This window comes from Citrobacter sp. Cpo109, assembly GCF_030332565.1.
GTDB classification, from domain to species: Bacteria; Pseudomonadota; Gammaproteobacteria; order Enterobacterales; family Enterobacteriaceae; genus Citrobacter; species Citrobacter portucalensis.
This window is the reverse complement of record NZ_JAOWHQ010000051.1, coordinates 1-57671: the sequence shown is the minus strand read 5'-3', so window position 1 is coordinate 57671 and position 57671 is coordinate 1. Positions and strand designations below refer to the sequence as shown.

Here is a 57671-nt window from a genome sequence, read left to right as displayed (position 1 = left end):
TCGTATCCCCGACCCGATTCGCGATAATCACCATCAGGATCGCCGCCTGCGTCTTGCTATTGCACGGCTGGTGCTACGTTTTCGCGAGTATGGCAATGTGCGCTTCAGCGATGAGCAAGGGCTGAATGACCAGTTGTATATCCACCTGGCTCAGGCACTGAACCGCAGCGTGTTTGCCATCGGCATTGATAACACGCTGCCGGAGGAGTTCAGCCGCCTTTATCCCCGGCTGGTTCGTACTACCCGCGAGGCGATTCACGGCTTCGAGGCCGAATACGATGTGCAATTTTCCGAAGAAGAGATCGGGCTGGTGGCCGTTATTTTCGGCGCCTGGCTGATGCAGGAGAAGGATTTACACGAAAAGCAGATAATCCTGCTGACCGGTAGTAATGAACAACTTGAAGTGCATATAGAGCAACAGCTACGCGAACTGACGCTGCTGCCGCTCAACGTAAAACATATGCCGATGCAGGACTTTCAAAAAGAGGGTGCTCCGCGCGGTGTAACGCTGATTATTACGCCGTACACCACGCCACTACCGCTATTTTCACCCCCGTTGATTCATGCGGATCTGGCGCTTACGCCGCATCAGCAGCAGCAGATCCGCAAAATTCTCGAATCATAACGTTGCAGGCTGCGCGACCACCTTCGGGCGCAGAACGATTGCCGGGAGCGCCACCAGCGCCATCACCCAGAACACGCCGCTGCCCAGATTCTGGTACAGATAGCCCGCGAATACGGTCATGATGGCGATACTGCCGCCCATCGCTATCGCGGAATACACCGCCTGCAAACGAATAACTTCGCTCCCCTGGCGTGCCGCGATATAACGCATTGCCGCCAGGTGGCAGACGGTAAAGGTTCCGCAATGGAGGATTTGCACCACGATCAGCCACGGCAGCTCGGTGCTCCAGCCCATCAATCCCCAACGCGCCACCCCGCAAACGGCGGAAAGCAGCAGCAGATCGCGGGCGCTAAAGCGACGGAACAGCTTGTGACTAAGCGCGAAAATAATCACCTCCGCCACCACACCTAGTGACCATAAATAGCCCACCGCCGAAGCGGAATATCCAGCAGACTGCCAATAGATGGCGCTGAAACCATAATACGCAGCATGCGCCCCCTGTAGCAGACTCACGCAAGCAAGAAAACGCCAGCTCTGGGTTATCAGCGCGCGCCAGGCGGGCCATCCCGCACTCTCCTGCTGACGGTTTTCACCCGCTGGCTGCACGCTCGGGCGAATCATCATGCCCAGCAGCATCGAGGCGACGCCAAGCGATAGCAGGACCAGGATCACCCGATAGTCAAACAGGCTCACCAGTTTGCCGGTTAACGCGGAGCCGATCACAAAAGCCACGGATCCCCATAGTCGCACCCGACCGTAATCCATGGTGATTTGTTTCTGCCAGGTGTTGGCCAGCGCGTCGGTCAGCGGTACCAGCGGTGAGAAAAACAGGTTAAAGCCGATCATCACCACCATCAGCCACGCCACGTTGGTTCCCGCCCAGAAGGCCAGCGCAAACACCAGCGTCAACAGAGCCAGAATACGTAACGCTGAGATCAGCCGGGAGGGATCGCTCACACGCGGCGCAATCAGCAAACTACCGAGAAAACGGGCAATCAGCCCCGCGCCCAGCAGTAAACCGATGGTTTCCGGCGTCAGCCCTAACCCTTCGAGCCAGACGCTCCAGAAAGGCAGAAAGATACCGTAGCTAAAGAAATAGGTGAAATAACCGAGCGCCAGCCAGCGCGTGGAATGCAAAGCCATGGGTCCTCCTGTTTTGGAAGCCCTAGTCTAATGACTCAAACCACATTCTGAAGAGTACTACCGTTCACATTTACGAAATAATTGTGACAAACATCACCTTTAACCAACACGATTGGTCATCCGCATCCGCAATCGTTTACATCTGTATGATTTTAAAGCAGAGAACATGCTGGGATGAATAAACAGTAATGCAAGGAATTGAATGGGTTTTGCGAAAAATACTCAGATGAATAACAAAAGCCTTAATATCATCACAAGTATATCACTTAACAGCCAATATTCGTGATTACAATATTTTGACTCCCCACCAATTTAAAATTATTTAAATGTAATAGCAGTTAGCTCGTTCATTTTTAATAAATATAATCTGAAAATCTCGCTTATTAATATGACTGCCAGCGCATATCGAATACCATTGCCCAGCAATTAATTTTGATCTTTGTCTTTTCATTAATTTAATTGCTAACAGGTTTATCAAATAAGAGGGACTTTAATGAACAAAATTGCAAAATCTATAGCGGTTAGCTTGCTGGCGCTTTCTGCGGGAAGCGCATGGGCGACGGACGGTAAAATTGAATTTACGGGTGAAATTCTAACCAGCACCTGTGAATTCGCCGATGGTGACGTCATCAACGTGGAACTGGGTCATTACGCCGCCGCGCAGTTTAAAACTGTCGGTGATACCAGCCCGGCGATTCCGGTTAATATTCCGTTGGAAAACTGCCCAGCCACCCCGTGGGAGCACGTTGATGGCACAACGGACAACTCGTTCCAACTGTGGCTGGAAACGCGCGCTGGCGGCACCGTAGCCGATCACGACGATCTGGTCGCCGTTAGCAGCATGGATACCGCCGCAACCGGCGTGGGCATCCGTATCGCAAGAGCCAGCGACAACGCAACGATGGTGCTGAATAAGCTGCCCGCGGCTGATTCAAAAATCAGCTTTGCCCCGGAAGCCGATGGCACCACTATCGTAGGGCTACAAGCCTATTACGTCTCCACTGTAGATTCTAAAGAGATCTCCCCAGGCGAAGCCAACGCCAGCGTTGACGTCACCATCGACTACCGCTAATCCCGTATACCGTCTCTTTCCATCCCTTCTTCCCGCTGAGATGGAAAGAGACGTTTTTTGACATAAGGTTAAGGATTACAGCGATGAAAAAAAACACCGCGCTCGCTTTGGCATTGGTGCTGGGCAGTTGGGTCAGCCAAAGCCTCGCTGGCGGTATTGTGCTACAGAGAACCCGTGTCATCTACGATGCCGGGAAAAAAGAGGCCGCGCTGCCAGTGGCTAACCGCAGTGAAGGTCTGCCTTATTTATTGCAGTCGTGGGTCGACAATGCACAGGGAACCGCACGAGGCCCCTTTATTATTACGCCGCCGCTTTTTCGCCTCGATGCTGATAACGATTCATCATTACGAATTATAAAATCATCTGAAAACATTGCTAACGATAAAGAATCGTTGTTCTTTATTAATGTGCGCGCTATTCCTGCCAAAAACCAAACCACCGATGCGAATAATAATACGCTAACGCTGGTATTTAAAACACGAATAAAACTATTTTATCGCCCGACAAATTTAGTCGGCAAGCCTTACGACGCTTATAAATCTCTTGAATATAAATATAGCAATAATGAGTTAGATATATATAACCCATCGGCTTATCACGTCGTATTCGCCGGTCTTGCGCTAGGGAAAACCGATCTCACGAATAAAATCGATTACATCGCTCCCGGCGAGCATAAACGGCTGGCGGTCCCCGCCGCCGCAGGGAAAACGGTGCAGTGGGCCGCGATCAACGACTATGGCGGTACCACCAAAACAGAAACCCAGACGCTGCAATAAGCCGCGCCTCACGATGATAGCTCTCAGGGAATGACAAGCGATATGACGCAAAGAACGCCGAATTTATCAACCGTGAAGCCACTTGCCTTCTGGTTGCACTGCGCAATCGCCAGCGGATGCCTGGCCTCCGGCCATGCCTGGGCCGGTGACTTCTACTTTGATCCAACCCTTCTGGAAACGGAGAAAAGCGGCCAACAGGCGGTGGATCTGGCGGTATTTTCGCAGAATAACGCCCAGCTTCCCGGCGAATATATTGTTGATATTTATATTAACAACAAGAAAACCGGCCAGCGTAAGCTGCCGTTCGTTGCAGGTAAAGAACACCAGTTGATTCCTCAGTTCACCCTCGGGCAATTGCGTGAACTGGGCTTTAAAATCGACAACTATCCACAGTTGGCGGAGCAGGACAACGCCACGACGGTTGCCGACCTGACGCAGGCGATTCCCGGCAGCATCTCACAGTTTGATATCAACCACAGCCGACTGAATCTCAGCGTGCCGCAGATTGCCCTTTACCGTGACGCCCGCGGCTATGTAGATCCTGCTCGTTGGGACGACGGGATGCCGGTTTTGTTCACCAACTACAACTTTAGCGGTTCGCAAAACCAGTACGACAACGACAGCGATCGGCGCCAGTATCTGAATATGCAAAATGGCGCCAACATCGGCCCCTGGCGACTACGCAATTACTCGACCTGGGCGCACAGCGATAATGACACGCGTTGGGATAGCATTAATAGCTGGCTACAACGGGATATCAAAAGCCTGAAATCGCAGCTGGTGATAGGCGAGAGCGCCACCGAAGGCACGGTGTTCTCCAGCTATCAGTTTACCGGCGTGCGGCTGTACTCTGATGAAACCATGCTACCCAACAGCCAGCGCGGTTTTGCGCCGACCATTCGCGGCATCGCCAACTCCAGCGCTATCGTTACGGTACGGCAAAACGGCTACATCCTGTATCAAAGCAACGTTCCGGCGGGGGCTTTTGAAATCAACGATCTCTACCCTTCGGCGTTCAGCGGCGACTTAGACGTCACTATCGAAGAAGCCGACGGCAGCATACGTCATTTCGTCCAGCCGTTCTCCGCGCTGCCGCAGATGCAAAGACCGGGTTATCTAAAATACAGCGTCACCGCGGGGCGCTTTCGCGCTGCCAGCTCGCAGGATAGCCACGAGCCGGAGTTCCTTGAAAGCACCGCCAGCTATGGTCTGAACAACGCGTTCACGCTTTACGGCGGCCTGAACGCCTCGCAGGACTACCGAGCGCTGGCGCTGGGCCTCGGCTCTACGCTTGGCGTTCTGGGAGCAGTATCGATGGACGTCAGCCGCGCGGACACTCAGCTTGATAATGATGAAAGCTATCATGGCTACAGCTGGCGCACCCAGTACATCAAAGACCTACCGGAAAGCGGCACCAGCGTGTCGCTAAGCTACTACCGCTACACCAGCAGCGGTTATTTCAACTTCTCCGACGCCAACCAGAAGGGTATCAACGGCGGCGATCACCTGCGCAATGAAGCTCAGTTCACTGTCAGCCAGACGTTGTTTTCTGGTATCAGTTTCTACGCCTCTGGCTCGCAGCAGGAGTACTGGGATCGCGAGCAGCAGGATAAAAACCTGTCCATTGGCCTGAACGGCAATCTGTGGGGCGTGAGCTATAACCTCAGCGGCCAGTTTACCGACTCACATGACAGCGACAACGACCGTACGCTGTCGCTCAGCCTGAGCGTGCCGTTGGATCGCTGGCTGTCGCATGCGCAGGCAACCTGGCGCACCACTGACCAGCGCGATCGCGCTACTCAGCACGAAGTGGGCATCAATGGCTCGCTGCTGGAAGACCGTCGGCTGACTTATAACCTGAAACAACGGCAAAGCGAAGGTGGCGATCCGGGCAGCAGCAGTCTGTACGGCAGCTACCGTTCTGCCTACGGCACCGTGAATGCCGGTTACGACTACAACAGCGATAACCGCCAACTGAGCTACGGTCTCTCAGGTGGTATTGTCGCCCATCGTCACGGCGTGACCCTGTCGCAGTCGCTGGGCAATGCCTTTGCGCTGATTGACGCCAACGGCGCGGCAGGGATCCGGGTGAAAAATTACCCCGGCATCGCCACCGACTATTTTGGCTATGCCGTGATCCCCTATCTGACCGCGTATCAGGAAAACGCCATCTCTCTCGATACCACAATGATGCCGGATAACGTCGACGTCACCGAAACGGTGCGCACCGTAGTGCCTAATCGCGGTGCCGCCGTAACGGCACACTTTATTGCCCGGACCGGCTACCGCGTACTGCTGAAACTCACCGATGCGCGCGGAAAAGCACTGCCCTTCGGCGCCATCGCCAGCAGTCAGACGCAGCAGAGCATCGTCGATGAAGGTGGCGTGCTGTATATCACTGGTGTAAACAGCCAGCCGCAGATCTGGTCCGTGCGCTGGGGTAATCAGCCAGATCAACAGTGCCAGTTTACCTTCAGCCTGCCGGAAGATTCTGCTCGCAACACCGCAATACAAAATGGGAACGCGCTATGTCAATAAAGAGTCTGTGGATGAAAAATGGGATTACCGCCGTGCTACTGGCGCTACCTATCACCCCGGTCTACGCGGTGAACGGGGCCTGCTCCGCGACGGGAAGCTTTAACGTCAATATAGCCAGCGACTGGACGCAAGCACAGAACGTCGCGGGAACCTCGCTGGAACTGCCAACGCCGCTCTCAGGCAATGCTTATCAAATCGATTGCAGCTGTAGCGCGGGTAGCAAAGTGGCGTTGTACTATACGGTCACCAGCGCGCTATCTAAAAACGGTAAACTCAGCGGCTTTTACCAGTTGAATGATAATCTGGATATTAAAACTGAAGTTGATGACATTCCTGGGAAGACGGCGGTCACGCCGCTGAACACTAAACCTATCCAGGAAAGTGGCTCTTACAGCCCCAGCAGCAGCAAAGGTAGCGTGTGCACGGCTGACCCAGCGGAGATCCGCGCCGCGCCGGTAACCATTGGCGCGAGCACCCGTTTTACGCTGTACGTCACCAAACCCTTCCTGGGGGAACTGGTAATTCCAGACACCCTGGTCGCCTCAGTACAGGCCGGATGGACCAGTTCGTCCACCCCACCATCGGTGAGCAGCATGGAAGATATCGCCGAACTGCGCATCCAGGGGAGCATCACCGTGCCCCAGGATTGTAAAATCAACCAGGGCGACGTGATTCAGGTCGATCTCGGTTTTATCAACGCCAACCGTTTCACCACCAAGGACCAGATGCCGGACGGCTATACACCGGTCAATTTTGACATTCACTATGACTGCGGTGATACCTCAACCATCAAAAATAGCATGGAAATGAGGATTGATGCTGATGATGTGATTGAGCAGTACACGTTAGTCGCCCGCCGCCAGGAAGCCAATAACGTCCCGGACATCGGTGTGAGAATGGCCCGTATCGACGGGACCCATGTCAATGTCCCGTTCACAAATGGATTGATCAATATCGATCCTTCCGGCAAGGGAGTAATCAACCTGGAAGCCTGGCCGATTAATATGCTCGGCGGCACGCCCGCGCCGGGGAAATTTAGCGGTACCGCGACCATCACCGTTCTCGTGAAATAATGGCTCACAACATCGGCTGGCGCTGAGCCAGTTCGATAAAATGCTGCAGGGCGGGCTTTAGCTCGCCTTTTTTCCACGCCATCAACAGCGCAATGGTCGGAACATCGCCAACAATAGGACGGAAAACCACCTGTCCGGTATTAAAATTATTCATATAACCGGGTATCAAAGTCACCCCCAGCCCCATGCCGACCAGGTTCATGGTCACCAGAATGTTGGTTGCCACCTGCACAATGTTGGGCTGGCTTTTTTGTCGCTGAAACCAGTTTTTGACAATCATCGCTAACGCGCCGGAGTAGGCCGGATCGGTACTGACAAAATTCACGCCGTGTAGTTGTTCTGCGGAGATTGCTTGCTCATTAGCTAACGGATGATTCACCGGTAAAACCACTACTAACGGCTCATGAATCAGCTCCAGATAATCGAGATCCGGGCTGTACACCGGGTGGCGCATTAAGCCCACATCCAGCTCTCCACTCAGGATCTTCTCTTCCTGTTCAGTGGTGATCAGACTCACCAGCTCAATGTGCGTATCAGGCTGTTTTAAACGAAACAAAGGCAGCACCTTCGGCAGCAGATTTACCTCTGCGGAAGGGACAAAACCGATGGCGAAATGATTATCTTCCTGCACCGTTTTACGGGCACGAACTTTGGCGTTTTCCGCCTGTTCGAGGATCGCCAGCGCATCTTGTAAAAAGCACTCTCCCGCCGCCGTCAGCGCAACTTTTCGTTTATCCCGCACCAACAATGGAACGCCCACGCACGTTTCCAGATCGCGGATCTGGCTGCTTAACGACGGCTGAGAGGTATGCAGCTTTTCTGCCGCTCGGGTGAAATTCAGCGCCTGCGCCACCGCTACGAAATAGCGTAAGTGCCTCAGTTCCATACCCTTCTCCTTGTTATCGAAAAAATGTCTCAACTGGTAGAAATTTACTATTTCACAGATTGATAACCAAACAGCAACATCCTTAGGGTACAAAAAAAGAAGGTCAATACATCTTAGCTTTCAGGATTAAAAAATATGACCACACCCTCAAATTTAGACATCTACCAACTGATCGATACGCAAAACGGTCGCGTAACCCCACGAATTTATACCGACCCTGAAATTTACCAACTGGAGCTGGAACGCATCTTCGGACGCTGCTGGTTATTTCTCGCCCACGAAAGCCAAATCCCCAAACCCGGTGATTTTTTTAACACCTACATGGGCGAGGATGCAGTTGTGGTGGTTCGCCAGAAAGACGGCAGCATCAAAGCGTTTCTCAACCAGTGTCGCCACCGCGCAATGCGCGTCAGCTACGCCGACTGCGGTAATACCCGCGCCTTCACCTGCCCGTATCACGGCTGGTCGTACGGCATTAACGGCGAGCTGATCGACGTCCCGCTGGAACCGCGCGCCTACCCGCAAGGGCTGTGCAAATCGCACTGGGGGCTGAACGAAGTTCCTGGCGTAGAGAGCTACAAGGGACTGATTTTCGGCAACTGGGATACCTCCGCGCCTGCGCTGCGCGATTATCTCGGCGACATCGCCTGGTATCTCGACGGTGTGCTGGATCGTCGTGAAGGCGGCACCGAAATCGTCGGTGGCGTACAAAAGTGGACCATCGATTGTAACTGGAAATTCCCCGCCGAACAGTTTGCCAGCGACCAGTATCACGCGCTGTTCAGCCACGCCTCGGCCGTGCAGGTGCTGGGGGCAAAAGACGACGGCAGCGATAAACGCCTGGGAGACGGACAAACCGCCCGCCCGGTGTGGGAAACCGCCAAAGACGCACTACAGTTCGGTCAGGATGGGCACGGTAGCGGATTTTTCTTTACCGAAAATCCTGATGCCAATGTCTGGGTCGACGGCGAAGTCTCCAGCTACTACCGTGACACCTACGCGGAAGCCGAGCAGCGTCTGGGTAAAGTTCGCGCCCTGCGTCTGGCCGGTCACAACAACATTTTCCCAACGCTTTCCTGGCTCAACGGTACTGCCACCTTAAGGGTCTGGCATCCGCGCGGGCCGGATCAAGTTGAAGTGTGGGCATTCTGTATTACCGATAAAGCCGCCTCTGATGAAGTGAAAGCCGCGTTTGAAAACAGCGCAACGCGGGCTTTTGGCCCCGCCGGATTCCTGGAGCAGGACGACTCGGAAAACTGGTGTGAAATTCAAAAACTGCTGAAGGGTCATCGCGCACGCAACACCAAATTGTGTCTGGAAATGGGGCTGGGCCAGGAGAAACGTCGTGAAGACGGCATTCCGGGGATCACCAACTACATCTTTTCGGAAACCGCCGCGCGCGGCATGTATCAGCGCTGGGCCGATTTACTCAGCAGCGAAAGCTGGCAGGAAGTGCAGGAAAAAACCGCCGCTTACCAGCAGGAGGTGATGAAATGAGCACCTTAGTTTCTCAGGAACTACACCACCGCATTACACAGTTTCTCTACCATGAAGCCAGCCTGCTGGATGACTGGAAGTTTCGTGACTGGCTGGCACAACTGGATGAAGACATTCGCTACACCATGCGTACGACGGTCAATGCCCAGACGCGCGATCGTCGCAAAGGCGTGCAGCCGCCGACCACCTGGATTTTCAACGACAACAAAGACCAGCTCGAACGTCGTATCGCGCGGCTGGAAACCGGCATGGCCTGGGCGGAAGAGCCACCGTCGCGTACCCGGCACCTGATCAGCAACTGCCAGGTCAGTGAAACTGGGGTTCCCGACGTCTTTGCCGTGCGCCTTAATTATCTGCTGTATCGCGTGCAAAAAGAGCGCGATGAGACCTTTTACGTCGGCATGCGCATAGACAAAGTGCGCCGTTTGCCGGGCGATGAGTGGCGCTTACTGGAGCGTGAGATCGTGCTGGATCAAGCGGTGATCACCTCCCATAACCTGAGTGTACTGTTCTGATGAGTCGTGTTTATGCCTGCCCCGTAGGGGATTTGCCGGAGGGTGAAGCGCTCCGGCTTGATACCTCGCCCGTCATCGCGCTGTTCAACGTTGGCGGCGAGTTCTATGCCATTAACGATCGCTGTAGCCACGGTAACGCTTCGATGTCGGAAGGCTATCTGGAAGACGACGCTACGGTGGAATGCCCGCTGCATGCCGCCAGTTTTTGCCTGAAAACCGGCAAGGCGTTGTGCTTACCCGCCACCGACGCGCTCACCACCTACGCGGTATATGTAGACGGTAGCGATGTGTTTGTTGATATTCCAGAGGACGCAAGATGAGCGATTTACGCGATAACGTGGTCTTTATCACCGGCGGCGGCTCCGGTCTTGGCCTGGCGCTGGTCGAGCGTTTCATCGAGGAAGGTGCGCGGGTCGCCACGCTGGAGCTGTCGCCAGCTAAAGTTGCCAGCCTGCGTCAGCGCTTTGGCGAACATGTGCTGGCAATCGAAGGCAACGTCACCTGCTACGCCGACTATCAGCGCGCGGTAGATCAAATCCTGACGCATTACGGTACGCTGGACTGTTTTATCGGAAATGCGGGGATATGGGATCACAACGCCTCGTTGGTCAATACGCCTGCGGATGCGCTGGAGAGCGGCTTTCATGAGCTGTTTAACGTCAACGTGCTGGGCTATCTGCTGGGCGCAAAAGCCTGTGCCCCTGCACTTATCGCCAGCGAAGGCAGCATCATCTTTACCCTGTCCAATGCGTCGTGGTATCCCGGCGGCGGCGGCCCGCTGTATACCGCCAGCAAACATGCGGCTACCGGGCTGATTCGCCAGCTGGCATACGAGCTGGCACCAAAGGTTCGTGTTAACGGTGTCGGTCCATGCGGTATGGCGACAGATCTACGCGGCCCGCAGGCGCTGGGACAAAACGATACATCGATTATGCAGTCGCTTACGCCGGAAAAAATCGCCGCTATTTTGCCACTACAGTTTTTCCCGGAGCCGGCGGATTTTACCGGCCCGTATGTGATGCTGGCGTCAAAGCGTAACAACCGCACATTGAGCGGCGTGATGATCAATGCCGACGCCGGTCTGGGTATTCGCGGTATTCGTCACGTCGCCGCCGGACTGGATCTCTGAGGAGGCGTTATGAACCCAAAAACTATCGCTATCGTCGGCGGCGGTCAGTCGGCGGCTATGGCTGCCGCTGCACTGCGCCAACAAGGATTTGACGGCGAATTACACCTGTTTTCCGATGAGCAACATCTGCCCTATGAACGCCCACCGCTCTCCAAAGCGATGCTACTGGACGACAATCCGCAACTTCAGCCGATACTCCCCGCTGACTGGTGGCGGGAACACAACGTACAGCTGCATCTGGGGGTTACTGTGCGGACGCTCGGCCGCCAAACGCATCAGTTGGTGCTGACTAATGGGCAGAGTTATCCATGGGATCGGCTACTGATTGCGACGGGCGCTGCGGCACGCCCCCTTCCGCAACTGGATAAGCTGGGCGATCGTTGCTTCACCCTGCGCCACGCGGGCGATGCCGAGCGCCTGCGCGACAATTTATTGCCGGGCAAGTCGATTGTCATTGTCGGTGCGGGCACCATTGGTCTGGAACTGGCGGCCAGCGCGACTCAACGTGGCTGTCAGGTGACGGTAGTGGAGCTGGCGCCAACGGTCATGGGCCGCAACGCGCCTGCTCCGGTGCGCGACTATCTGCTAGCCCGCCACCAACTTGCGGGCGTGCGAGTACTGCTTAACAGCACTATTGAGCATGTCGAAGCAGGAGAGTGTCTCTCACTCACGCTACAAAACGGCGAAACTCTCACCGCTGATGCGGTGATCTATGGCATCGGTATCGTGGCGAACGATATGCTGGCCCGCGAAGCGGGGCTGGAGACGGCGAACGGCATTATCGTTGATACCGCCTGCACCACCTCCGATCCCGCGATTTTCGCCGCCGGTGACGTAGCGATAACGCGCCAGGCTGACGGTTCGTTAGTACGCGTCGAAAGCTGGGAAAACGCCAATTTTCAGGCACAGGTTGCCGCCGCCGCGGTGCTCAATCAACCGCAGCCAGCAGCAACGCCGGGCTGGTTCTGGACCGATCAATATCGCGATAATTTGCAGTTTATTGGCGAAATGCAGGGAGACAGCTGGCTCATACGCGGCAATTCAGATGCGCAGAGAGCAATATGGTTTAACCTACAGGATGACGTGATTGTCGGCGCAGTAACGTTGAATCAGGGCCGAGAAATACGTTTATTGAGAAAATGGATTCAGGCAAAGAAAAAGCCGCCAGTGGCGGCTTTAATCGATGAAACAATCTTGCTTAAGTCAATATAACTGCCGGATGGCACTTCGTTTATCTGGCCTACATGTGAGTTACCTGTAGGCCGGATAAGATGTTTACACCACCATCTGGCAATCCGTATTACTTACGCGTAAACCGGGAAACGTGCACAGATATCGAGCACTTTACCTTTGACGCGCTCGATAACAGCTTCGTCATTGATGTTGTCCAGAACGTCACACATCCAGCCAGCCAGCTCTTTCACTTCAGCTTCTTTAAAGCCACGGCGAGTCACAGCCGGAGAACCGATACGGATACCGGAAGTCACAAACGGGCTCTTCGGATCGTTCGGTACGCTGTTTTTGTTAACGGTGATGTTAGCACGGCCCAGCGCGGCGTCAGCTTCTTTACCGGTCAGGTTTTTATCAACCAGATCCAGCAGGAACAGGTGGTTTTCAGTACCGCCAGAAACCACTTTGTAGCCACGGTTCAGGAACACTTCCACCATCGCTTTGGCGTTTTTGGCAACCTGCTGTTGGTAAACCTTGAACTCAGGCTCCATCGCTTCTTTCAGCGCCACAGCTTTCGCCGCGATCACGTGCATCAGTGGGCCGCCCTGCGCGCTTGGGAACACAGCGGAGTTCAGTTTTTTGTACAGCTCTTCGTCACCGCCTTTCGCCAGGATCAGGCCACCGCGCGGACCCGCCAGGGTTTTGTGGGTAGTGGTGGTCACAACGTGTGCGTGTGGAACCGGGTTCGGATAAACGCCCGCGGCAATCAGACCCGCAACGTGCGCCATATCGACGAACAGGTATGCACCGATGCTGTCGGCGATTTCGCGCATTTTTGCCCAGTCAACAACGCCGGAGTAAGCAGAGAAGCCACCGATGATCATCTTCGGTTTGTGCTCTTTGGCCTGCTTCGCCATGTCTTCGTAGTCAATTTTGCCGGACTCATCAATACCGTAAGGGATGATGTTGTACAGTTTGCCGGAGAAGTTAACCGGGGAGCCGTGAGTCAGGTGGCCGCCTTGTGCCAGGTTCATACCCAGAACGGTATCGCCCGGTTGCAGCAGAGCGGTGTAAACAGCGAAGTTAGCCTGAGAACCAGAGTGCGGCTGTACGTTAGCGTAGTCAGCGCCAAACAGCTCTTTTGCACGATCGATAGCCAGTTGCTCAACGATATCAACGTACTCGCAACCGCCGTAGTAGCGCTTGCCCGGATAACCTTCAGCGTATTTGTTGGTCAGCTGAGAACCCTGCGCCTGCATAACACGCGGGCTGGTGTAGTTTTCGGAGGCGATCAGTTCGATGTGCTCTTCCTGACGTACTTTTTCCTGCTCCATAGCCTGCCACAGTTCGGCATCATAATCGGCAATGTTCATTTCACGCTTTAACATCCGCATCTCCTGACTCAGCTAACAATAGAATTTCGGCCTAAAAAGGCAGTCCCGTTGGACGACGGCGAACAGTATAACCGAATCATTCTTCGATAACAGGTCTTGACAAAGGATTTTACGCAAACGATTACCTTCACGGTACGCAAGGCTTTGGAGAACAAAGGTCTGCTGAATTTCAACGGATTTCTTTTCAGGTTTGTGATGCAGATTTTTCACGATGTAACCTTTACAACGCAAAGTTACAAAGAACCATTTACAATGCAGGGTTATTTTTTATAAGATGTATTTGACATACATCATTAAAGTCTCAGATAAAGGAAGACCGTATGCTTGACGCACAAACCATCGCTACAGTGAAAGCCACCATTCCCCTGCTGGTTGAAACAGGCCCGAAGCTGACCGCCCATTTCTACGACCGCATGTTTACGCATAACCCAGAGCTGAAAGAAATCTTCAACATGAGTAATCAGCGTAATGGCGATCAGCGTGAAGCGCTGTTTAATGCTATTGCCGCGTATGCCAGCAATATCGAAAATCTGGCGGCACTGTTGCCGGCTGTTGAGAAAATCGCACAGAAGCATACCAGCTTCCAGATTAAACCCGAGCAGTACAACATCGTGGGTGGCCATTTACTGGCAACGCTGGACGAAATGTTCAGCCCAGGCCAGGAAGTTCTGGATGCATGGGGCAAAGCATACGGCGTGCTGGCGAACGTTTTCATCAACCGTGAAGCGCAGATTTACAGCGAAAATGCCAATAAAAATGGCGGCTGGGAAGGTACCCGTCCTTTCCGCATCGTGGCAAAAACCCCACGTAGTGCACTTATCACCAGCTTTGAATTTGAACCTGTCGATGGTGGCGCAGTGGCTGAATATCATCCGGGGCAATACCTGGGCGTCTGGTTAAAGCCGGAAGGTTTCCCGCATCAGGAAATTCGTCAGTACTCACTGACCCGTAAACCCGATGGCAAAGGCTACCGTATTGCGGTTAAGCGTGAAGACGGTGGTCAGGTTTCAACCTGGCTGCACAACCATGCGAATGTTGGCGACGTTGTTCACCTGGCCGCACCTGCGGGCGATTTCTTTATGGACGTCGCGACCGACACCCCGGTATCTCTGATCTCCGCGGGCGTGGGACAAACCCCAATGCTGGCGATGCTGGATACGCTGGCAAAAGCGAAGCATACGGCGCAGGTTAACTGGTTCCACGCGGCAGAAAATGGTGACGTGCATGCCTTCGCTGATGAAGTCAATGAACTCGGCAAAACGCTGCCACGCTTTAGCGCACACACCTGGTATCGTGAGCCAACCGAAGTCGATCGCGCGAAAGGTGCGTTTGATAGCGTAGGTCTGATGGATTTGAACAAACTGGAAAGCGCAATTAGCGATCCGGCGATGCAGTTTTATCTGTGCGGTCCGGTTGGTTTCATGCAGTTCGCCGCGAAGCAGCTGGTCGGGCTGGGCGTGAAAAACGAGAACATTCATTACGAATGCTTCGGTCCACACAAAGTCTTGTAATGTGTTACGCGAGTAGGCCGGATAAGGCGTTTACGCCGCCATCCGGCAATCACTCGACCTGATGCGCTACGTTTATCAGGCCTACAAATTAACGGCGCGGCTTAGATTGCCGCGTCGTCTTCTTCACCGGTACGAATACGAATAACGCGTGCCACGTCGAAGACAAAAATCTTACCGTCGCCGATCTTGCCGGTCTGGGCAGTACGGATAATGGTGTCGACGCAGGTATCGACGATGTCGTCGGTAACCACAATTTCAATTTTTACCTTCGGCAGAAAATCCACCATATATTCCGCACCACGGTACAGCTCGGTATGGCCTTTCTGACGGCCAAACCCTTTCACTTCTGTCACAGTCATACCGGTAATGCCGACTTCTGCCAGCGCTTCGCGGACGTCGTCCAGCTTGAAGGGTTTAATAATCGCATCAATCTTTTTCATGCTATTCCTTGAAAAGGTCGCCTGTCTTTTGATCGAATAAAGCTAACATAATCCGCAGATTTATTCTTTGAAATCGTTTGCATCCAGCTCGTGCCGAGAAAGCAATTTATAGAATTCGGTGCGGTTGCGCCCCGCCATTCTTGCTGCATGGGTCACATTGCCCTTGGTGATTTGCAGCAGCTTACGCAAATAGTTGAGCTCAAACTGGTTACGCGCCTCAACAAAGGTCGGCAGCGCGGTGTTTTCCCCTTCCAGCGCCTGCTCCACCAGCGCGTCGCTGATCACCGGCGAAGAGGTCAACGCCACGCACTGCTCAATCACGTTGACCAGCTGACGCACGTTGCCCGGCCAGCTGGCGGTCATTAACCGCTTCATGGCATCGGTTGAAAAGGCGCGTACGAACGGTTTGTGCCGTTCAGCAGACTGGCGCAGCAGATGGTTCGCCAGCAGCGGAATATCTTCCGTACGCTCGGCCAGCGCAGGGATCTTCAGGCTCACCACGTTGAGGCGATAGTACAAATCCTCGCGAAATTCACCCCGAGCCATCGCTTTGGGTAAATCGCGGTGGGTCGCAGAAACGATCCGCACATCAATGTCGATATCGCGGTTACTGCCCAACGGTCTGACTTTTCGTTCCTGCAATACGCGCAGCAGTTTCACCTGTAACGGCGCAGGCATATCGCCAATCTCATCGAGAAACAGCGTGCCGCCTTCCGCGGCCTGAAACAGCCCTTCACGATTGCTCACCGCACCGGTAAAAGCCCCCCGTGCATGACCAAACAGTTCTGATTCCAGCAGTTGTTCCGGCAACGCACCGCAGTTAATGGCAATGAAAGGTTTTTGGCTGCGTGGGCTGGCGTTGTGAATAGCCTGAGCGAAAACTTCTTTCCCGGTTCCGCTTTGGCCGTTAATCAAGACGCTAACGTCCGATTGCGCCACCATCCGCGCCTGTTCCAGCAGGCGTAGCATCAGCGGGCTGCGGGTAACGATAGATTCGCGCCAGCTGTCATCGGTGGCGGGCGCAGACTGTTCCAGCGCCCCGTCAATCGCGTGATACAACGCGTCCTTGTCGACTGGCTTAGTGAGAAAACTGAACACCCCTTGCTGGGTCGCCGCAACGGCGTCCGGGATGGAGCCGTGGGCGGTCAGGATAATCACCGGCATTCCAGGCTGTACTTTCTGGATTTCAGTAAACAGCTGCATGCCATCCATTTCATCCATGCGCAGATCGCTAATAACCAGATCCACTTTTTCACGGTTCAGCACCCGTAACCCTTCCTGCCCACTTTCCGCGGTCACGACGCTGTAGCCTTCGCTGGTCAGTCGCATTCCAAGTAATTTCAACAGGCCCGGATCGTCATCCACCAGCAGCAGATTCGCGGGCTTACGGCTTATCATGGCGTAACCTCATCGGCAGACGGCGCTGCGCCTTCTTCGTTATCAGGCGTAGTGAGTTTATCGTTCCCGTGCAGCGCATCAGGATTGTAGTTACCGCCAGGTTTGCGCGTAGAAAGCTGGCGCTCAATATCGGTCAGATTCTCCAGCTTGCGGGTCGTGAGATCGAGCTGGGACTGCAAATGCTGCTGTTGTTGGCGCAGCGTATCGAGATCGCTGTCGGACGCCTGCTGGAGTTTACTGTAGCGCATACGCTCTTCGGCAAGCTGCAACTGCAACGTTTGGCTGCTGCGCCAGACTTGATACAGCGGGCGTACCTGCGGCGGAATTTGCGGGCTTAACGCATCGAGGCGCGTAACAGCTTCCCGCCTTTCAGGCGGCGTAATGTTGGCATTATCGAGCAGGATCCCACGCCTGAAAGCGCCCTGCCAGGTATCTGTCATCAGGGTGCTGGCTTCACTACGCGCCTGCACCGTCATCAGGCGATTGGCACAATCCATCGCCCGCAGCCAGTACAACGGATTGGTTTCTGTAGACTGGCCAGACAGCGACCAGATATCCGTACAGTCGGTTGCAAGGTAGTCTGCCAGTTGATTAGGCGGAATTTTCTCCTGCGAGGGATCGCCGATAATATGATTCACCGCGTTCGGGACACAACCAACCAGCGCCAGGCACGGCAGGCTTGCGAGGATGACGCGACGAAGAAAATGTCGTTTAAGCATTCGGACAACAACGTATGGCATACTCACCAGACTTAGGTTTATTTTAGTGATTTTTCGCAGCAGCTAGCGGCAGTTCTATGCGAAAACAAACGTTTTGCGCATGGTCATCAACCAGATACAGCTTGCCCCGCATACGGCGGATGCAATCTCTGGCAATGCTTAGCCCCAACCCGCTTCCTTTTACCGCCCCTTTTCGCTGATGACTCCCCTGGAAAAAAGGCTCGAAGATCATGGTCTGTTCTGCTTCTGGAATCGGTGTGCCGGTATTCATTACATCGATGTATACCGTTGAGCCATGCAAACTGCTGCGGATCCAAATGTTACCGGATTCAGCACCATAGTGCACCGCATTGGAATAAAGATTGTCCAGCACGCTCATCAACAGCATCGGTTCTGCCAGGCAGGTGTTCACCGCAAGCGCAACATCAGTATGTATCATTTTGGCGCGAGCGGGCAGGCTATGCGCAGAAACAACGCTTTCCACCAGCGGCGTGATTTCCACACTTTCAAGTTCCACCTCGTCATCAGCCAGCTTACGGTTGTAATCAAGGAGTTGTTCAATCAGCTTTTGCAGGTTGCGGCTGCTGTCATCCAGAATACCGACCACCTCTTTTTGCTCCGCTGTTAACGGGCCAACCACCTGATCGGCCAACAATTCGGTACCTTCGCGCATGCTCGCCAGCGGTGTTTTCAGCTCATGGGAAAGATGGCGTAAAAACTGATGCCGTTGCGACTCAAGCCAGGAGAGGCGTTCGCTTAACCAGATGATACGCTGCCCCACGGATCTCAATTCCCGTGGCCCGGTAAATAATACGCTATCCCCCAGCGAGCGCCCTTCTCCCAGACAGTTGATCATCCGTTCAATGCCCTTCACCGGACCGATAATCATGCGGGTAAACAGCAAGACCATCGCCAGGCTGACGAGAAACAGCACCAGTGCCTGCCAGCCAAAAAACTGCCCACGTTCGGCTATTTCCTGCTGTAACTGCTGCCCACGAGAAAAGATCACGGTACGCGTCGCTTGCACCATCTCGGTATTGGCATTGGCGAATGCTTCCAGTCGTGCAGCCGACACACTGTCAGGACCACTGTTTTTACACTGCAACTGCGCGAGATCGTTAAGATCCTGACGCAACGCCTGGTAGAGCTTGGTATCCGGCAACACCCCCGCATGCGCATCCAGCATGTCGCTGTAGCGTTTACGCTGGCTTTGGTAGACCCTGGCCAATGTTGGGTCATCAAGCACGCAGTATTGCCGATAGCTGCGCTCCATCTCCAGCGCGACGTTGGTCATCGCCTCGCTGCGTCTGGCATCAATCAGCGTGGTGCGGTTGGTCAGCGCAGCCTGCGCGCTCAGGGCATTCAGACTTTGCCATGCCTGCCAGGCCAGAACTAACAACGGCAGCAGGATAAGCAAGAAGGCCAACGTCACCAATTGACGTAAAGATCGGGGAAAAACTGACCAGCGCTTCAAGGCGTTACTCTCAATGGACAGGAATAGATTGATGCTAACTGAGGGGAACGCCAGATACAACAAAGCCGGGATTAACCCGGCTTTGTTATGGAATAAGGCGGTGCCTAACTCGACGTTTCGCCCGGAGGTTGATATGAGCAATGCTAATATCAGATGTTGGACGGCAGGCACCTTGTTGTGCGTCATTCGAAGTTTATGTAGCACGTCCCGAAGGGGCTGACATAAGAAGGTGAATGAGCCACTGGTTAATATTATGCAGCATCTGTGCCAATATTCAAAACACTTTATTAACACAATGATAAGTATGAAAAATATTATTATTTTCACAAATAACAATTCTGGCTGTTTTTTGCTCTCTCTGTCGCCAATAAGCAACACTTGCAGCACTTAAAAACAAATCCCCATTAAATCAAATAATTAAACGTCTCTTTTTGACGACACCACAACCCTATCCATGTCGGCATTTCCCGACACTTTACTTTTAGGTGCAAGCGCTGAGTTTATTGCCGGATGGCGGCGTGAACGCCTTATCCGGCCTACAACCGCATTTTCCCTGTAGGCCTGATAAGCGTAGCGTCATCAGGCGGGTTCCATCCTGCAGACAAAAAAAAGCCCCTCGCGAAGAGGGGCTTGATGACTATTGCGCGAATTAACCGAGCTGTTTACGCGCGTTGCGGAAAATACGCATCCACGGGCTATCCTCGCCCCAGTTTTCCGGGTGCCAGGAGTTGCTCACGGTACGGAACACACGTTCCGGGTGCGGCATCATAATGGTGACGCGACCATTTTCAGTGGTCACTGCAGTAATACCGTTCGGGGAACCGTTCGGGTTAGCCGGATAGGCCTCGGTCACCTTACCAAAGTTATCAACATAGCGCAGCGCCACCAGACCTTTGCTCTCAAGCTGAGCCAGATGCGCACCGTCACGCACTTCCACACGACCTTCACCGTGAGAAACGGCAATCGGCATCATCGACCCCACCATATCGGCAAGCAGCAAAGACGGGCTTTGCGTCACTTCGACCAAGCTGAAGCGGGCTTCAAAGCGGTCAGAGTGGTTACGCACAAAGCGCGGCCACAGGTCACTTCCCGGGATCAGCTCACGCAGGTTAGACATCATCTGACAACCGTTACACACGCCGAGAGCCAGCGTTTGCGGGCGATGGAAGAAGGTTTCGAACTCATCACGGACGCGGTTGTTGAACAGAATCGACTTCGCCCAACCTTCCCCAGCGCCAAGCACATCGCCGTAAGAGAAACCGCCGCAGGCCACCAGCGCCTGGAAATTACCCAGGCCGATACGTCCGCCCAGCAGGTCGCTCATGTGCACATCGATGGCGTCGAAACCCGCACGGTGGAAGGCGGCTGCCATCTCAACGTGGGAGTTCACACCCTGCTCACGCAGTACGGCCACTTTGGGACGCGCACCGGTGGCGATGTACGGAGCGGCAACATCTTCGTTGATATCAAACGACAGTTTAACGTTGAGACCAGGGTCCGCATCGTTAGTTTTAGCGTCGTGTTCCTGATCGGCACATTCCGGGTTGTCACGCAGACGCTGCATCTGCCAGGTGGTTTCCGCCCACCACATACGCAGGGTAGTACGGCTTTCGCTAAACACCGGCTGGTCGTTAGCGGTCAGGTTGAAGCGGTCGCCTTCAACGGCTTTACCGAGGAAGTGTACGCAGTCTGCCAGGCCGTGGGCAGCCAGAATCGCTTCCACCGCCTCACGTTCAGCAGCACGAACCTGAATCACCGCACCCAGTTCTTCGTTAAACAGCGCCGCCAGACGATCTTCACCCAGAGAGTGGATATCAGCGTCAATACCGCAGTGACCGGCGAAGGCCATTTCCGCCAGCGTAACCAGCAGACCGCCGTCAGAACGGTCATGATAGGCCAGCAGCTTACGCGCAGCGACCAGCGCCTGAATCGCATCGTAGAAGCCTTTCAGTTGCTCAACGTTACGCACGTCGGCAGGCTTATCACCCAGTTGACGGTAAACCTGCGCCAGCGACGTAGCGCCCAGCGCATTGTGACCAAGACCGAGGTCAATCAGCAGCAGGGCGTTGTCTTCAGTAGAGAGCTGCGGGGTAATAGTGTGGCGCACATCTTCCACGCGGGCAAAGGCGGTGATCACCAGCGACAGTGGCGAGGTCATTTCACGCTGCTCGTTACCTTCCTGCCAGCGGGTTTTCATCGACATAGAGTCTTTGCCCACTGGAATGGTCAGGCCGAGCGCCGGGCATAGCTCTTCCCCGACGGCTTTTACTGCTTCGTACAGGCCAGCATCTTCACCAGGGTGACCCGCAGCCGCCATCCAGTTTGCCGACAGCTTAATACGTTTGATGTTGCCAATCTGCGTTGCCGCAATGTTGGTCAGCGCTTCACCGACAGCCAGACGCGCAGAGGCAGAGAAGTCCAGTAGCGCAACCGGCGCGCGCTCGCCGATAGACATCGCTTCGCCGTAGTAGCTATCGAGGCTTGCGGTAGTGACCGCGCAGTTGGCGACCGGGATCTGCCATGGACCAACCATCTGGTCACGCGCAACCATACCGGTAACGGTACGGTCACCGATGGTCACGAGGAACGTTTTCTCCGCGACAGTCGGCAGATGCAGCACGCGGTTAACCGCATCTGCAATCGAGATTTCGTCACGATTCAGGGCATCGCCTTTGGCTTTCAGCGTCTGCACATCGCGGGTCATTTTCGGTGTTTTACCCAGCAGCACATCGAGCGGCATGTCGATCGGCTGGTTGTCGAAGTGGCTGTCGCTCAAGGTCAGATGCTGTTCTTCGGTAGCTTCACCAATCACCGCATACGGCGCGCGCTCGCGCTTACACAGTTCGTCAAACAGCGGCAATTGATCGGCAGCAACCGCCAGCACGTAGCGTTCCTGGGATTCGTTACACCAGATTTCCAGCGGACTCATACCCGGCTCGTCGCTGAGGATATCGCGCAGCTGGAACTTACCGCCGCGACCGCCATCGCTTACCAGCTCCGGCATAGCGTTAGACAGTCCACCCGCGCCAACGTCATGGATAAACAGAATCGGGTTCGCATCACCCATCTGCCAGCAACGGTCGATAACTTCCTGGCAACGACGTTCCATTTCCGGGTTGTCACGCTGTACGGAAGCGAAATCAAGATCGGCATCAGACTGGCCGGAAGCCATAGAGGAGGCTGCCCCGCCGCCAAGACCGATGTTCATCGCCGGGCCGCCGAGGACGATAAGCTTAGCGCCAACGACGATCTCGCCCTTCTGTACGTGATCGGCACGGATGTTACCGATCCCGCCTGCCAGCATGATCGGTTTATGGTAACCGCGCAGCTCTTCGCCGTTGTGGCTGTTGACCTTTTCTTCATAGGTACGGAAGTATCCGGTCAGCGCCGGACGACCAAATTCGTTGTTAAACGCCGCGCCGCCCAGCGGGCCTTCGGTCATGATATCAAGCGCGGTAACAATACGGTCCGGCTTACCGAAGTCTTCCTCCCACGGCTGTTCAAAGCCAGGAATACGCAGGTTGGAAACGGAGAAACCCACCAGCCCGGCTTTCGGTTTTGCACCGCGACCGGTTGCGCCTTCATCGCGGATTTCGCCGCCGGAGCCGGTTGCCGCACCCGGCCACGGAGAGATGGCCGTCGGGTGGTTGTGAGTTTCAACCTTCATCAGGATGTGGGCTGGTTCCTGATGGAAATCGTAGCGGCCGGTTTTGTGGTCGGCAAAATAGCGGCCCACTTCAGAGCCTTCCATTACCGCAGCGTTGTCTTTATAGGCAGACAGCACGTGGTCCGGCGTGGTTTCGAAGGTATTCTTGATCATCTTGAACAGCGACTTCGGCTGCTGTTTACCATCGATAACCCAGTCGGCGTTAAAAATCTTGTGGCGGCAGTGCTCAGAGTTGGCCTGCGCAAACATGTATAGTTCAATATCGTTCGGGTTACGTCCCAGTTTGGTGAACGCATCCTGCAGATAGTCAATTTCGTCTTCCGCCAGCGCCAGACCCAGACGCAGGTTAGCGTCGATCAGCGCCTGACGCCCCTCACCCAGTAGATCAACGCTGGAGACCGGCGCCGGTTGGTGATGGGCAAACAGTTTTTCGGCATCGTTCAGTGAAGAGAAAACCGTTTCCATCATGCGATCGTGCAGTTCGTCGGCCACCATCTGCCATTGCTCAGCGGTCAGCGTGGAGGCTTCTACATACCAGGCAATGCCACGTTCCAGGCGGCTAATCTGGTGCAGACCGCAGTTGTGGGCAATATCAGTCGCTTTAGAAGACCACGGGGAGATGGTGCCTGGGCGAGGCGTAACCAGCAGCAGTTTGCCTTCCGGGGCGTGGCTTTGCAGAGCAGGACCATATTTCAGCAAGCGTGCAAGCTGCGCGTGCTCATCTTCATTTAACGGTGCATTCAGATCGGCGAAATGGACGTACTCGGCGTAAATGTTGTGGACCTGGAGGTTGGCAGCCTGAAAACGTGCCAGCAGTTTGTTAATACGGAATGCAGACAGTGCAGGTGAACCACGCAGAATTTCCATCATAAGTCTCTCGTCTTCTAAGCTTTCGGTGTGCCCAAGTGGGGAAACGGGCGTCATTATAAAGAATCTACCGCGCCGACGAAACCGTTTGCGTCGAAATAAAATCACGACCGTCACTTATCATCAAATGCGGTCAGATTTCTGAATAAGTTGCCAACTGACGCAAGTTTAAGCAAAATGCCGTTCATTAATGACGACTTCACTTCTTAATCAACACCACAGCAGACAGAGACAACGTACGGTTCAGAGAATTAACTAATTGAAAAAATTAAAGATTAATTATCTGTTCATCGGCATATTGACGCTGTTGTTGGCAGCGGCCCTTTGGCCATCTATCCCCTGGTTCGGTAAAGCCGAAAATCGTATCGCCGCCATTCAGTCGCGGGGAGAGCTGCGCGTCAGTACCATTGATTCGCCATTAACTTACGCGACCCTCAACGGCAAAAAATTCGGTCTGGATTATGAACTGGCCCAGGAATTTGCCGACTACTTAGGCGTGAAGTTAAAAGTTACCGTACGCCAGAACATCAGCCAGCTTTTTGACGACCTGGATAACGGCAATGCCGACCTGTTAGCCGCAGGTCTGGTCTATAACAGCGAGCGGGTGAAAAATTACCAGCCAGGCCCGACCTATTATTCGGTTTCACAACAGCTGGTGTACCGGGTTGGGCAATACCGCCCGCGCACGCTTGCCACCGTGAACGAAAACCAACTGACTATCGCCCCGGGGCACGTGGTGGTTAATGACCTCCAGCAGCTAAAAGAGAAAAAATTTCCCGATCTGAGCTGGAAAGTCGATGACAAAAAGGGCACCACCGAACTGCTTGATGATGTAATCGCCGGAAAGCTGGATTACACCATTGCCGATTCTGTCGCCATCAGCTTATATCAACGCGTGCATCCTGAGCTGGCCGTAGCGCTCGACGTCTCTGACGAACAACCGGTGACCTGGTTTAGTCGGCTGGACGATGACAACACGCTATCTGCCGCCCTACTGGATTTCTTCAACACCATGAATGAAGACGGTTCTCTGGCACGGCTGGAAGAGAAATATCTCGGGCATGGCGATGATTTTGACTATGTCGATACCCGCTCCTTTTTGCGCGCCGTAGACAGCGTGTTGCCGGACCTCAAGCCGCTGTTTGAGAAATATGCGCAAGAGATAGACTGGCGACTGCTGGCCGCTATCTCATATCAGGAGTCACACTGGGATGCGCAGGCCACCTCTCCAACCGGCGTACGCGGGCTGATGATGCTGACCAAAAATACCGCTCAGAGTCTTGGGCTGACCGACCGTACCGATGCCGAACAAAGCATCAGCGGCGGCGCGCGATATTTGCAGGACATGATGAGCAAAGTACCGGATACCGTCCCCGAAGGAGAACGCATCTGGTTTGCGCTTGCAGCCTACAATATGGGTTATGCGCACATGCTGGACGCACGGGCGCTGACGGTGAAAACCAAAGGCAATCCGAACAGTTGGTCCGACGTAAAACAGCGACTACCGCTGCTTAGCCAAAAGCCGTATTACAATAAGTTGACCTATGGTTATGCGCGTGGCCATGAAGCCTACGCCTATGTGGAAAACATCCGTAAATACCAGATTAGCCTGGTGGGATATCTGCAAGAGAAAGAAAAACAGGCGCTAGAAACGCAGCAACTGGCGCAGGATTACCCGGCGGTGACGCCCGCAGAGCTAATAGGTAAAGATGAATTCCCGCTTTCGGCGTTTCTGTCTCAGACGTCGTCAAACTACCTGACGCACTCCCCTTCCCTGCTGTTTTCACCGCATAAAAAAGAGGAGAAGTAGTCTTGTACGCCTGATAAGCGCAGCACCATCAGGCTGAGAGTTACTGATTAGCGGATTTTTTCAGGGCCTTAATTTCCTGCCGGCGCATGCGGAAGAAATCACTGAGCAGCGTGGCGCATTCATCCCGCAGTACCCCTTCGGTCACTTCAACCCGATGATTCATTCCAGGGTGATGCAGCACATCCATTAATGACCCTGCAGCCCCGGTTTTCGCATCGCGCGCGCCAAAAACGACCCGACCGATACGGCTGTGCACCATCGCGCCAGCGCACATCACGCACGGTTCCAGAGTGACGTACAGCGTGGCATCTAACAGGCGGTAGTTTTGCAGCACCAGGCCGCCCTGACGCAGCGCCATAATCTCAGCATGAGCAGTCGGATCATGATGACCTATCGGGCGGTTCCAGCCTTCGCCAATCACTCGGTTGTTATGTACCAATACCGCACCCACCGGGACTTCACGCTCATCCCAGGCGCGCTTAGCCAGCGTTAAAGCATGACGCATCCAGTATTCGTGGCTAAATTCAACATCTGACAAAGGGGTAACTCCAGTAATCAAAGCGGGCGCATTATACACGTCATACTTCAAATTGCATGTGCGTTGGCTATTCGAGTTGCTGAAGCTCTCCGCGCGGCGTGACGCGCCAGCGATGCTGGCAAAAAGAGAGCAGCGGATTGTCCTGATTACTGTCACTATAGCCACTGTAAAGCTGTAGCGGCGCGCCAATGTGGCGTTCCAGTTGTGTCACTTTCTCATGGCCCAGACAGCGCAGAGTCAGTACCCAGCCGCCGTATCCCCGCGCCATTTTGCTGGCAATCAGATTGACTCGCGGTAGCCATGGAGTATCAAAGTAAACCTGCTCGACCAGTGACTGTGGAGAGCCGGTAATAAGCCAGATATCAGCGTCAGAGCTTAACAGGTAGGTTGTCAGCCGCTGCTGCACGAGCGGAAACGCCGTCACGTTACTGCGAAACCAGCGCACAAAGTCGGCCTGATGCGCTTTCAGACACGCCTCGCTGCGGCCAAAAGTGCATCCCCATAACAGCAGGCTCATTGGCCAGCGGGCGGCACGTCCTTTTATCAGCAACGCCAGCGCAATCACCGGTAACAGAGGCAGCACAAGCAACGCGTTCAGCGGCTGGCGACGCAGCAGATAACGAATAAAACTACCGAACATATCCTGCTGGTGTAACGTGCCATCCAAATCAAAAAAGACAACGCGGCGCTGGTGATTGGTCAAACCTTATTCCTCTGGATCAGTGAATCCCAATAGCCAGGTAAACAAGAACCCGGCGATAACTGCTACCAGATAGCCTAACAGATAGAACATCACTTTTCCGGCAACAATCGTCAGTGCCAGCGGTAATCCGGAGATGCCAAAGGTGATGACCGTCGCCACCTTCCAGTAGCTAATCAGCGCCCCACCTACCGCGCCGCCAAGACAGGCACCGATAAACGGCTTACCCAACGGCAGCGTTACGCCAAAAATCAGCGGCTCGCCAATCCCCAGCAGTCCGACCGGTAGCGCCCCTTTGATCACTTTCTTTAGCCGCGCATTGCGGGTTTTCATCAAAACCGCAATCGCAGCACCTATTTGCCCAACGCCCGCCATCGCCAGGATCGGAAAGAGCGCGTTATAACCGTGCGCCTGGACCAGTTCAACATGGATGGGCACCAATCCCTGATGAAGCCCGGTAAGTACCAACGGCAGGAAGGTTCCCGCCAGCACGGCACCGACCAGAAAACCGCCGCGATCGATAGCCCAGGATGCGCCGTGAGCGATAGATTCAGAAATCCATCCGCCAAGCGGTTGCAGCGCCACAATCGCGATTACGCCGGTAATGATGGTGGTCAGCAGCGGGTTAAGGATAAGCTCCAGTGATTCTGGCAACAGCGCGCGGAATTTACGTTCGATCCAGCACATCAGCGCAACCACCAGCAATACCGCGATCACCCCACCGCGCCCCGGCTGCAACGCTTCGCCAAACAGGGTAATTTGCGCCAGCTGAGGGCTGGAGAGGATCCCCGCCATCACCCCGCCCATTGCCAGGGAACCACCGAAAACTTTGGCGGTATTCACCCCGACCAGAATATTCATAATGGCAAATACGGCGCTGCCAAATATGCCCATCAACCCCAGCATATTTGGATAGTGGGTCGCAAAATCCCCCACGATATCCGGGCGCTTAAGGATGTTAATAATGCCGGTAATCAAACCGGAGGCGATAAACGCCGGAATAAGAGGGATAAAGACGTTCGCCAGCTTACGCAGCGCATCGCTCATCGGCGCTTTGTACTTCGCTTTGGCCTCTGACTTGGTGCGCTCAATATCATTGGCACCTGCTCGCTCGCCGCCATCGGCAATCAGGGAACGCATGGCATCCACCACTTTGGCTGCTTTACCGGGACCGACAATAATCTGGTGCTGTGCGCCCTGCTTCACGTAGCCGCTAACGCCGGGCAGTTGCCTGAGGCGGGGAATATCGATCTGCCCGTCATCCTGAACTTCCACCCTGACACGGGTCATACAGTTTTCCAGACGCAGAATATTGTTCTCTCCGCCAACGCCCAGCAGGATGTCGCTGGCCAGCAACGCCGTCTTATCCATATACACCTCTTAGTGTTCTAACGCCGCGCGTAAAAAACCCTGGTGAGCGGCAAGTTTTTCGCGGGCGGCAGCAGCATCCAGGCCGGTGAGCGCCATTAATATAGCCGGCTTAACATCATAATCCGTCTGCTTCAGCAGCGTTTCAGCTTGAGCACGCGCAATGCCGGTGGCTTCAACCACCATACGGCACGCCCGATCGACCAGTTTGACGTTGGTTGCCTGCATATCCACCATCAGGTTCTGGTACACCTTGCCAAATTTCACCATCGCGCCGGTGGAGATCATATTGAGCACCAGCTTTTGCGCGGTGCCGGATTTCAGTCGTGTTGACCCGGTCAGCGCCTCTGGCCCCACCACCGGAGAAATGGCAATGTCCGCTTCATGCGCGATAGGGGAATCCGGATTGCATGAAATAGCCGCCGTCGTACAGCCCACCGAACGCGCATATTTCAACCCACCAATGACATACGGCGTACGACCAGAAGCAGCCAGCCCCACCACCAGATCCTGTGCGGTAAGATTAAGCGTACGCAGATCGTCTTCACCTAGCTGCGGGTTATCTTCTGCGCCTTCTACGGCCTTAAGCAGCGCACCCGGTCCCCCGGCAATCAGCCCAACCACCAGACCGTGCGGAACGCCGAAGGTTGGCGGGCATTCAGACGCGTCCAGCACCCCAAGACGCCCACTGGTACCTGCTCCCATGTAAATAATGCGTCCACCGGCTTTTAGCGCGTCAGCTGCCGCATCAACCGCGCGCGCAACTTCAGGAAGAGTTGCTTTTACTGCTTCAGCTACCAGCGTATCCTGTTGATTAAAACGATGAACCAACTCCAGAGTGGAGAGCGCATCCAGATCCATGGTCTGAGGATTGCGGGTTTCTGAAACTAACGCACCGAGATTCATTTTTTGTTCCTTAGGAATTTTTAATTCATAATAATCTGTCATAATGGAATATTATATTCACTAAGGCGAGTGATATTTTGTTTTGTAATCGCCATCACATTTTCGCCAGGAGAAAGCATGAACTGTTTAATTCGCATTCGTCAGCGTTATCCGGATCTCGCGCAAAGCGATAAAAAGCTTGCGGATTATCTTCTTGCTCAACCGGATGCTGCGCGTCACCTCAGTTCACAACAGCTGGCCTTTGAAGCGGGCGTCAGCCAGTCCAGCGTGGTGAAATTCGCGCAAAAGATGGGCTTTAAAGGATTCCCGGCACTCAAACTGGCGATTAGCGAAGCATTGGCCAGCAATCCCAATCCCCATTCCATTCCGGTACATAATCAGATTCGCGGTGACGACCCGATGCGAATGGTAGGCGAGAAACTGATTAAAGAGAACGTGGCGGCGATGCATGCGACGCTGGACGTCAACAGCGAAGAGAAACTGATGGAGAGCGTCACGATGCTGCGTTCAGCCCGCCGCATTATCGTGACCGGGATTGGCGCATCGGGTCTGGTGGCACAGAATTTTGCCTGGAAGCTGCTGAAGATTGGTTTTAACGCGGTGGTGGAACGCGATATGCACGCCCTACTGGCGACGGTGCAGGCGCTTTCGCCTAACGATCTACTGCTGGCCATTTCGTATACCGGAGAGCGTCGAGAGCTCAACCTGGCTGCGGATGAAACGTTGCGCACCGGCGCGAAAATCCTCGCCATCACCGGATTCACACCGAACGCCCTGCAGCAACGGGCAAGTCATTGTCTGTACACCATTGCCGAGGAGCAGGCCACGCGCAGCGCAGCGATTTCCTCCACCCATGCGCAAATGATGCTCACTGATTTACTGTTTATGGCGCTGGTGCAGCAGGATCTGGAGCATGCCCCGGAACGTATTCGCCACAGTGAGGCCCTGGTAAAAAAACTGGTCTGAGCAAAGAATGCGCGTATAATGCCCGCCCGATTTGTGATGTTTTGAGAGTTTCCTGATGGCCCTGTTAATCACTAAAAAGTGTATCAATTGCGATATGTGCGAGCCCGAATGCCCGAATGAGGCGATTTCGATGGGTGATAGCATTTACGAGATTAACAGCGATAAGTGTACGGAATGCGTAGGCCATTACGACACGCCAACCTGCCAGAAGGTGTGCCCTATTCCCAATACTATTTTGAAAGATCCGGCGCATGTCGAAACAGAAGAGCAGCTGTGGGATAAGTTTGTGCTGATGCACCACGCCGATAAACTTTAGCCGCGTCGCCATCTGGCGATGAAGCTCCTACCCTGCCCCTGCAACAAACGCATAACCCGTAGGCCGGATAAGACGCTACGCGTCGCCATCCGGCAACGTCCTGAATCTAACTTTCGATAATCACCGTGGCGCAGGCGTAGTGACGCTCATCGGCCAGCGTCACATGCATGTGCGCAACGCCGAGTTTTTCCGCCAGTTTTAACGCCTCTCCCCATAATCGCAGACGCGGCTTACCGAGTTCATCATTAAAGACTTCAAACTGATTAAACGCCAGCCCATTGCGAATACCCGTGCCAAAGGCTTTTGCTGCCGCCTCTTTGACTGCAAAACGCTTCGCCAGAAAACGCACCGGCTGCTGATGCGTTTCCCAGATTGCCCATTCGTTGTCGCTGAGCACACGTCTTGCCAGGCGGTCGCCGGAACGGGAGATCACCGCTTCGATGCGGGCAATCTCCACGATATCCGTACCTAATCCCAGAATCGCCATTAGCCACGCGCTTCCAGCATCAGGCGCTTCATTTCGACTACGGCCTCTTTCAGGCCGCTCATCACCGCACGTCCGATAATGGCATGGCCAATATTCAGCTCGTGCATTTCCGGGATCCGCGCGATAGCTTTAACGTTGTGATACGTCAGACCGTGACCCGCATTCACCTTCAGGCCAAGGCTTGCAGCAAAAGTCGCCGCTTTGGCGATACGCGCCAGTTCGCTGGCCTGTTCTGCGTCGGTTTTCGCATCGGCGTAACAGCCGGTGTGAATTTCAATAAACGGTGCGCCAACTTCCGCAGCGGCCTTAATCTGCTCTTCATCGGCATCGATAAACAGCGAAACCAGAATGCCTGCGTCCGCCAGACGTTTGCAGGCATCGCGCATCTTGTCACGCTGGCCGGCGACGTCCAGCCCACCTTCAGTGGTAACTTCCTGACGTTTTTCCGGCACCAGGCAGCAAAAATGCGGCTTAGTCTCAACGGCAATCGACAGCATCTCTTCGGTGACGGCCATTTCCAGATTCATGCGCGTATCCAGCGTCTGGCGCAAAATACGTACGTCACGGTCGGTGATATGACGACGGTCTTCACGCAGGTGTACGGTAATACCGTCCGCGCCCGCCTGTTCAACGATAAACGCTGCCTGAACCGGGTCCGGATATGCGGTACCGCGTGCATTACGTAAAGTGGCAATGTGGTCAATGTTGACGCCTAATAGTAATTCGGCCATGACAATCCTCGTTTTTTATTTTCGCTTCGGCATAAACTGCCGGAATAATTCGCGGCTCTTTAAGGGCTTACCACCAAGATACGGCTTTAACGCCATGCGGGTAAAGCGTTTCGCGGCGCGAAGCGTATCAGCATCCGGAAATTCCCGCGATTCGAGTGCTTTCAGATGGCGTCCGGTAAAGGTGGCGTTATCAATCACTACGCTGGCGATAAACCCTTTTTCTTCCCGGTAGCGATAGGTCATGGTGTCGTCTACCGGCTCGCCGCTGCCTGCACAGTGGGTAAAATCGACGCCATACCCCAGATGACCAAGTAAGGCCAGCTCAAAGCGACGCAACGCAGGTTCTGGCGAACCCGTGGCGCCAGCCAGCGCCTGAATACAGTTCAGGTAATCGAAAAAGAGTGCAGAAAAGCGGGTTTCGTATTCGAGTACGCGCGAGATAAGCTCGTTAATATACAAGCCGCTGTACAGCGTGATTCCGCTAAGGGGGAGTGCCAGAGAAACGGCTTCGGCGCTGCGCAAGGTTTTGACCTCGCCACGTCCACCAAAGCGAAGCAACAACGGGGTAAAAGGCTGGAGTGCGCCTTTAAGATTGGAGCGTTTGGAACGTGCGCCTTTAGCCACCAGGCGCACGCGACCCGACTCTTCCGTGAAGACATCCAGCACGAGACTGGTTTCGCTCCAGGGGCGACTATGCAGGACAAAAGCGCGTTGCCATCCTTCCATATACTCGCCGTGTTTCAGAAGATGTGTTTAGACGTCGTCGCCGTAACCGAGGCTACGCAGCGCGCGTTCGTCATCGGCCCAGCCGGATTTCACTTTCACCCACAGTTCGAGGTGAACGGGCGCTTCGAACATCTCCTGCATGTCTTTACGCGCTTCGATGCCGATGGTTTTAATCTTGGCCCCTTTGTTGCCAATAACCATCTTCTTCTGCCCTTCACGTTCGACGAGGATCAGGCCGTTAATGTCGTAGCCGCCGCGTTCGTTAGAGATAAAACGCTCAATCTCCACGGTAACGGAGTACGGCAGTTCAGCACCCAGAAAACGCATCAGCTTTTCACGGATGATTTCAGAGGCCATAAAGCGCTGAGAACGGTCGGTGATGTAATCTTCCGGGAAGTGATGAATAGCTTCCGGCAAATGCTTACGCACGATGCCCGCAACGGTATCGACATTCAAGCCGGTTTCGGCAGAAATCGGTACGATATCAAGGAAGTTCATCTGGCTTGCCAGGAACTGCAGGTGCGGCAGCAGATCGGCTTTTTCCTGAACGTTGTCGACTTTGTTGACGGCCAGAATAACCGGGGCTTTGCCATCACGCAGCTTGTTGAGCACCATTTCGTCGTCCGGCGTCCAGCGGGTGCCTTCGACAACGAAAATAACCAGTTCAACATCACCGATCGAGCTGCTCGCCGCTTTGTTCATCAGGCGGTTAATAGCCCGTTTTTCTTCCATATGCAGACCCGGGGTATCAACATAAATCGCCTGATACGCGCCTTCGGTATGGATGCCAACAATACGGTGACGTGTTGTCTGAGCCTTACGTGAGGTAATAGAAATCTTCTGCCCAAGCAGATTATTCAACAGGGTGGATTTGCCGACGTTCGGGCGACCGACGATAGCAATAAATCCGCAGTAGGTTTTCTCTTCGCTCATTCCAGCTCCAGTTTTTTCAACGCCTGTTCGGCGGCAGCCTGCTCAGCCTTACGACGGCTCGAACCTGTGCCAACCACCGGTTCACTCAGGCCGCTGACCTGGCAGTGGATAGTAAATTCTTGATCGTGCGCTTCACCACGGACCTGCACCACCAAATAAGACGGCAGAGGCAGGTGGCGACCCTGCAAATATTCCTGCAGGCGCGTTTTCGGATCTTTTTGTTTGTCGCCTGGGCTAATTTCATCCAGACGAGTTTGATACCAGTTAAGGATCAATTGCTCAACGGTTTGAATATCGCTGTCGAGGAAGACGCCGCCGATCAAAGCTTCAACGGTATCCGCCAGGATTGATTCACGACGGAAGCCGCCGCTTTTCAGCTCACCAGGCCCCAAACGTAAACATTCACCGAGGTCAAACTCACGGGCTAATTCTGCCAGCGTATTGCCGCGAACCAGCGTCGCGCGCATGCGACTCATATCACCTTCATCCACACGCGGGAAACGGTGATACAGCGCATTAGCGATAACAAAGCTCAAAATAGAGTCGCCTAAAAATTCTAAACGCTCGTTATGTTTGCTGCTGGCGCTCCGGTGAGTTAATGCCTGCTGCAACAGCTCCTGATGATTAAAAGTGTAGCCCAGCTTCCGTTGAAGCCGATTAATTACGATGGGGTTCATGCGATACCAATAAATGAATGCGTCAACAATTCAGCACACGAAACAGACCTGATATACGCACTTCGCTGAGCCATCCGGCTTCGCCTGCATGCTTTTGTATACAAACCAACGCTGTTTCGTGTGCCGTGGCAACCTGTCGGTGCCAACCTAAAACTTCGGGGGAATATTCTATACACAACGACAAGGGATGTCGTTAGTCTGCGGGAATTTATCCGAGAAATAATTCACGCTGCCGCCGTAATGACGACAACGTGAACAATTATCGGTGATTAGTGAATGCCACCAATACGGCTTAAACGCACACCGGTCGGCCATTCACCTTCTTGCTTATCGAAACTCATCCAGATAGCGGTCGCTTTACCAACCAGATTCGCTTCCGGTACAAATCCCCAGTAACGGCTGTCCGCGCTGTTATCACGGTTATCACCCATCATGAAGTAGTGTCCCGGCGGAACGATCCAGGTTGCCAACGGCTGACCAGGTTGACGGTAATACATCCCCACCTGATCCTGCGCAATCGGCACGGTCAGAATGCGGTGCGTAACCTCACCCAGCGTTTCTTTACGCTCAGAAAGGCGAATACCGTTCTCTTTCGTTTCGTTCAGCGGAACTTCAAAGAAGCCGCTGGTCGCTTCACCGCCGTTACGACGAGCAAAGGTCTGTACAAAATCACTTGGCTGAACATCAGAGTACGTTACCGGCAACGCGTTTTCACACGCCTGACCGGAACGGCATCCTGGCTGAATAGTCACCTCTTTCGCCACTGGATCGTACGTTACTTTGTCTCCCGGTAAACCGACAGCACGTTTAATGTAGTCCAGACGCGGGTCTTCCGGGTATTTAAACACCACAATATCACCGCGTTTCGGATGACCGGTTTCGATCAACGTTTTCTGGTAAATCGGATCTTTAATCCCGTAGGCGAATTTCTCCACCAGGATAAAGTCACCGATAAGCAGCGTCGGCATCATCGAACCTGACGGGATCTGGAATGGTTCATAGATAAATGAACGCACCACCAGCACAATCGCCAGTACCGGGAAAACGGACGCCCCGGTTTCCAGCCAGCCTGGCTTAGGTGCCACTTTTTTCAGCGTAGCTTTATCCAGTGAATCACCTGCAGCAGCTTGCGCTGCTGCCTGACGCTCCCGGCGCTTTGGCGCGAAGATGAATTTATCTACGCACCATAAAATGCCCGTCACCAGTGTGGCAATCACCAGAATCAGGGCAAACATGTTCGCCATGCCAACTCCTTAAGATTATTTGCTGTCTTTACCGACATGCAGAATGGCGAGGAACGCTTCCTGCGGCAGTTCGACGTTACCGATCTGCTTCATGCGCTTTTTACCCTCTTTCTGTTTTTGCAGCAGCTTTTTCTTACGGCTGATATCGCCACCGTAGCATTTCGCCAGAACGTTTTTACGCAGCTGCTTAACCGTTGAACGCGCGATGATGTGCGTACCAATGGCCGCCTGGATCGCGATATCAAACTGCTGGCGAGGGATCAGATCTTTCATCTTCTCAACCAGTTCACGGCCACGGCTCTGGGAGTTGTCGCGGTGGGTAATCAGCGCCAGCGCATCGACACGTTCGTTGTTGATAAGGACATCAACACGCACCATGTCAGACGCCTGGAAGCGTTTGAAGTTATAGTCCAGCGACGCGTAGCCGCGAGAGGTCGACTTCAGACGGTCAAAGAAATCGAGTACGACTTCCGCCATCGGTATCTCATACGTCAGCGCCACCTGGTTACCGTGGTAAACCATGTTGGTCTGGACGCCACGCTTCTCGATACACAGGGTGATGACGTTGCCAAGGTAAGCCTGCGGCAGCAGCATGTGACACTCAGCGATCGGCTCACGCAGTTCGTAGATGTTGTTCAGCGGCGGCAGCTTGGACGGACTATCGACGTAGATAGTCTCTTTCGCCGTGGTTTCAACTTCGTAGACTACGGTCGGCGCGGTGGTGATCAGATCCAGATCGTATTCACGCTCCAGACGTTCCTGAATGATCTCCATGTGCAGCAGACCAAGGAAGCCACAACGGAAGCCGAAGCCTAGCGCGGTAGAGCTTTCCGGCTCGTAGAACAGGGAGGCGTCGTTCAGGCTCAGCTTGCCAAGCGCGTCACGGAAGTTTTCATAGTCGTCAGAGCTCACCGGGAACAGACCGGCGTAAACCTGCGGCTTCACTTTTTTAAAGCCTGGCAGCGGTTTGTCTGCCGGGTTACGCGCCTGCGTCAGGGTATCACCAACCGGTGCGCCGAGGATGTCTTTAATCGCACAAACCAACCAACCTACCTCGCCGCATTTCAGCTCGGTACGGTCAACTTGTTTTGGCGTGAAGATACCCAGACGGTCGGCGTTATAGACCTGACCGGTGCTCATCACTTTAATTTTGTCGCCTTTACGCATGGTGCCGTTTTTAATACGCACCAGTGACACCACGCCAAGGTAGTTATCGAACCAGGAGTCGATAATCAGCGCCTGTAAGGGGCCTTCCGGATCGCCTTCCGGCGGCGGAATGTCGCGTACCAGACGTTCAAGAACGTCAGTGACGCCAACGCCGGTTTTCGCCGAGCAGCGAACGGCATCCGTCGCATCAATACCGACGATATCTTCGATCTCTTCCGCTACGCGTTCAGGATCGGCGGCTGGCAGATCAATTTTGTTCAGTACCGGTACTACTTCCAGATCCATTTCCATGGCGGTATAGCAGTTAGCCAGGGTCTGCGCTTCAACGCCCTGTCCGGCATCAACCACCAGCAATGCGCCTTCACAGGCAGCAAGCGAGCGGGAAACTTCATACGAGAAGTCAACGTGGCCCGGGGTGTCGATAAAGTTAAGCTGATAGGTTTCACCATCAGATGCTTTGAAATCGAGCGTCACGCTCTGCGCTTTGATAGTAATACCGCGCTCACGCTCAAGATCCATCGAGTCGAGAACCTGCGCTTCCATTTCACGGTCAGACAGGCCACCGCAGATCTGGATAATACGGTCAGACAGCGTCGATTTACCGTGGTCGATGTGAGCTATGATTGAAAAGTTACGTATGTTCTTCATATAGTGTAATTATTGTGCCTTACGCCCGCCGGAGCAGGCTCTGAGAAGTCGCTGATCTGAGCTTAACGTCTGTTTAAGTGAAACGCCGCATTCTACACTACAACGCTGAGGCGAGGAAACGTTCATAGAGCAAGGATAGCGGGAACTGGAAACAACCTTGCAAAGTCGGTGAAACTTTTGCCGGATGGCGTCATAAACGCCTTATCCGGCCTACGCTTGCATCTGAGCACGCTGTAGGCCTGATAAGCGCAACGCCATCAGGCAAAGATATCACTGCTGGGTTTCGACGCGAATAAGATCGGGTGGGAGAGCAACGTTCAGAATGACCGGCTGCCAGGCTTCGCGTTCAGCAAGCTTACGAGAGTATCCACGAGCAATCAGGAATCCGCCCACGCCCCCCAGCACTGCGCCGCTTAATGCGGCAAGATCGGAACCAAACAGCACCTGGAACAGCGCCGCTAAAAGAAACAGTCCTGCCAACGGAGACATGTAGACCAGCATCGCCGATCCCAGCAGGCTACCTTCGGCAATGCCCAGTTCAACTTTTTGACCAGGGGTCAAGGGTTCGTCGCAGGGCACCACGATGGTGTGTGTGGTCTGTGGCCCCAGTTTGTTCAGCACGCGGCTCCCGCATCCGGCCCGGGAAGCACAGCTGCTACATGATGCTTTAACATCGCAGCTGACCGTCGCCAGACCATTTTGCCAGGAGACGACCGTCGCCCACTCTTTAATCATTGTGCTGCCCTGAACTTGATATTGTCCGCGATACGCTTCGCCGTTTGCGGTGGAAGCTCGCCCACAATCGTAATCTCCGCGTTATCACGCACGCTGGTGCTGACCGTTCTGCGGCCAGTACGCAGCAGTTGATCGGCACTGTTCTGCGTCGCACGGTTTACGTTCACGGAGAAACTAAACAGGCCATCAGAATAAAGGCGTGATTCAATCGGCATGTTATCCATCGTCGGCAGCGGACGTCGACTGCTTGAGACCTCACTGAAACCTTGTGGCAACCACGACGGACTCCAGTTGAAGTTGGTTTTCTCGCCCGCAGGAACAGACAGCAACGGTGGTAAATTCGCTTTTGCTAGTGTCTGCATGCTGTCGCTAACACCGTTATTCACGGTAAAGGAGATCACACGGAACTGTTCCAGCGTTTCGCCATCACGATCGAGGAGATCGACACGCATCGGCAGTTTGGTCTCCGTGTCCATCCAAACGATATAGCTGTAACGGGTGCCGTCACGCGCCACAACGCGGATCACTTCACAGAGGCGATCGGCAATACGGGTGCGGCCTACTGAGATAAAATCATAGTAGGGAGCAAGGCGTTTGAAATCGGTGTAAATCAGGGATGGCAGAGAGTCAACGATATAATCGCCATTCAGCGTAAACGGTTCGAGGCCAGGCTCAAAATAGCTAATTTCGTTGCCGCGTTGCACCACTTCCCGGCGTGGTCCATCCATTTGTAATAGTTGCGCGAGTGGACGGTTATCCTGGCGGGCATGACGATAACGTAGGGATTCAACACCCTGCTTATTGATGCTGACAAATGACAGCTCATAGGTTAGCGACTGGCTGGCCAGATTCATCTGCTGCAACAACGCCCCGGACGCAGGATTGGCCGAGGCGTTTACAGAGAAGAACAGGCTACCAGCCACAAGTGACATGGCAAACCAAAGTTGCTTCATTACTGCGATTGCGTTCCTAAAGTTTGAATTCCTGGCACCTGAACAGCGGCTTGCTGTGTTTGCGCCTGCTCAAACTGAAGCTGTTCAGAGTGCAGTCGACGTTGCAATTCGTAATCCTGCAACATGGCATTAATACGACGACGCTGCTCCTGTACCTGCTGTTGTTGACCGCCGCTGGCCGTCGCGTCAGAAGGTACACCCAAGCTAACCGGACTGGCTTTACCCATCATCGGTAATGTATTAAACACCGGCGTTTCGGGCTGCTGGGACGTTTCAGATTGCCCATTATAGTGCTGGACGCCAACGATAACTGCAAGTGATACGCACGCGGCCACACCCATTTGGGTAAGCTGCGCGGCCCACGGACGCATTTTCTTCCAGAATGGCATTTTCTGCCACTGGTGCGGTGCTGGCTGGGCCTCAGGAATCAATGGCGCCGTCTGACGTACTGGCTCATCCTGGATGGCGGCCATTACGCGGGCGGAAATATCGAAATGGAGAACGTCGGCGGTATCACCTCGCATGGAATCGCGAATCAGGTGATAACTCTCCCAGGTTTTTTGCATTTCCGGGTCGTGAGTTAGCTCTTTGAGTAACTCAGTATCCAGCGTTTCGCCATCCATTAAAGCGGAAAGTTTCTCTTTCTGCATGCCTAATACCTTTTCCAGTATCCCGCTATCGTCAACGCCTGATAAGCGGTTGAACTTTATTATCAATAGCTTCCCTCGCTCGGAAGATACGTGAACGCACCGTACCTACCGGACAATCCATGATAGCGGCTATCTCTTCATAGCTCAGGCCATCCAGCTCCCGCAAGGTTATTGCCATGCGTAAATCTTCCGGGAGGGACTCAATAGTTCGGAAAACTATCTGTCTCAGCTCTTCTGACAACATTAAGTTCTCAGGGTTCGAAATTTCTTTCAGCGCACCGCCACTTTCGTAATTTTCTGCTTCAATCGCATCAATGTCACTGGAAGGTGGACGACGCCCCTGAGCGACCAGGTAATTCTTCGCTGTATTGACTGCAATACGATACAGCCAGGTATAAAAAGCACTATCTCCCCGGAACGAGTCCAGCGCACGATAGGCTTTGATAAATGCTTCTTGTACTACATCGGGTACATCACCCGACGGTACATAGCGAGAAACCAGACTCGCCACCTTATGCTGATAGCGCACTACCAGTAGGTTAAAGGCTTTCTGATCTCCCTTCTGGACCCGTTCTACCAGGACCTGGTCCGTTAACTGCTCGCTCATCCGAGGTAAAGTCTCCCCAAACCAAATTTCCACGCGCTTTCGAAACGCCACTCCATCAGCTTCACTATGAGCAAGCAAATGCTTAGAGTGCTCAAGTTTCGTAAAGTTCCGTTACGCATTGTTTTTTGTTTGTCATGTTGTAGACAGGTCTTATCTCTCATTATAAGTCTACATAACCCGATCAACGCACTATCTGTACAGAAATGCCCATTTCACCGCTTGCAGAGTAACCCAACGGGCACTTTATTTCATCACATAATCTGATGCTAACGGCCTGCTTCACAAAATATTTTTGCCTATTTCGTCCTCGTCATGCTTTTCTTTCATGTTTAGTCATTGCAACACATTTAAAAATAAAACGTGCAGTATCGCGCAATGTGGTGCTATGGTGACCAAACACTGTTTAGTAAATTAAACAAACATCATGAATACGACTCCTGAATTATCCTGTGACGTGCTGATCATTGGCAGCGGGGCTGCCGGACTCTCACTGGCGCTGCGCCTGGCTGAAAAACATCAGGTTATTGTCCTGAGCAAAGGGCCGGTCAGCGAAGGCTCGACATTTTATGCCCAGGGGGGTATTGCCGCGGTTTTCGATGAAACCGACAGTATCGACTCCCACGTTGAAGATACGCTGATTGCCGGGGCCGGGCTGTGCGATCGCCATGCGGTTGAATTTGTCGCCAGCAATGCCCGCACCTGCGTTCAATGGCTTATCGATCAGGGCGTCTTATTCGATACACAGGTTCAGCCTAGCGGCGAAGAGAGCTATCACCTGACCCGTGAAGGCGGTCACAGCCATCGACGCATCCTGCACGCTGCGGATGCTACCGGCAAAGAAGTCGAAACCACCCTCGTCAGCCAGGCACAAAATCACCCCAATATCCGGGTTCTTGAGCGTAGCAACGCCGTCGACCTGATTGTCTCCGATAAAATCGGTCTGCCGGGAACGCGTCGGGTTGTCGGCGCATGGATCTGGAATCGTAATAAAGAAGCCGTCGAAACCTGCCATGCGAAGTCGGTAGTGTTGGCCACCGGCGGCGCATCAAAGGTGTATCAATACACTACCAATCCGGATATTTCCTCGGGTGACGGGATTGCAATGGCCTGGCGCGCAGGATGCCGCGTCGCCAACCTGGAGTTTAACCAGTTTCACCCGACTGCGCTGTATCATCCGCAGGCACGCAATTTTCTGCTGACCGAAGCGCTGCGCGGCGAAGGCGCGCACCTGAAGCGCCCGGACGGTTCACGCTTTATGCCCGATTTTGACGAACGTGGCGAACTGGCTCCCCGCGATATTGTCGCCCGCGCCATTGATCATGAAATGAAGCGCCTTGGTGCAGATTGCATGTTCCTCGATATCAGCCATAAGCCGGAAGAATTTGTTCGTCAGCATTTCCCGATGATTTATGAAAAGTTGCTGGGACTGGGCATTGATTTAACCAAAGAGCCGGTTCCCATCGTGCCTGCCGCGCACTATACCTGCGGCGGTGTGATGGTGGATGACTTTGGCCGTACCGATGTCGACGGGCTGTATGCGATCGGCGAAGTGAGTTACACCGGCCTGCATGGCGCCAACCGGATGGCATCGAACTCATTGCTGGAGTGTCTGGTTTATGGCTGGTCCGCGGCTGAAGATATCGACAGGCGCATGCCTTATGCTCGCGGCGTTAGCACGCTCCCGGGCTGGGATGAAAGCCGGGTAGAAAATCCGGATGAGTTGGTTGTTATCCAGCATAACTGGCATGAGCTGCGGCTGTTTATGTGGGATTACGTCGGTATTGTGCGTACGACCAAGCGCCTGGAGCGCGCTCTGCGCCGTATCACCATGCTGCAACAGGAAATCGACGAGTATTACGCCCATTTCCGCGTGTCGAACAATTTGCTGGAACTGCGTAACCTGGTGCAAGTTGCGGAGCTGATTGTCCGCTGCGCAATGATGCGCAAAGAGAGTCGGGGCCTGCACTACACGCTGGATTACCCAGAACAGCTTCCTGAGTCGGGCCCGTCTATTCTCTCGCCGCTAAGTCATCACATAAACAGGTAAAACGCCTGGGTCAGCGCCGTATAACCTTCAGAGTAACGTTGGTCTGGCCCACGAATCACCAGCCTGTCGCTAAAGCACTCCCCGGCCTGCGGGGAGAATGCCAGCAACACCCGATGCGGTAGCCGGGCTTCCGTTTCTGCTACATCCGTACGTAATCGCAGATGCCAGCCCATACTTAATGCCTGCTGGGTAAACGCGTTCCCAATCTGTTCCGGCAGCACTACACAAAAAAATCCTTCTTCCGTAATGCTGTCCGCCGCCAGCGTAAGCAACGCCTGGTGATCGAGCGAGGTGGTATAACGCGCTTGCTCACGCTGCGGTGTAGCGCATTCCACGCCCTGTTCATAATAGGGAGGATTGCTGATTATCAAATCAAAACGCACGGTCTGACGCGGTACCCACTGTTGCGCATCTTCTGTATGAACACTCACGCGATGCATCCACGGAGATTGTGCGATGTTCTCCTGCGCCTGCTGCGCGGCGTCGACATCAAGCTCCACGGCGTCAATGATGACGTTTTCATCAGTGCGCTGGGCCAGCATCAGCGCCAACAGGCCGCTCCCGGTACCAATATCCAGGATCCTTTTTACGCCCGCAACGGGGGCCCAGGCTCCCAATAAAATGCCGTCTGTTCCGACTTTCATTGCACAGCGATCGTGTGCCACAAAAAACTGCTTAAAAGTAAATCCATTACGTCTCAGTACGGATGTAGACTGGGGCATGAAGAACAACCTTCCTGGAAAAAAAACGATAACATAGGATAAAAACAATACCTGAGAAGGTATATCCATACAAACAGATGAAGATTGCAGCCGTAACGTCTATAATCAGCGCCCCACTCAGAGGTAGAACATGACTGTAACGACTTTTTCCGAACTTGAACTCGATGAAAGCCTTCTGGATGCCCTCCAGGAAAAAGGTTTCACTCGCCCGACCGCCATTCAGGCTGCCGCCATTCCGCCTGCGCTCGATGGCCGTGATGTACTCGGTTCTGCGCCGACAGGCACCGGTAAAACGGCGGCATATTTGCTGCCAGCGTTGCAGCACCTGCTCGACTTCCCGCGCAAGAAATCTGGTCCGCCGCGCATTTTAATCCTGACACCAACGCGCGAACTGGCGATGCAGGTTGCCGAACACGCTCGTGAGCTGGCGAAGAATACGCATCTGGATATCGCTACGATTACCGGCGGCGTGGCTTACATGAACCACATGGAAGTCTTTAGCGAAAACCAGGACATCGTGGTCGCCACCACGGGTCGTCTGCTGCAATACATTAAAGAAGAAAACTTCGACTGCCATGCGGTTGAAACGCTAATTCTCGATGAAGCAGACCGTATGCTGGACATGGGCTTTGCCCAGGACATCGAGCATATCGCCGGTGAAACACGCTGGCGTAAGCAAACCATGCTGTTTTCCGCCACGCTGGAAGGCGATGCGATTAAGGATTTTGCCGAGCGTCTGTTGGAAGACCCGGTCGAAGTCTCAGCGGATCCGTCCACCCGTGAACGCAAGAAGATCCATCAGTTTTACTACCGTGCCGATGACATCGAGCACAAAACTGCCATGCTGATCCACCTGTTAAAACAGCCAGAGGCGACCCGCTCAATTGTTTTCGTACGCAAACGCGAGCGTGTGCACGAACTGGCAGGCTGGCTGCGCCAGGCTGGCATTAATAACTGCTATCTCGAAGGCGAGATGGTGCAGAACAAACGTAACGAAGCGATCAAACGCCTGACCGATGGCCGCGTGAACGTGCTGGTAGCAACCGACGTCGCCGCTCGCGGGATCGATATTCCGGACGTCAGCCACGTGTTTAACTTCGACATGCCGCGCAGTGGCGATGCCTATCTGCACCGTATTGGCCGTACCGGTCGTGCTGGCCGTAAAGGCACTGCGATCTCTTTGGTTGAAGCGCACGACCACCTGCTGCTCGGCAAAGCGAGCCGCTATATTGACGAACCGCTGAAAGCTCGCGTCATTGACGAACTGCGTCCAACCACGCGCGCGCCAAGTGAGAAATCTAACGGTAAGCCATCCAAGAAAGTGCTGGCGAAGCGCGCTGAGAAAAAGGCGAAAGAGAAAGAGAAGCCGCGGGTGAAAAAACGTCACCGTGACGCCAAAAATATCGGCAAACGTCGTAAGCCGAGCGGAGCTGCTACCCAGCAGTCCGACAAAGAGTAAACCAAATGCCGGGCCATTTAGCCCGGCATTTTTTCACGTGATGCAAAACTCTCTTCAATACACTCAAGAAACACCCGCATCGCCGGGCTAACGACTTTTCCGGCATGATAACCACACAATGCCGTAATTAACTCAGGTTGTTCACTGAACGGTAATTCAATCAACTCCCCTGAACGTAACTCCTTCTCGACGGCAAAATGCGGCAAAAAGCTGATCCCAAGATTTGCCGATACGCACTGCTTAATGCTTTCAATGCTCCATAACTCAATGGTATTTTCCAGCGTAATCTGTCGTTTACGCAGTAGCCCCTCGAAGCGTTGTCTGAAAATACATTGCGGCTCATTAATGATAAAACTGCAGGGAATGTGCTGGTTATGCTGAGTAAAATCAACGTGCTGAAGCAGTGGCGAAGCAACTAATGCCAGTGACTGATCGCCAAGCGGTATCAACTCCAGGGCATCGTCATTACCCACCCGATAAAACACCCCCAGATCAACATCATCACTGAGCAACGCATCGCGAATGACATAACAATTGAGCGACTGTAAAGACAACCGCACATGAGGCGCACGTTGTTTAAATCGCTGTAAAACCTGCGGCATTTTATACGCCAGCAGCGTTTCGCCTGTTGCGACACGTAGATCGCCGCTCGGCTGCGCATCCTGATGTGTCGACTGTCGAATCGATGCCATCACGCGCGTCAGGTCATGGATATGCGGCATCAGCCGTTTTCCCTCACTGGTGAGACACATCCGGCGACCAATTTTTTCAAACAACTGCACCGAAAGCTCTTGCTCAAGCTGTTGAATATGAAAGGTAACCGTTGATTGCGTACAGCACAGTTTTTGTGATGCCCGCAGAAATGAGCCCTCTTCCACCACCGTTTTTAGCGTAATAAACCGACGTAAATCCATCCGCACCAACCCATCGAAAATATCGAATTCAGAATGCAAAAACATTCATTTTTTTTAATGTTTTGCCTCGGGTACTGTCTATCAAAACAGAGGAGATAACAAGTGACCCCCATGCTTTTAAGTGCATTCTGGACCTATACATTGATTACCGCGCTAACCCCCGGACCAAACAACATCCTTGCGCTCAGTGCCGCGACGTCACACGGTTTTCGTCAGAGTACACACGTACTGGCCGGAATGAGTCTGGGCTTTTTAATCGTCATGATGATGTGCGCCGGGATTTCATTTTCACTGGCGGTCATGGATCCAGCCATCATCCACTGGCTTAGTTGGGCTGGAGCCGCTTATATCCTGTGGCTGGCGCTGAAGATCGCTACCAGCCCGACCTCGAACGATAGATTGCAGTCAGAGCCGATTAGCTTCTGGGCAAGTTTTGGCTTGCAGTTTGTTAACGTGAAAATCATTTTGTACGGCATTACCGCGTTATCCACGTTTGTATTACCGTACACTCAGGACGCCCACTGGCTGATTGGGGTGAGTATTCTGTTAGCGCTGATAGGCACCTTCGGGAATGCCTGCTGGGCGCTGGCGGGCCATCTTTTTCAGCGCGTTTTTCGCCGTTACGGTCGACAGTTGAATATCATTCTGGCGCTGTTGTTGGTGTATTGCGCGGTGAGGATCTTTTACTAACAGATGCAAAAAAGCGGAAGACGCACTGGCATCTTCCGCTTTTTGATTCTCTGCTAAACGGGGTTATTCCCCGTGAGCCTTACAGGCTCTCAGTAAAGGTACGAGCAATAACGTCGCGCTGCTGTTCTGGGGTCAGAGAGTTGAAACGCACTGCATAACCAGAAACACGGATGGTCAGCTGCGGATATTTTTCCGGATGCTTAACTGCATCTTCCAGCGTTTCGCGACGCAGAACGTTCACGTTCAGGTGCTGACCACCTTCCACGCGGACTTCCGGCTGTACGTCTACCGGTACTTCACGGTATTCGATTTCGCCCAGTTTGCTGACTGCAACGACTTCATCAGCATTGAAACCTGCTTTCGCAACGATGCAGCGTGCTTCGCCTTTTTCGCTGTCCAGCAGCCAGAAAGAGTTCAGCAGGTCGTCGTTTGCAGCTTTAGTAATCTGGATACCTGTAATCATTTGATGCCTCCCCGGCAAAATTATTTGATCTCGGTTGGCCGTCATCCGGCCAATTGGTAAAACCATTGTTGCTTGAATGTATATATACCCCTCACACACCCTTGAATCTTTGATTTAAATCAACAAAAACCACACATGAAAAGTGGTGATAGGTGGATTTTATTGTTTTACATCAACTTACGCCATATGCGCAGCTAAACTTTTTACATAAATTTTCAACTATCTTTAAGGAGTAGACCATTGAGAAACGTACAGAATTTTGCGACGCCGAAAGAAGCAGTTAAGCTAGGGGGATTGAAAATTCGCAGGAGAGCGAGATGGCCACCGAATTAACCTGGCACGATGTGCTGGCTGAAGAGAAACAGCAGCCTTATTTTGTTAACACACTGCATACTGTTGCCGGCGAGCGTCAGTCAGGAATGACAATTTATCCGCCGCAAAAAGATGTGTTTAACGCTTTTCGCTTTACCGAGCTTGGTGACGTGAAAGTTGTCATCCTGGGTCAGGATCCTTACCACGGTCCAGGCCAGGCACACGGTCTCGCGTTCTCTGTCCGCCCCGGCATTGCCACTCCACCCTCATTGCTGAACATGTACAAAGAGCTGGAGGCAACGATTCCAGGTTTCACGCGCCCAACACACGGATATCTGGAAAGCTGGGCACGTCAGGGGGTACTGTTACTCAACACCGTACTCACCGTCCGCGCCGGTCAGGCACATTCTCACGCCAGCCTTGGGTGGGAAACATTTACCGATAAAGTCATCAGTCTGATTAACCAACATCGGGAAGGCGTGGTTTTCCTGCTCTGGGGTTCTCACGCGCAGAAGAAAGGCGCGATTATTGATACGCAGCGTCACCATGTGTTGAAAGCGCCCCACCCATCACCGCTCTCTGCGCATCGCGGTTTCTTTGGCTGCAATCACTTTGTACTGGCGAATGAATGGCTGGAACAACGAGGTGAAAAGCCAATTGACTGGATGCCGATATTACCCGCAGAAAGCGAGTAAAAAAATGCCAGCGATTCGCTGGCATTTTATTATCAGGCTTTGTTCTGACGCCACCACTCCGCGAGCAGCACGCCTGTTGCCACAGAAACGTTGAGCGTTTCTACCTTGCCAGTGCCGTCAATTGCAACGCACAGATCGTCGGCTGAGCATGCTGCTTCTGGCAGAGCTTCACGCTCACGCCCTAATACCAGCACCATTTTTTCCGGCAGCGTGGTAGTAAACAGCGGTTTGCCTTTCCCGCTTGAGGTCATCACAACCGTGTAACCCGCCTGGCGGAAGTCGTCCAGCACATCAACAATGCTGTCGCCGGTAATCGGCTGAACGTGCTCAGCTCCGCCTTCAGCGGTACGGATGGCCGCACCTGATTCCAGCAGCGCCGCATCCTGAACCACTACGCCTTTCACACCGAAGTGCGCGCAGCTACGCATCATGCCGCCCAGGTTATGGGGGTTAGCGATATCTTCCAGTGCCAGCACGCAATCCTGCGCCCCTGCCTGACCGACCCATTGCTTAACGGTAGTACCGTTACGTTTTTTGATCAGGAAACAAACGCCGCCATGGTGTTCGGTGCCAGAGGCTTTCGCCAGCTCGGCTTCGTCAACCACGTGATAGGCTTTGCGGTTTGCCGCCATCCAGCGTAATGCTTCTTTAAAGCGCGGGGTTACGCTCTGAACAAACCAGGCGCGAACGATGGCGTCCGGGCGACTCTGGAACAGAGCCTGGCAGGCATTCTCACCGTAAACGCGGGTTTCTTCCGCGCGCTGACGGCGTAATACTTCAGGATCGATAAAGCTCTTACCGCTAATACCGCCGTGATCGGCTTTATCCGCTGCGTCATCATTCGGTGCGCGGGACACGGTACGCCACGGTGAATCTTCACGTCTGCGGTCACGTTCTACATCGCGGTCACGACCACGTTCACGACCGCGTTCGCTGTTCGGACCCTTTCGGTCATCACGGGCAGGGCGACGACCGCCTTCGGCTCGGGAAGTACCGGGGCGACCACCGCCTTTGCCAGTACGTGGATTTTGGGTGCGTTTATCCGAGTCATCGTCACTGCGGACGTACATCACTTTGACCTTGCCGTTTTTGTTCTTCAGTTCGTCGCTCATGTTTTTCTCCACCTGCTCTGCGCGAAGCGCGCAGATTACCCGATGTGCACGTCGTTAGCCATTATTTCATTTAAAAGCTAAGGACTATTGTACTCATTGAATAAAACGCATTGTTGTTTAGAACAGACTCCCCGATAATATGTAACATAATAGAAACATACTGGCGTTCCTGCCGTGAAGTCCACTCCACTCATCCAGAGGTTAGTTATGAATACCGTTTGTACCAGCTGCCAGGCTATCAACCGCATCCCTGACAATCGTGTCCAGGAAGCGGCTAAATGCGGACGCTGTGGTCACGACCTGTTTGATGGGGAGGTGATCAATGCGACCGGTGAGACACTGGATAAACTGTTAAAAGACGATCTCCCGGTGGTCGTTGACTTTTGGGCCCCCTGGTGTGGTCCATGTCGTAACTTCGCCCCGATTTTTGAAGATGTCGCGGAAGAGCGTAGCGGTAAAGTGCGTTTTGTTAAAGTGAATACGGAAGCCGAGCGAGAACTCAGCGCCCGTTTCGGTATCCGCAGCATTCCGACCATTATGATTTTCAAAAAAGGGGAAATCGTCGACATGCTTAACGGCGCTGTACCAAAAGCCCCGTTTGATAGCTGGCTTAACGAATCATTATAATCTCTACGGGACGCATCTTGTGCCCCGTTTTCACCTCTGCGACAATAGCGTTTTTCAACGTGTTTACCCATGACCGATAACGCTGTTCTTCAGTTACGCGCTGAGCGCCTCGCGCGCGCCACGCGTCCTTTCCTTGCCCGAGGTAATCGCGTTCGCCGATGTCAGCGCTGCCTGCTGCCACAGAAACTCTGCTTGTGCGCAACGCTGGCACCCTCTGAGGCAAAAAGTCGCTTTTGTCTGGTGATGTTTGATACCGAGCCGATGAAGCCCAGCAACACGGGGCGTTTGATTGCTGATATTCTGCCCGATACCACGGCTTTTCAGTGGTCACGCACCGAGCCGCCGCAGGCGCTGCTGGAACTGGTGAAAAATCCGGATTACCAGCCGATGGTTGTATTCCCGGCCTCCTATGCTGGTGAAGAGCGTGAAGTGATTTTCACGCCACCAGCCGGTAAGCCCCCATTGTTTATCATGCTCGACGGCACCTGGCCTGAGGCGCGTAAAATGTTCCGCAAAAGCCCGTACCTCGATAACCTGCCGGTGATCTCCGTTGATTTATCACGCCTTTCTGCTTACCACCTGCGTGGCGTTCACGCTGAAGGGCAATATTGCACTGCCGAAGTGGCCATCGCCTTGTTGGATCTGGCGGGAGATACGCAAGCCGCTGAAGGGTTAAGCGATCATTTCACTCGCTTTAAAACCCGCTACCTGGCAGGAAAAACTCAACATCAGGGAAGCGTCACAGCAGATTCATCAGAAAACGTTTAAAATCATTCGGTCACTGGTGTCATTAAGGAAGCCGATATGAGTCAGCGTGGCCTGGAAGCACTACTGCGACCGAAATCCATTGCGGTGATTGGGGCGTCAATGAAGCCTAATCGCGCGGGTTACCTGATGATGCGTAACCTGCTTGCCGGCGGTTTCAATGGACCTGTTTTACCGGTGACGCCCGCATGGAAAGCGGTATTGGGCGTACTGGCGTGGCCCAATATCAACAGCCTGCCTTTTAGCCCGGATCTCGCTGTGTTGTGCACCAATGCCAGCCGTAACCTGGCGTTACTCGAAGCGCTTGGCGAGAAAGGCTGTAAAACCTGCATTATTCTCTCAGCTCCCGCGGCGCAGCACGCAGAGCTACTGGCCTGCGCATCACGCTACAACATACGTTTGCTGGGCCCCAACAGCCTGGGACTTCTCGCGCCCTGGCAAGGACTTAACGCCAGCTTTTCCCCCGTTCCGATTAAGCGCGGCAAGCTGGCTTTTATCTCTCAATCCGCCGCCGTATCCAACACCATTCTCGACTGGGCACAGCAGAGAGAAATGGGCTTTTCTTACTTTATCGCGCTGGGTGATAGCCTGGATATTGACGTTGATGAGCTGCTGGATTACCTGGCGCGCGACAGCAAAACCAGCGCGATATTGCTGTATCTCGAGCATTTAAGTGATGCCCGACGCTTTGTTTCCGCCGCCCGCAGCGCCTCGCGCAATAAACCTATTCTGGTGATTAAGAGCGGCCGTAGTCCAGCGGCGCAGCGTTTACTGCATACCAGCGCCGGGATGGACCCCGCGTGGGACGCCGCTATTCAGCGCGCCGGTTTACTACGCGTACAAGACACCCACGAGCTGTTCTCGGCGGTCGAAACCCTGAGCCACATGCGCCCGCTGCGTGGCGACAGGCTGATGATCATCAGCAATGGGGCCGCGCCTGCCGCACTGGCATTAGATGAACTGTGGTCAAAAAATGGCAAGTTGGCGACGTTGAGTGAAGACACCTGCCAGAAATTACGCGATGCCTTGCCTGAACATGTTGATATCGCCAACCCGCTGGATCTGCGTGATGACGCCAGCAGCGAACACTACGTTAAGACGCTGGATATTTTGCTTGCCAGCCAGGATTTCGACGCGTTGATGGTGATTCATTCCCCCAGCGCAGCCGCTCCCGGAACCGAAAGCGCACAGGCATTGATTGAAGCGGTAAAGCATCACCCCCGAGGAAAATTCGTCTCGTTACTGACCAACTGGTGCGGAGAGTTTTCCTCTCAGGAAGCCCGCAGACTGTTTAGTGAAGCCGGACTGCCCACCTACCGCACGCCGGAAGGTACCATCACCGCATTTATGCATATGGTGGAGTATCGGCGAAACCAGAAGCAGCTACGAGAAACGCCTGCGCTGCCTGACAGCCTGACCTCCAACACCGCCGAAGCGCATAATCTGTTACAGCGGGCGATTGCTGAAGGAGCCACATCGCTTGATACCCACGAAGTGCAGCCGATTTTACAGGCTTATGGCTTACACACGCTGCCAACGTGGATCGCCAGCGACAGCGCGGAAGCGGTACACATCGCGGAGCAAATCGGCTACCCGGTGGCGCTCAAGCTGCGTTCTCCTGATATCCCGCATAAGTCGGAAGTTCAAGGGGTAATGCTCTACCTGCGTACAGCAACAGAAGTGCAGCAGGCTGCCAATGCAATTTTCGATCGGGTAAAAATGGCCTGGCCGCAGGCACGCATTCACGGTTTATTAGTACAAAGTATGGCGAATCGCGCTGGTGCTCAGGAACTTCGCGTCGTCGTTGAACACGACCCGGTATTTGGCCCGTTGATTATGCTGGGTGAAGGTGGTGTTGAGTGGCGACCGGAAGATCAAGCCGTGGTGGCATTGCCGCCATTGAACATGAATCTGGCGCGTTATCTGGTGATCCAGGGGATCAAAAATAAAAAGATCCGCGCGCGCAGTGCACTGCGCCCATTGGATATCGCCGGGTTGAGCCAGCTTCTGGTGCAGGTCTCCAACCTGATCGTCGACTGTCCGGAAATTCAGCGTCTGGATATTCATCCGCTGCTGGCCTCGGCCGGAGAATTTACCGCGCTGGACGTTACGCTGGATATTGCCCCTTTCACGGGCGATAACGAAAGCAGACTGGCTGTACGTCCCTACCCTCATCAGCTTGAAGAGTGGGTGGAGTTGAAGAACGGCGAGCGCTGTCTGTTCCGCCCCATTTTGCCGGAGGATGAACCTCATCTTCAGCAGTTCATTTCTCAGGTGACAAAAGAAGATCTTTATTATCGCTATTTCAGTGAGATCAACGAATTTACCCACGAAGATTTAGCCAATATGACGCAGATCGACTACGATCGGGAAATGGCCTTTGTTGCGGTGCGTTGTAAAGATAATCACGAAGAGATCCTCGGCGTAACGCGAGCGATCTCGGATCCTGATAACGTAGACGCTGAGTTTGCCGTACTGGTTCGTTCCGATCTCAAAGGGCTTGGACTGGGTCGCCGATTGATGGAAAAATTAATTGCCTATACTCGAGATCACGGACTTATACGTTTGAATGGTATTACGATGCCGAACAATCGTGGGATGGTCGCCCTGGCCCGAAAACTCGGGTTTGTTGTTGACGTCCAGCTCGAAGAGGGAATTGTTGGGCTAACGCTTAATCTGGCCCAATGTGAGGAATCGTGAGTAAGGTACTGGAAATGTTGACCACATTAATGGGTACTGGTGGTATCATTGCCCGCTTATGTCGTCTGCATAGCACAGAGGACCCTTCAATGAACAGAGAAGAAATGCACTGTGATGTTGTCAAAATTTAAGCGTAATAAACATCAACAACACCTTGCCCAACTACCCAAGATTTCTCAGTCAGTTGATGATGTAGATTTCTTTTATGCTCCCGCTAATTTCAGGGAGACTCTGCTGGAAAAAATAGCCAGCGCGACGCGACGGATCTGCATTATTGCGCTGTACCTGGAACAGGATGACGGTGGTAAAGGCATACTTGACGCTCTCTATGCGGCAAAACGGCAGCGTCCTGAGCTGGATGTCCGGGTGCTTGTCGACTGGCACCGAGCCCAGCGCGGTCGTATTGGTGCTGCGGCATCCAATACCAATGCTGATTGGTATTGCCGAATGGCGCAAGAAAACCCTGGTATAGATATTCCTGTCTACGGTGTCCCGATTAACACCCGTGAAGCGCTTGGCGTCCTGCATTTCAAAGGCTTTATCATTGATGACAGCGTCCTGTACAGCGGGGCCAGTCTGAACGATGTTTACCTGCATCAGCATGATAAATATCGCTATGACCGTTATCAGTTGATTCGCAACGCGCAAATGGCCGATATCATGTTCGATTGGGTGACGCAAAACCTGATGAACGGTCGCGGCGTTAACCGTCTTGATGATATCAACCGCCCTAAAAGCCCAGAAATTAAAAACGACATCCGCCTGTACCGTCAGGAACTGCGCGATGCGTCATTCCATTTTCAGGGTGATGCTGATAACGAACAGCTTTCGGTTACGCCTCTGGTGGGCCTTGGGAAATCCAGTCTGTTAAATAAGACCATTTTCCATCTTATGCCCTGCGCGGAGCACAAGCTTACAATCTGTACCCCTTATTTCAACCTTCCCGCCATACTGGTGCGCAATATCATTCAACTGCTGCGTGAAGGGAAAAAGGTTGAAATCATTGTCGGTGATAAAACCGCCAACGACTTTTTCATCCCGGAAGATGAGCCATTCAAGATCATCGGTGCGCTGCCTTATCTGTATGAAATCAATCTGCGCCGTTTCTTGAGCAGATTGCAGTATTACGTGAATACCGACCAGCTGGTCGTACGCCTATGGAAAGATGATGACAACACCTATCATCTGAAAGGTATGTGGGTTGATGATAAATGGATGCTGCTCACCGGCAACAACCTTAACCCTCGCGCCTGGCGTCTGGATCTGGAAAACGCCATCCTTATTCACGATCCTAAGCAAGAGCTCACCCCTCAGCGCGATAAAGAGCTGGAGCTTATCCGTACGCATACTACCGTCGTTAAGCACTATCGCGACCTGCAAAGCATTGCTGACTATCCAGTCAAAGTGCGTAAGCTCATCCGTCGACTACGCCGTATTCGTATCGACAGATTAATTAGCCGTATTCTGTAATCAAGACCCCGTCCAGTGACGGGGTTTTTCATATGGAGGCAACGGTGCGCCTGTTCATTCTTACCAGTATCCTTGCCATTTCGGGCTGCAGCCATATGGCTAACGACCAGTGGAGCGGGCAAGACAAAGCTCAACACTTCATCGCCTCCGCCATGCTTGCCGCAGCCGGCAATGAATATGCCCAACATCAGGGCAACAGCCGCGATCGCAGTGCGGCTATCGGCCTGATGTTCTCAGTCAGCCTGGGTGCGTCAAAAGAGCTGTGGGACAGCCGTCCCGCTGGGAGCGGCAGGAGCTGGAAGGACTTCGCCTGGGATGTTGCAGGCGCATCTACCGGCTATGCGGTCTGGCAACTGGCACATTACTAGAGGCGCAGACCTTTCCCTTTCCCATGCAGCATTAGCGATACTAAAAACGCAACGACTGCCAGCGCAGTGACGTACCAGAAGAATGTCGTTTCCATACCGACAGACTTCAGGGACAACGCGACATATTCGGCTGAACCGCCAAACAACGCATTGGCCACCGCATAAGATAAGCCGACCCCCAGAGCGCGCACCTGCGCCGGGAACATTTCGGCCTTCAGAATACCGCTAATTGACGTATAGAAACTGACGATTAACAGAGCACACATCACCAGAGCAAACGCCATATACGGGGATGTTACGCTTTGCAATGCTGTCAGAATGGGAACAGTGAAAATCGCGGCCAACGCGCCAAAACACAGCATTGAAGTACGTCGGCCAATTTTATCAGACAAGGCGCCGAACAGCGGTTGTACCAGCATGAACACACACAGTGCCGCCGTCATAATCCCGCTGGCTACGTTGGCATGCATACCGGCTGTGTTAACCAGGTACTTCTGCATATAGGTTGTGAACGTATAAAAACACAATGATCCCGCGGCGGTAAAACCAAGCACCATGACAAAAGCTTTGCGATTACGCCACAGACCTTTCAGAGAGCCCGCTTCTTTCAGCGCACGAACGTCCTGTTTCGAGGTTTCATCCAGTTGGCGACGCAGCCATAGCGCAACAATAGCCAGCACGGCGCCCAACGCAAATGGAATACGCCAACCCCATTCTCTGAGCGCTGAGTCTTCTAACGTGTGCTGTAATATGACCACAACCAGCAATGCCAGTAACTGTCCGCCGATTAACGTTACGTACTGGAATGAAGCATAAAAACCTTTCTTACCTTCAACGGCGACTTCACTCATATAGGTCGCGCTGGTTCCGTATTCACCACCGACAGATAACCCCTGGAATAGCCTGGCCAGCAGTAATAGCGCAGGCGCCCAGGTACCGATAGTTTCATATCCCGGTAGACAAGCGATCACCAACGATCCCATGCACATCATGCAAACGGACAGCAACATGGACTTTTTACGCCCGTGCTTATCTGCGATACGGCCAAACAGCCAGCCTCCAATTGGTCGCATCAAGAAGCCAGCGGCAAAAACGCCGGCGGTTTGTAAGAGTTGTGTGGTGGTGTTTCCGGAGGGAAAAAAGATATGAGCGAAATAGAGAGAGCAGAAAGAGTAGATATAGAAATCAAACCATTCGACCAGATTTCCTGATGATGCTCCGACAATCGCCCATATACGACGACGGGTATCGCCGTCTGACAGCGCCCCGTTCTCAGTTACACTACTATCAGCCATTAGAATTGTACCCCTGCCAACGATCGCGTGAATTTATCAATGATGGTTGTGTGTTTTTTAGTGAATAGAATGTTATATAATTGTTATATCTTATTGTGCGGTAAAGATCACGATTTTAATTAGCAGAGAAAGGATTCAGATATGGTCGAGGGAGAGATCCGTGTAGTAGATCGAGACAGTGTGCTTTTGTTGGTCGATTAAGGCTGTTACGTCGAATCCGGCAATGTACCGCCGCGTTGCCTGATACGCTGCGCTTATCAGGCCTACAAAATACATTCAGCCCAGCCCCTGCAGGCCGGATAAGGCGGCACGCCGCATCCGGCGGTTTTCATCCCGCACAGACGCAAAAAAGCCCATCCGGCAGGATGGGCTTCTTCACTTTAATTAATGCCTGGCAGTTCCCTACTCTCGCATGGGGAGACCCCACACTACCATCGGCGCTACGGCGTTTCACTTCTGAGTTCGGCATGGGGTCAGGTGGGACCACCGCGCTACAGCCGCCAGGCAAATTCTGTTTATCAACACGCTTTTGCATGTCAATCTAATCTGTAATCAGGCTGAATATTGTCTCTGTCTTTCGCCAAAACATCTTCGGCGTTGTAAGGTTAAGCCTCACGGTTCATTAGTATCGGTTAGCTCAATGTATCGCTACACTTACACACCCGACCTATCAACGTCATCGTCTTTAACGTTCCTTCAGGACTCTCAAGGAGTCAGGGAGAACTCATCTCGGGGCAAGTTTCGTGCTTAGATGCTTTCAGCACTTATCTCTTCCGCATTTAGCTACCGGGCAATGCCATTGGCATGACAACCCGAACACCAGTGATGCGTCCACTCCGGTCCTCTCGTACTAGGAGCAGCCCCCCTCAATTCTCCAGCGCCCACGGCAGATAGGGACCGAACTGTCTCACGACGTTCTAAACCCAGCTCGCGTACCACTTTAAATGGCGAACAGCCATACCCTTGGGACCTACTTCAGCCCCAGGATGTGATGAGCCGACATCGAGGTGCCAAACACCGCCGTCGATATGAACTCTTGGGCGGTATCAGCCTGTTATCCCCGGAGTACCTTTTATCCGTTGAGCGATGGCCCTTCCATTCAGAACCACCGGATCACTAAGACCTGCTTTCGCACCTGCTCGAGCCGTCACTCTCGCAGTCAAGCTAGCTTATGCCTTTGCACTAACCTCCTGATGTCCGACCAGGATTAGCTAACCTTCGTGCTCCTCCGTTACTCTTTAGGAGGAGACCGCCCCAGTCAAACTACCCACCAGACACTGTCCGCAACCCGGATCACGGGTCTACGTTAGAACACCAGCCATTAAAGGGTGGTATTTCAAGGATGGCTCCATGCAGACTGGCGTCCACACTTCAAAGCCTCCCACCTATCCTACACATCAAGGACCAGTGTTCAGTGTCAAGCTATAGTAAAGGTTCACGGGGTCTTTCCGTCTTGCCGCGGGTACACTGCATCTTCACAGCGAGTTCAATTTCACTGAGTCTCGGGTGGAGACAGCCTGGCCATCATTACGCCATTCGTGCAGGTCGGAACTTACCCGACAAGGAATTTCGCTACCTTAGGACCGTTATAGTTACGGCCGCCGTTTACCGGGGCTTCGATCAAGAGCTTCTCCTTACGGATAACCCCATCAATTAACCTTCCGGCACCGGGCAGGCGTCACACCGTATACGTCCACTTTCGTGTTTGCACAGTGCTGTGTTTTTAATAAACAGTTGCAGCCAGCTGGTATCTTCGACTGATTTCAGCTCCATGGGTAAACCACTTCACCTACATATCAGCGTGCCTTCTCCCGAAGTTACGGCACCATTTTGCCTAGTTCCTTCACCCGAGTTCTCTCAAGCGCCTTGGTATTCTCTACCTGACCACCTGTGTCGGTTTGGGGTACGATTTCGTGTTACCTGATGCTTAGAGGCTTTTCCTGGAAGCAGGGCATTTGTTACTTCAGCACCGTAGT

Annotated in this window: 52 protein-coding genes and 2 rRNA genes (1 of these 54 running past the window's edge); 23 read left to right on the top strand and 31 right to left on the bottom strand. The window is 53.5% G+C overall.

Going from position 1 to position 57671, the window contains the following annotated elements:
• Positions 1 to 625 carry the 3' end of a stationary phase inducible protein CsiE gene (csiE, locus tag OGY71_RS06865; RefSeq protein ID WP_003835255.1) on the top strand. Its footprint begins 653 nt before the window's first position, so only the last 625 of its 1278 coding nucleotides appear in the window; the start codon falls outside the window, past its left edge; its stop codon occupies positions 623 to 625.
• Here the strand turns inward: csiE and OGY71_RS06860 are convergent.
• The gene (locus OGY71_RS06860; protein ID WP_125112739.1) at positions 620 to 1768 is read right to left on the bottom strand and encodes a 3-phenylpropionate MFS transporter; all 1149 of its coding nucleotides are present in this window, start codon (positions 1766 to 1768) and stop codon (positions 620 to 622) included. The genes csiE and OGY71_RS06860 overlap by 6 nt on opposite strands.
• A gap of 493 nt (positions 1769 to 2261) precedes the next feature.
• On the opposite strand from OGY71_RS06860, the gene OGY71_RS06855 reads away from it, so the two are divergent.
• From OGY71_RS06855 to OGY71_RS06840, 4 genes are all read left to right on the top strand, one after another.
• The gene (locus OGY71_RS06855; protein WP_003835260.1) at positions 2262 to 2840 is read left to right on the top strand and encodes a fimbrial protein; all 579 of its coding nucleotides are present in this window, start codon (positions 2262 to 2264) and stop codon (positions 2838 to 2840) included.
• 83 nt (positions 2841 to 2923) lie between these two features.
• Positions 2924 to 3616: a fimbrial biogenesis chaperone gene (locus OGY71_RS06850; protein WP_003835261.1), complete on the top strand. Its 693-nt coding sequence runs from the start codon at positions 2924 to 2926 to the stop codon at positions 3614 to 3616.
• A gap of 42 nt (positions 3617 to 3658) precedes the next feature.
• Positions 3659 to 6154, top strand: coding sequence for a fimbria/pilus outer membrane usher protein (locus tag OGY71_RS06845; RefSeq protein ID WP_256874072.1), 2496 nt, complete (start codon positions 3659 to 3661; stop codon positions 6152 to 6154).
• Positions 6145 to 7227, top strand: a complete 1083-nt coding sequence (locus tag OGY71_RS06840) for a fimbrial protein (RefSeq protein WP_003835263.1) — start codon at positions 6145 to 6147, stop codon at positions 7225 to 7227. Before OGY71_RS06845 ends, OGY71_RS06840 begins: the two co-directional genes overlap by 10 nt.
• A gap of 4 nt (positions 7228 to 7231) precedes the next feature.
• Here the strand turns inward: OGY71_RS06840 and hcaR are convergent, their stop codons facing one another.
• Positions 7232 to 8113, bottom strand: coding sequence for a DNA-binding transcriptional regulator HcaR (gene hcaR, locus OGY71_RS06835; protein ID WP_003835264.1), 882 nt, complete (start codon positions 8111 to 8113; stop codon positions 7232 to 7234).
• A gap of 135 nt (positions 8114 to 8248) precedes the next feature.
• On the opposite strand from hcaR, the gene hcaE reads away from it, so the two are divergent.
• The 5 genes from hcaE to hcaD are packed head-to-tail and all read left to right on the top strand — an operon-like array spanning position 8249 to position 12466.
• Positions 8249 to 9610 (top strand): 3-phenylpropionate/cinnamic acid dioxygenase subunit alpha, encoded by a 1362-nt coding sequence (gene hcaE / locus OGY71_RS06830; protein WP_032944240.1) that lies wholly within the window; start codon positions 8249 to 8251, stop codon positions 9608 to 9610.
• Positions 9607 to 10125 carry a 3-phenylpropionate/cinnamic acid dioxygenase subunit beta gene (hcaF, locus tag OGY71_RS06825; RefSeq protein WP_286613020.1) on the top strand — a complete coding sequence of 173 codons (519 nt, stop codon included), beginning with the start codon at positions 9607 to 9609 and terminating at the stop codon, positions 10123 to 10125. The genes hcaE and hcaF overlap by 4 nt, the downstream gene beginning before the upstream one ends.
• The gene (gene hcaC / locus OGY71_RS06820) at positions 10125 to 10445 is read left to right on the top strand and encodes a 3-phenylpropionate/cinnamic acid dioxygenase ferredoxin subunit (protein WP_032944244.1); all 321 of its coding nucleotides are present in this window, start codon (positions 10125 to 10127) and stop codon (positions 10443 to 10445) included. The genes hcaF and hcaC overlap by 1 nt, the downstream gene beginning before the upstream one ends.
• Positions 10442 to 11254, top strand: coding sequence for a 3-phenylpropionate-dihydrodiol/cinnamic acid-dihydrodiol dehydrogenase (gene hcaB / locus OGY71_RS06815; RefSeq protein ID WP_048215769.1), 813 nt, complete (start codon positions 10442 to 10444; stop codon positions 11252 to 11254). The genes hcaC and hcaB overlap by 4 nt, the downstream gene beginning before the upstream one ends.
• 9 nt (positions 11255 to 11263) lie before the next feature.
• Positions 11264 to 12466 (top strand): phenylpropionate dioxygenase ferredoxin reductase subunit, encoded by a 1203-nt coding sequence (gene hcaD, locus OGY71_RS06810; protein ID WP_286613018.1) that lies wholly within the window; start codon positions 11264 to 11266, stop codon positions 12464 to 12466.
• Positions 12467 to 12558: 92 nt separating this feature from the next.
• On the opposite strand, the gene glyA is transcribed toward hcaD, so the two are convergent.
• On the bottom strand, positions 12559 to 13812 hold the full coding sequence (gene glyA / locus OGY71_RS06805; protein WP_003835277.1) for a serine hydroxymethyltransferase: 1254 nt from the start codon (positions 13810 to 13812) through the stop codon (positions 12559 to 12561).
• A gap of 326 nt (positions 13813 to 14138) precedes the next feature.
• Between glyA and hmpA the strand changes: the two genes are divergently transcribed.
• Positions 14139 to 15329 (top strand): NO-inducible flavohemoprotein, encoded by a 1191-nt coding sequence (gene hmpA, locus OGY71_RS06800; protein ID WP_003835279.1) that lies wholly within the window; start codon positions 14139 to 14141, stop codon positions 15327 to 15329.
• Between the two features lie 101 nt (positions 15330 to 15430).
• Here the strand turns inward: hmpA and glnB are convergent, their stop codons facing one another.
• The 5 genes from glnB to purL form a co-directional block, all read right to left on the bottom strand.
• Positions 15431 to 15769, bottom strand: coding sequence for a nitrogen regulatory protein P-II (gene glnB / locus OGY71_RS06795; RefSeq protein WP_002914032.1), 339 nt, complete (start codon positions 15767 to 15769; stop codon positions 15431 to 15433).
• Positions 15770 to 15829: 60 nt separating this feature from the next.
• Positions 15830 to 17164, bottom strand: a complete 1335-nt coding sequence (gene glrR / locus OGY71_RS06790; RefSeq protein ID WP_323579570.1) for a two-component system response regulator GlrR — start codon at positions 17162 to 17164, stop codon at positions 15830 to 15832.
• Positions 17164 to 17907, bottom strand: a complete 744-nt coding sequence (gene qseG, locus OGY71_RS06785; RefSeq protein WP_191222275.1) for a two-component system QseEF-associated lipoprotein QseG — start codon at positions 17905 to 17907, stop codon at positions 17164 to 17166. The genes glrR and qseG overlap by 1 nt, the downstream gene beginning before the upstream one ends.
• 22 nt (positions 17908 to 17929) lie before the next feature.
• Positions 17930 to 19360, bottom strand: coding sequence for a two component system sensor histidine kinase QseE/GlrK (gene qseE / locus OGY71_RS06780; RefSeq protein WP_125112766.1), 1431 nt, complete (start codon positions 19358 to 19360; stop codon positions 17930 to 17932).
• A 649-nt stretch (positions 19361 to 20009) separates the two neighbouring features.
• Complete coding sequence (gene purL / locus OGY71_RS06775; protein ID WP_286613015.1) at positions 20010 to 23897, bottom strand: phosphoribosylformylglycinamidine synthase; 3888 nt, start codon at positions 23895 to 23897, stop codon at positions 20010 to 20012.
• 256 nt (positions 23898 to 24153) lie between these two features.
• Here purL and mltF point away from each other — a divergent pair, with 256 nt between their 5' ends.
• Positions 24154 to 25704, top strand: coding sequence for a membrane-bound lytic murein transglycosylase MltF (gene mltF, locus OGY71_RS06770; protein WP_149335065.1), 1551 nt, complete (start codon positions 24154 to 24156; stop codon positions 25702 to 25704).
• Positions 25705 to 25744: 40 nt separating this feature from the next.
• Here the strand turns inward: mltF and tadA are convergent, their stop codons facing one another.
• The 4 genes from tadA to murQ are packed head-to-tail and all read right to left on the bottom strand — an operon-like array spanning position 25745 to position 29216.
• Positions 25745 to 26281 (bottom strand): tRNA adenosine(34) deaminase TadA, encoded by a 537-nt coding sequence (tadA, locus tag OGY71_RS06765; RefSeq protein ID WP_071845284.1) that lies wholly within the window; start codon positions 26279 to 26281, stop codon positions 25745 to 25747.
• Between the two features lie 28 nt (positions 26282 to 26309).
• The gene (gene yfhb / locus OGY71_RS06760; RefSeq protein ID WP_003835313.1) at positions 26310 to 26945 is read right to left on the bottom strand and encodes a phosphatidylglycerophosphatase C; all 636 of its coding nucleotides are present in this window, start codon (positions 26943 to 26945) and stop codon (positions 26310 to 26312) included.
• A gap of 3 nt (positions 26946 to 26948) precedes the next feature.
• The gene (locus OGY71_RS06755; protein ID WP_125112747.1) at positions 26949 to 28313 is read right to left on the bottom strand and encodes a PTS transporter subunit EIIC; all 1365 of its coding nucleotides are present in this window, start codon (positions 28311 to 28313) and stop codon (positions 26949 to 26951) included.
• Between the two features lie 9 nt (positions 28314 to 28322).
• Positions 28323 to 29216 (bottom strand): N-acetylmuramic acid 6-phosphate etherase, encoded by an 894-nt coding sequence (murQ, locus tag OGY71_RS06750; RefSeq protein WP_003835317.1) that lies wholly within the window; start codon positions 29214 to 29216, stop codon positions 28323 to 28325.
• 117 nt (positions 29217 to 29333) lie between these two features.
• On the opposite strand from murQ, the gene OGY71_RS06745 reads away from it, so the two are divergent.
• Together OGY71_RS06745 and OGY71_RS06740 are read left to right on the top strand one after the other, a co-directional pair.
• Positions 29334 to 30182 (top strand): MurR/RpiR family transcriptional regulator, encoded by an 849-nt coding sequence (locus OGY71_RS06745; protein ID WP_003835318.1) that lies wholly within the window; start codon positions 29334 to 29336, stop codon positions 30180 to 30182.
• Positions 30183 to 30237: 55 nt separating this feature from the next.
• A complete protein-coding gene (locus OGY71_RS06740) occupies positions 30238 to 30498 on the top strand; it encodes a YfhL family 4Fe-4S dicluster ferredoxin (protein ID WP_003037590.1) in 261 nt (86 codons plus the stop codon).
• A gap of 106 nt (positions 30499 to 30604) precedes the next feature.
• On the opposite strand, the gene acpS is transcribed toward OGY71_RS06740, so the two are convergent.
• From acpS to rseD, 12 genes are all read right to left on the bottom strand, one after another.
• Positions 30605 to 30985, bottom strand: a complete 381-nt coding sequence (acpS, locus tag OGY71_RS06735; protein ID WP_003037588.1) for a holo-ACP synthase — start codon at positions 30983 to 30985, stop codon at positions 30605 to 30607.
• Positions 30985 to 31716: a pyridoxine 5'-phosphate synthase gene (gene pdxJ / locus OGY71_RS06730; protein WP_003835325.1), complete on the bottom strand. Its 732-nt coding sequence runs from the start codon at positions 31714 to 31716 to the stop codon at positions 30985 to 30987. The genes acpS and pdxJ overlap by 1 nt, the downstream gene beginning before the upstream one ends.
• A 15-nt stretch (positions 31717 to 31731) precedes the next feature.
• Positions 31732 to 32442: a DNA repair protein RecO gene (recO, locus tag OGY71_RS06725; RefSeq protein ID WP_008785495.1), complete on the bottom strand. Its 711-nt coding sequence runs from the start codon at positions 32440 to 32442 to the stop codon at positions 31732 to 31734.
• A 27-nt stretch (positions 32443 to 32469) separates the two neighbouring features.
• Entirely contained in the window at positions 32470 to 33375 is a 906-nt protein-coding gene (gene era, locus OGY71_RS06720) for a GTPase Era (RefSeq protein WP_003037581.1), read from the bottom strand.
• Positions 33372 to 34052, bottom strand: coding sequence for a ribonuclease III (gene rnc, locus OGY71_RS06715; protein ID WP_003037579.1), 681 nt, complete (start codon positions 34050 to 34052; stop codon positions 33372 to 33374). The genes era and rnc overlap by 4 nt, the downstream gene beginning before the upstream one ends.
• 269 nt (positions 34053 to 34321) lie before the next feature.
• Entirely contained in the window at positions 34322 to 35296 is a 975-nt protein-coding gene (lepB, locus tag OGY71_RS06710) for a signal peptidase I (protein WP_003835329.1), read from the bottom strand.
• Positions 35297 to 35311: 15 nt separating this feature from the next.
• Positions 35312 to 37111, bottom strand: a complete 1800-nt coding sequence (gene lepA / locus OGY71_RS06705; RefSeq protein ID WP_003037577.1) for a translation elongation factor 4 — start codon at positions 37109 to 37111, stop codon at positions 35312 to 35314.
• A 270-nt stretch (positions 37112 to 37381) separates the two neighbouring features.
• Positions 37382 to 37846 carry a SoxR-reducing system protein RseC gene (gene rseC / locus OGY71_RS06700; RefSeq protein ID WP_003835332.1) on the bottom strand — a complete coding sequence of 155 codons (465 nt, stop codon included), beginning with the start codon at positions 37844 to 37846 and terminating at the stop codon, positions 37382 to 37384.
• Positions 37843 to 38799, bottom strand: coding sequence for a sigma-E factor regulatory protein RseB (gene rseB, locus OGY71_RS06695; protein ID WP_003835334.1), 957 nt, complete (start codon positions 38797 to 38799; stop codon positions 37843 to 37845). The genes rseC and rseB overlap by 4 nt, the downstream gene beginning before the upstream one ends.
• Positions 38799 to 39449: an anti-sigma-E factor RseA gene (rseA, locus tag OGY71_RS06690; RefSeq protein WP_008785497.1), complete on the bottom strand. Its 651-nt coding sequence runs from the start codon at positions 39447 to 39449 to the stop codon at positions 38799 to 38801. Before rseA ends, rseB begins: the two co-directional genes overlap by 1 nt.
• Positions 39450 to 39480: 31 nt before the next feature.
• Entirely contained in the window at positions 39481 to 40056 is a 576-nt protein-coding gene (gene rpoE, locus OGY71_RS06685; protein WP_003037573.1) for an RNA polymerase sigma factor RpoE, read from the bottom strand.
• Positions 40053 to 40217 carry a rpoE leader peptide RseD gene (rseD, locus tag OGY71_RS06680; RefSeq protein ID WP_122973798.1) on the bottom strand — a complete coding sequence of 55 codons (165 nt, stop codon included), beginning with the start codon at positions 40215 to 40217 and terminating at the stop codon, positions 40053 to 40055. The genes rpoE and rseD overlap by 4 nt, the downstream gene beginning before the upstream one ends.
• A 263-nt stretch (positions 40218 to 40480) precedes the next feature.
• On the opposite strand from rseD, the gene nadB reads away from it, so the two are divergent.
• Positions 40481 to 42103, top strand: a complete 1623-nt coding sequence (gene nadB / locus OGY71_RS06675; RefSeq protein WP_286613012.1) for an L-aspartate oxidase — start codon at positions 40481 to 40483, stop codon at positions 42101 to 42103.
• Here nadB and trmN read toward each other — a convergent pair.
• Positions 42088 to 42825: a tRNA(1)(Val) (adenine(37)-N(6))-methyltransferase TrmN gene (gene trmN / locus OGY71_RS06670; protein WP_125112748.1), complete on the bottom strand. Its 738-nt coding sequence runs from the start codon at positions 42823 to 42825 to the stop codon at positions 42088 to 42090. The two genes, nadB and trmN, sit on opposite strands and share 16 nt — an antisense overlap.
• Before the next feature lie 130 nt (positions 42826 to 42955).
• Between trmN and srmB the strand changes: the two genes are divergently transcribed.
• Positions 42956 to 44284, top strand: a complete 1329-nt coding sequence (srmB, locus tag OGY71_RS06665) for an ATP-dependent RNA helicase SrmB (RefSeq protein ID WP_003835340.1) — start codon at positions 42956 to 42958, stop codon at positions 44282 to 44284.
• A gap of 17 nt (positions 44285 to 44301) precedes the next feature.
• On the opposite strand, the gene OGY71_RS06660 is transcribed toward srmB, so the two are convergent.
• Entirely contained in the window at positions 44302 to 45198 is an 897-nt protein-coding gene (locus tag OGY71_RS06660) for a LysR family transcriptional regulator (protein WP_191222593.1), read from the bottom strand.
• 102 nt (positions 45199 to 45300) lie between these two features.
• Here OGY71_RS06660 and eamB point away from each other — a divergent pair, with 102 nt between their 5' ends.
• Positions 45301 to 45888 (top strand): cysteine/O-acetylserine transporter, encoded by a 588-nt coding sequence (gene eamB, locus OGY71_RS06655; protein WP_003835342.1) that lies wholly within the window; start codon positions 45301 to 45303, stop codon positions 45886 to 45888.
• 79 nt (positions 45889 to 45967) lie between these two features.
• Here eamB and grcA read toward each other — a convergent pair whose 3' ends face one another.
• Entirely contained in the window at positions 45968 to 46351 is a 384-nt protein-coding gene (gene grcA, locus OGY71_RS06650; protein WP_003037563.1) for an autonomous glycyl radical cofactor GrcA, read from the bottom strand.
• A gap of 317 nt (positions 46352 to 46668) precedes the next feature.
• On the opposite strand from grcA, the gene ung reads away from it, so the two are divergent.
• Entirely contained in the window at positions 46669 to 47358 is a 690-nt protein-coding gene (gene ung, locus OGY71_RS06645; protein ID WP_218667239.1) for a uracil-DNA glycosylase, read from the top strand.
• Positions 47359 to 47390: 32 nt separating this feature from the next.
• Here ung and OGY71_RS06640 read toward each other — a convergent pair whose 3' ends face one another.
• Positions 47391 to 48470 carry a tRNA/rRNA methyltransferase gene (locus tag OGY71_RS06640; protein ID WP_063941917.1) on the bottom strand — a complete coding sequence of 360 codons (1080 nt, stop codon included), beginning with the start codon at positions 48468 to 48470 and terminating at the stop codon, positions 47391 to 47393.
• 207 nt (positions 48471 to 48677) lie between these two features.
• Between OGY71_RS06640 and trxC the strand changes: the two genes are divergently transcribed.
• The 5 genes from trxC (at position 48678) to OGY71_RS06610 (ending at position 54400) form a co-directional block, all read left to right on the top strand.
• Positions 48678 to 49097 (top strand): thioredoxin TrxC, encoded by a 420-nt coding sequence (gene trxC / locus OGY71_RS06635; protein ID WP_003835346.1) that lies wholly within the window; start codon positions 48678 to 48680, stop codon positions 49095 to 49097.
• 69 nt (positions 49098 to 49166) lie between these two features.
• Positions 49167 to 49865: a tRNA-uridine aminocarboxypropyltransferase gene (gene tapT, locus OGY71_RS06630; RefSeq protein WP_003835347.1), complete on the top strand. Its 699-nt coding sequence runs from the start codon at positions 49167 to 49169 to the stop codon at positions 49863 to 49865.
• A 36-nt stretch (positions 49866 to 49901) separates the two neighbouring features.
• Positions 49902 to 52562 carry a bifunctional acetate--CoA ligase family protein/GNAT family N-acetyltransferase gene (locus tag OGY71_RS06625; protein ID WP_003835349.1) on the top strand — a complete coding sequence of 887 codons (2661 nt, stop codon included), beginning with the start codon at positions 49902 to 49904 and terminating at the stop codon, positions 52560 to 52562.
• Between the two features lie 114 nt (positions 52563 to 52676).
• Entirely contained in the window at positions 52677 to 54032 is a 1356-nt protein-coding gene (pssA, locus tag OGY71_RS06615; protein WP_003835350.1) for a CDP-diacylglycerol--serine O-phosphatidyltransferase, read from the top strand.
• A gap of 32 nt (positions 54033 to 54064) precedes the next feature.
• Positions 54065 to 54400, top strand: coding sequence for a YfiM family lipoprotein (locus tag OGY71_RS06610; RefSeq protein WP_502873159.1), 336 nt, complete (start codon positions 54065 to 54067; stop codon positions 54398 to 54400).
• On the opposite strand, the gene OGY71_RS06605 is transcribed toward OGY71_RS06610, so the two are convergent.
• The 3 genes from OGY71_RS06605 to OGY71_RS06595 all read right to left on the bottom strand — a co-directional run.
• A complete protein-coding gene (locus OGY71_RS06605) occupies positions 54397 to 55695 on the bottom strand; it encodes an MFS transporter (protein ID WP_048225111.1) in 1299 nt (432 codons plus the stop codon). The two genes, OGY71_RS06610 and OGY71_RS06605, sit on opposite strands and share 4 nt — an antisense overlap.
• 389 nt (positions 55696 to 56084) lie before the next feature.
• Positions 56085 to 56200: ribosomal RNA gene (rrf, locus tag OGY71_RS06600) — 5S ribosomal RNA — on the bottom strand.
• Between the two features lie 96 nt (positions 56201 to 56296).
• A 23S ribosomal RNA gene (locus OGY71_RS06595) occupies positions 56297 to 57671 on the bottom strand; the annotation flags it as partial.

Excerpts from the sequence above, each read along its gene's own strand:
- OGY71_RS06860 (WP_125112739.1), bottom strand. The coding sequence starts at position 1,768 with ATGGCTTTGCATTCCACGCGCTGGCTGGCGCTCGGTTATTTCACCTAT.
- OGY71_RS06855 (WP_003835260.1), top strand. The coding sequence starts at position 2,262 with ATGAACAAAATTGCAAAATCTATAGCGGTTAGCTTGCTGGCGCTTTCT.
- OGY71_RS06850 (WP_003835261.1), top strand. The coding sequence starts at position 2,924 with ATGAAAAAAAACACCGCGCTCGCTTTGGCATTGGTGCTGGGCAGTTGG.
- OGY71_RS06845 (WP_256874072.1), top strand. The coding sequence starts at position 3,659 with ATGACGCAAAGAACGCCGAATTTATCAACCGTGAAGCCACTTGCCTTC.
- OGY71_RS06840 (WP_003835263.1), top strand. The coding sequence starts at position 6,145 with ATGTCAATAAAGAGTCTGTGGATGAAAAATGGGATTACCGCCGTGCTA.
- hcaR (WP_003835264.1), bottom strand. The coding sequence starts at position 8,113 with ATGGAACTGAGGCACTTACGCTATTTCGTAGCGGTGGCGCAGGCGCTG.
- hcaE (WP_032944240.1), top strand. The coding sequence starts at position 8,249 with ATGACCACACCCTCAAATTTAGACATCTACCAACTGATCGATACGCAA.
- hcaF (WP_286613020.1), top strand. The coding sequence starts at position 9,607 with ATGAGCACCTTAGTTTCTCAGGAACTACACCACCGCATTACACAGTTT.
- hcaC (WP_032944244.1), top strand. The coding sequence starts at position 10,125 with ATGAGTCGTGTTTATGCCTGCCCCGTAGGGGATTTGCCGGAGGGTGAA.
- hcaB (WP_048215769.1), top strand. The coding sequence starts at position 10,442 with ATGAGCGATTTACGCGATAACGTGGTCTTTATCACCGGCGGCGGCTCC.
- hcaD (WP_286613018.1), top strand. The coding sequence starts at position 11,264 with ATGAACCCAAAAACTATCGCTATCGTCGGCGGCGGTCAGTCGGCGGCT.
- glyA (WP_003835277.1), bottom strand. The coding sequence starts at position 13,812 with ATGTTAAAGCGTGAAATGAACATTGCCGATTATGATGCCGAACTGTGG.
- hmpA (WP_003835279.1), top strand. The coding sequence starts at position 14,139 with ATGCTTGACGCACAAACCATCGCTACAGTGAAAGCCACCATTCCCCTG.
- glnB (WP_002914032.1), bottom strand. The coding sequence starts at position 15,769 with ATGAAAAAGATTGATGCGATTATTAAACCCTTCAAGCTGGACGACGTC.
- qseG (WP_191222275.1), bottom strand. The coding sequence starts at position 17,907 with ATGCCATACGTTGTTGTCCGAATGCTTAAACGACATTTTCTTCGTCGC.
- purL (WP_286613015.1), bottom strand. The coding sequence starts at position 23,897 with ATGATGGAAATTCTGCGTGGTTCACCTGCACTGTCTGCATTCCGTATT.
- OGY71_RS06755 (WP_125112747.1), bottom strand. The coding sequence starts at position 28,313 with ATGGATAAGACGGCGTTGCTGGCCAGCGACATCCTGCTGGGCGTTGGC.
- murQ (WP_003835317.1), bottom strand. The coding sequence starts at position 29,216 with ATGAATCTCGGTGCGTTAGTTTCAGAAACCCGCAATCCTCAGACCATG.
- OGY71_RS06745 (WP_003835318.1), top strand. The coding sequence starts at position 29,334 with ATGAACTGTTTAATTCGCATTCGTCAGCGTTATCCGGATCTCGCGCAA.
- OGY71_RS06740 (WP_003037590.1), top strand. The coding sequence starts at position 30,238 with ATGGCCCTGTTAATCACTAAAAAGTGTATCAATTGCGATATGTGCGAG.
- acpS (WP_003037588.1), bottom strand. The coding sequence starts at position 30,985 with ATGGCGATTCTGGGATTAGGTACGGATATCGTGGAGATTGCCCGCATC.
- pdxJ (WP_003835325.1), bottom strand. The coding sequence starts at position 31,716 with ATGGCCGAATTACTATTAGGCGTCAACATTGACCACATTGCCACTTTA.
- recO (WP_008785495.1), bottom strand. The coding sequence starts at position 32,442 with ATGGAAGGATGGCAACGCGCTTTTGTCCTGCATAGTCGCCCCTGGAGC.
- era (WP_003037581.1), bottom strand. The coding sequence starts at position 33,375 with ATGAGCGAAGAGAAAACCTACTGCGGATTTATTGCTATCGTCGGTCGC.
- rnc (WP_003037579.1), bottom strand. The coding sequence starts at position 34,052 with ATGAACCCCATCGTAATTAATCGGCTTCAACGGAAGCTGGGCTACACT.
- lepB (WP_003835329.1), bottom strand. The coding sequence starts at position 35,296 with ATGGCGAACATGTTTGCCCTGATTCTGGTGATTGCCACACTGGTGACG.
- lepA (WP_003037577.1), bottom strand. The coding sequence starts at position 37,111 with ATGAAGAACATACGTAACTTTTCAATCATAGCTCACATCGACCACGGT.
- rseC (WP_003835332.1), bottom strand. The coding sequence starts at position 37,846 with ATGATTAAAGAGTGGGCGACGGTCGTCTCCTGGCAAAATGGTCTGGCG.
- rseB (WP_003835334.1), bottom strand. The coding sequence starts at position 38,799 with ATGAAGCAACTTTGGTTTGCCATGTCACTTGTGGCTGGTAGCCTGTTC.
- rseA (WP_008785497.1), bottom strand. The coding sequence starts at position 39,449 with ATGCAGAAAGAGAAACTTTCCGCTTTAATGGATGGCGAAACGCTGGAT.
- rpoE (WP_003037573.1), bottom strand. The coding sequence starts at position 40,056 with ATGAGCGAGCAGTTAACGGACCAGGTCCTGGTAGAACGGGTCCAGAAG.
- rseD (WP_122973798.1), bottom strand. The coding sequence starts at position 40,217 with ATGAGAGATAAGACCTGTCTACAACATGACAAACAAAAAACAATGCGT.
- nadB (WP_286613012.1), top strand. The coding sequence starts at position 40,481 with ATGAATACGACTCCTGAATTATCCTGTGACGTGCTGATCATTGGCAGC.
- trmN (WP_125112748.1), bottom strand. The coding sequence starts at position 42,825 with ATGCCCCAGTCTACATCCGTACTGAGACGTAATGGATTTACTTTTAAG.
- srmB (WP_003835340.1), top strand. The coding sequence starts at position 42,956 with ATGACTGTAACGACTTTTTCCGAACTTGAACTCGATGAAAGCCTTCTG.
- OGY71_RS06660 (WP_191222593.1), bottom strand. The coding sequence starts at position 45,198 with ATGGATTTACGTCGGTTTATTACGCTAAAAACGGTGGTGGAAGAGGGC.
- grcA (WP_003037563.1), bottom strand. The coding sequence starts at position 46,351 with ATGATTACAGGTATCCAGATTACTAAAGCTGCAAACGACGACCTGCTG.
- ung (WP_218667239.1), top strand. The coding sequence starts at position 46,669 with ATGGCCACCGAATTAACCTGGCACGATGTGCTGGCTGAAGAGAAACAG.
- OGY71_RS06640 (WP_063941917.1), bottom strand. The coding sequence starts at position 48,470 with ATGAGCGACGAACTGAAGAACAAAAACGGCAAGGTCAAAGTGATGTAC.
- trxC (WP_003835346.1), top strand. The coding sequence starts at position 48,678 with ATGAATACCGTTTGTACCAGCTGCCAGGCTATCAACCGCATCCCTGAC.
- tapT (WP_003835347.1), top strand. The coding sequence starts at position 49,167 with ATGACCGATAACGCTGTTCTTCAGTTACGCGCTGAGCGCCTCGCGCGC.
- OGY71_RS06625 (WP_003835349.1), top strand. The coding sequence starts at position 49,902 with ATGAGTCAGCGTGGCCTGGAAGCACTACTGCGACCGAAATCCATTGCG.
- pssA (WP_003835350.1), top strand. The coding sequence starts at position 52,677 with ATGTTGTCAAAATTTAAGCGTAATAAACATCAACAACACCTTGCCCAA.
- OGY71_RS06610 (WP_502873159.1), top strand. The coding sequence starts at position 54,065 with ATGGAGGCAACGGTGCGCCTGTTCATTCTTACCAGTATCCTTGCCATT.
- OGY71_RS06605 (WP_048225111.1), bottom strand. The coding sequence starts at position 55,695 with ATGGCTGATAGTAGTGTAACTGAGAACGGGGCGCTGTCAGACGGCGAT.